The 57,671-nt window shown below is 37.5% G+C and carries 62 protein-coding genes, 2 tRNA genes, 1 other RNA gene and 1 pseudogene (1 of these 66 running past the window's edge); 54 read left to right on the top strand and 12 right to left on the bottom strand.

From position 1 onward, the window contains the following. From B2008_RS04285 to B2008_RS04265, 5 genes are all read left to right on the top strand, one after another. Positions 1-307 carry the 3' portion of a LysR family transcriptional regulator gene (locus tag B2008_RS04285; RefSeq protein ID WP_281827842.1) on the top strand. The gene continues 278 nt to the left of window position 1, outside the view, so the window shows 307 of its 585 coding nt (coding positions 279-585); its start codon lies beyond the left edge, outside the window; the stop codon is at positions 305-307. Then, the gene (locus B2008_RS04280) at positions 298-591 is read left to right on the top strand and encodes a hypothetical protein (RefSeq protein WP_281827844.1); all 294 of its coding nucleotides are present in this window, start codon (positions 298-300) and stop codon (positions 589-591) included. The genes B2008_RS04285 and B2008_RS04280 overlap by 10 nt, the downstream gene beginning before the upstream one ends. A gap of 116 nt (positions 592-707) precedes the next feature. Next, complete coding sequence (locus B2008_RS04275; RefSeq protein WP_281827846.1) at positions 708-1,085, top strand: nuclear transport factor 2 family protein; 378 nt, start codon at positions 708-710, stop codon at positions 1,083-1,085. Between the two features lie 107 nt (positions 1,086-1,192). After that, complete coding sequence (locus B2008_RS04270) at positions 1,193-1,486, top strand: hypothetical protein (RefSeq protein ID WP_345739783.1); 294 nt, start codon at positions 1,193-1,195, stop codon at positions 1,484-1,486. Between the two features lie 16 nt (positions 1,487-1,502). Then, positions 1,503-2,513, top strand: coding sequence for an asparaginase (locus tag B2008_RS04265; protein WP_281827848.1), 1,011 nt, complete (start codon positions 1,503-1,505; stop codon positions 2,511-2,513). A 39-nt stretch (positions 2,514-2,552) separates the two neighbouring features. Here the strand turns inward: B2008_RS04265 and B2008_RS04260 are convergent, their stop codons facing one another. The 4 genes from B2008_RS04260 to B2008_RS04245 form a co-directional block, all read right to left on the bottom strand. Further along, on the bottom strand, positions 2,553-3,368 hold the full coding sequence (locus B2008_RS04260; RefSeq protein ID WP_281827850.1) for a Cof-type HAD-IIB family hydrolase: 816 nt from the start codon (positions 3,366-3,368) through the stop codon (positions 2,553-2,555). 103 nt (positions 3,369-3,471) lie between these two features. Beyond that, positions 3,472-5,115 (bottom strand): APC family permease, encoded by a 1,644-nt coding sequence (locus B2008_RS04255; RefSeq protein ID WP_281827852.1) that lies wholly within the window; start codon positions 5,113-5,115, stop codon positions 3,472-3,474. A gap of 567 nt (positions 5,116-5,682) precedes the next feature. Beyond that, positions 5,683-5,823, bottom strand: coding sequence for a hypothetical protein (locus tag B2008_RS04250; RefSeq protein WP_281827854.1), 141 nt, complete (start codon positions 5,821-5,823; stop codon positions 5,683-5,685). Positions 5,824-5,909: 86 nt separating this feature from the next. Beyond that, positions 5,910-6,170 (bottom strand): hypothetical protein, encoded by a 261-nt coding sequence (locus B2008_RS04245; protein WP_281827856.1) that lies wholly within the window; start codon positions 6,168-6,170, stop codon positions 5,910-5,912. A 192-nt stretch (positions 6,171-6,362) separates the two neighbouring features. Between B2008_RS04245 and B2008_RS04240 the strand changes: the two genes are divergently transcribed. The 15 genes from B2008_RS04240 to B2008_RS04170 all read left to right on the top strand — a co-directional run bounded on the left by B2008_RS04240 (position 6,363) and on the right by B2008_RS04170 (position 17,752). Continuing rightward, positions 6,363-6,890, top strand: coding sequence for a VanZ family protein (locus B2008_RS04240; protein WP_281827858.1), 528 nt, complete (start codon positions 6,363-6,365; stop codon positions 6,888-6,890). A 75-nt stretch (positions 6,891-6,965) separates the two neighbouring features. Beyond that, positions 6,966-7,697, top strand: a complete 732-nt coding sequence (locus B2008_RS04235; RefSeq protein WP_281827860.1) for a YebC/PmpR family DNA-binding transcriptional regulator — start codon at positions 6,966-6,968, stop codon at positions 7,695-7,697. 118 nt (positions 7,698-7,815) lie between these two features. Continuing rightward, positions 7,816-8,793, top strand: a complete 978-nt coding sequence (comGA, locus tag B2008_RS04230; protein WP_281827862.1) for a competence type IV pilus ATPase ComGA — start codon at positions 7,816-7,818, stop codon at positions 8,791-8,793. Then, positions 8,759-9,763, top strand: a complete 1,005-nt coding sequence (locus tag B2008_RS04225) for a type II secretion system F family protein (RefSeq protein ID WP_414671995.1) — start codon at positions 8,759-8,761, stop codon at positions 9,761-9,763. The genes comGA and B2008_RS04225 overlap by 35 nt, the downstream gene beginning before the upstream one ends. Positions 9,764-9,765: 2 nt before the next feature. Further along, positions 9,766-10,116: a competence type IV pilus major pilin ComGC gene (comGC, locus tag B2008_RS04220; RefSeq protein WP_080881515.1), complete on the top strand. Its 351-nt coding sequence runs from the start codon at positions 9,766-9,768 to the stop codon at positions 10,114-10,116. After that, positions 10,088-10,531, top strand: coding sequence for a prepilin-type N-terminal cleavage/methylation domain-containing protein (locus B2008_RS04215; protein ID WP_281827976.1), 444 nt, complete (start codon positions 10,088-10,090; stop codon positions 10,529-10,531). The genes comGC and B2008_RS04215 overlap by 29 nt, the downstream gene beginning before the upstream one ends. Further along, a complete protein-coding gene (locus B2008_RS04210) occupies positions 10,518-10,730 on the top strand; it encodes a type IV pilus modification PilV family protein (RefSeq protein WP_006351788.1) in 213 nt (70 codons plus the stop codon). The genes B2008_RS04215 and B2008_RS04210 overlap by 14 nt, the downstream gene beginning before the upstream one ends. 3 nt (positions 10,731-10,733) lie before the next feature. After that, positions 10,734-11,222: a competence type IV pilus minor pilin ComGF gene (comGF, locus tag B2008_RS04205; protein WP_281827978.1), complete on the top strand. Its 489-nt coding sequence runs from the start codon at positions 10,734-10,736 to the stop codon at positions 11,220-11,222. A 171-nt stretch (positions 11,223-11,393) separates the two neighbouring features. Next, positions 11,394-12,398 (top strand): class I SAM-dependent methyltransferase, encoded by a 1,005-nt coding sequence (locus B2008_RS04200; RefSeq protein ID WP_281827980.1) that lies wholly within the window; start codon positions 11,394-11,396, stop codon positions 12,396-12,398. Between the two features lie 37 nt (positions 12,399-12,435). Further along, the gene (locus tag B2008_RS04195) at positions 12,436-13,620 is read left to right on the top strand and encodes an acetate/propionate family kinase (protein ID WP_281827982.1); all 1,185 of its coding nucleotides are present in this window, start codon (positions 12,436-12,438) and stop codon (positions 13,618-13,620) included. Positions 13,621-13,680: 60 nt separating this feature from the next. Continuing rightward, positions 13,681-14,048, top strand: a transfer-messenger RNA (tmRNA) gene (gene ssrA, locus B2008_RS04190). Between the two features lie 126 nt (positions 14,049-14,174). Beyond that, a complete protein-coding gene (gene manA, locus B2008_RS04185; RefSeq protein WP_281827985.1) occupies positions 14,175-15,140 on the top strand; it encodes a mannose-6-phosphate isomerase, class I in 966 nt (321 codons plus the stop codon). A 31-nt stretch (positions 15,141-15,171) separates the two neighbouring features. Further along, positions 15,172-15,561, top strand: coding sequence for an SdpI family protein (locus tag B2008_RS04180; protein ID WP_040457047.1), 390 nt, complete (start codon positions 15,172-15,174; stop codon positions 15,559-15,561). A gap of 2 nt (positions 15,562-15,563) precedes the next feature. Continuing rightward, on the top strand, positions 15,564-16,292 hold the full coding sequence (locus B2008_RS04175) for a response regulator transcription factor (protein WP_281827989.1): 729 nt from the start codon (positions 15,564-15,566) through the stop codon (positions 16,290-16,292). Beyond that, the gene (locus tag B2008_RS04170; protein WP_281827991.1) at positions 16,292-17,752 is read left to right on the top strand and encodes a sensor histidine kinase; all 1,461 of its coding nucleotides are present in this window, start codon (positions 16,292-16,294) and stop codon (positions 17,750-17,752) included. The genes B2008_RS04175 and B2008_RS04170 overlap by 1 nt, the downstream gene beginning before the upstream one ends. A gap of 23 nt (positions 17,753-17,775) precedes the next feature. Here B2008_RS04170 and B2008_RS04165 read toward each other — a convergent pair whose 3' ends face one another. Then, positions 17,776-19,959 (bottom strand): LTA synthase family protein, encoded by a 2,184-nt coding sequence (locus B2008_RS04165; protein WP_281827992.1) that lies wholly within the window; start codon positions 19,957-19,959, stop codon positions 17,776-17,778. A gap of 149 nt (positions 19,960-20,108) precedes the next feature. Here B2008_RS04165 and B2008_RS04160 point away from each other — a divergent pair, with 149 nt between their 5' ends. The 3 genes from B2008_RS04160 (at position 20,109) to B2008_RS04150 (ending at position 23,657) form a co-directional block, all read left to right on the top strand. Then, on the top strand, positions 20,109-20,717 hold the full coding sequence (locus tag B2008_RS04160) for a VanZ family protein (RefSeq protein ID WP_281827993.1): 609 nt from the start codon (positions 20,109-20,111) through the stop codon (positions 20,715-20,717). Between the two features lie 86 nt (positions 20,718-20,803). Continuing rightward, positions 20,804-22,141, top strand: coding sequence for a glucose-6-phosphate isomerase (locus B2008_RS04155; protein WP_281827994.1), 1,338 nt, complete (start codon positions 20,804-20,806; stop codon positions 22,139-22,141). Between the two features lie 124 nt (positions 22,142-22,265). Then, positions 22,266-23,657, top strand: coding sequence for a DHA2 family efflux MFS transporter permease subunit (locus tag B2008_RS04150; RefSeq protein ID WP_281827996.1), 1,392 nt, complete (start codon positions 22,266-22,268; stop codon positions 23,655-23,657). 75 nt (positions 23,658-23,732) lie between these two features. On the opposite strand, the gene B2008_RS04145 is transcribed toward B2008_RS04150, so the two are convergent. Next, positions 23,733-24,743: a serine hydrolase domain-containing protein gene (locus B2008_RS04145; RefSeq protein ID WP_281827998.1), complete on the bottom strand. Its 1,011-nt coding sequence runs from the start codon at positions 24,741-24,743 to the stop codon at positions 23,733-23,735. Positions 24,744-24,829: 86 nt separating this feature from the next. Between B2008_RS04145 and B2008_RS04140 the strand changes: the two genes are divergently transcribed. Together B2008_RS04140 and B2008_RS04135 are read left to right on the top strand one after the other, a co-directional pair. Beyond that, a tRNA-Glu gene (locus B2008_RS04140) sits at positions 24,830-24,901 on the top strand. Between the two features lie 7 nt (positions 24,902-24,908). Beyond that, positions 24,909-24,981 (top strand) — tRNA-Gln (locus B2008_RS04135). Between the two features lie 109 nt (positions 24,982-25,090). Here B2008_RS04135 and B2008_RS04130 read toward each other — a convergent pair. Continuing rightward, the gene (locus B2008_RS04130) at positions 25,091-26,443 is read right to left on the bottom strand and encodes a Mur ligase family protein (RefSeq protein WP_281828000.1); all 1,353 of its coding nucleotides are present in this window, start codon (positions 26,441-26,443) and stop codon (positions 25,091-25,093) included. A 141-nt stretch (positions 26,444-26,584) separates the two neighbouring features. Between B2008_RS04130 and B2008_RS04125 the strand changes: the two genes are divergently transcribed. The 18 genes from B2008_RS04125 (at position 26,585) to B2008_RS04040 (ending at position 40,547) form a co-directional block, all read left to right on the top strand. Next, positions 26,585-27,187: a thymidine kinase gene (locus tag B2008_RS04125; RefSeq protein ID WP_281828001.1), complete on the top strand. Its 603-nt coding sequence runs from the start codon at positions 26,585-26,587 to the stop codon at positions 27,185-27,187. Positions 27,188-27,201: 14 nt separating this feature from the next. Then, the gene (gene prfA / locus B2008_RS04120) at positions 27,202-28,314 is read left to right on the top strand and encodes a peptide chain release factor 1 (protein WP_281828002.1); all 1,113 of its coding nucleotides are present in this window, start codon (positions 27,202-27,204) and stop codon (positions 28,312-28,314) included. Then, positions 28,283-29,125 (top strand): peptide chain release factor N(5)-glutamine methyltransferase, encoded by an 843-nt coding sequence (gene prmC, locus B2008_RS04115; RefSeq protein WP_281828004.1) that lies wholly within the window; start codon positions 28,283-28,285, stop codon positions 29,123-29,125. Before prfA ends, prmC begins: the two co-directional genes overlap by 32 nt. Next, positions 29,125-30,126: an L-threonylcarbamoyladenylate synthase gene (locus B2008_RS04110; RefSeq protein WP_281828005.1), complete on the top strand. Its 1,002-nt coding sequence runs from the start codon at positions 29,125-29,127 to the stop codon at positions 30,124-30,126. The genes prmC and B2008_RS04110 overlap by 1 nt, the downstream gene beginning before the upstream one ends. An 85-nt stretch (positions 30,127-30,211) precedes the next feature. Next, positions 30,212-30,841 (top strand): uracil phosphoribosyltransferase, encoded by a 630-nt coding sequence (gene upp / locus B2008_RS04105; protein WP_006351770.1) that lies wholly within the window; start codon positions 30,212-30,214, stop codon positions 30,839-30,841. Positions 30,842-30,964: 123 nt separating this feature from the next. After that, the gene (atpB, locus tag B2008_RS04100) at positions 30,965-31,678 is read left to right on the top strand and encodes a F0F1 ATP synthase subunit A (protein ID WP_281828007.1); all 714 of its coding nucleotides are present in this window, start codon (positions 30,965-30,967) and stop codon (positions 31,676-31,678) included. Positions 31,679-31,696: 18 nt separating this feature from the next. Beyond that, entirely contained in the window at positions 31,697-31,921 is a 225-nt protein-coding gene (gene atpE, locus B2008_RS04095; RefSeq protein WP_025079925.1) for a F0F1 ATP synthase subunit C, read from the top strand. Between the two features lie 49 nt (positions 31,922-31,970). Then, entirely contained in the window at positions 31,971-32,477 is a 507-nt protein-coding gene (atpF, locus tag B2008_RS04090) for a F0F1 ATP synthase subunit B (protein WP_281828009.1), read from the top strand. Further along, positions 32,477-33,025: an ATP synthase F1 subunit delta gene (gene atpH / locus B2008_RS04085; protein ID WP_281828011.1), complete on the top strand. Its 549-nt coding sequence runs from the start codon at positions 32,477-32,479 to the stop codon at positions 33,023-33,025. The genes atpF and atpH overlap by 1 nt, the downstream gene beginning before the upstream one ends. Before the next feature lie 14 nt (positions 33,026-33,039). Then, the gene (atpA, locus tag B2008_RS04080; protein WP_281828012.1) at positions 33,040-34,551 is read left to right on the top strand and encodes a F0F1 ATP synthase subunit alpha; all 1,512 of its coding nucleotides are present in this window, start codon (positions 33,040-33,042) and stop codon (positions 34,549-34,551) included. Positions 34,552-34,561: 10 nt separating this feature from the next. Then, positions 34,562-35,524, top strand: coding sequence for a F0F1 ATP synthase subunit gamma (locus tag B2008_RS04075; RefSeq protein WP_281828014.1), 963 nt, complete (start codon positions 34,562-34,564; stop codon positions 35,522-35,524). A 22-nt stretch (positions 35,525-35,546) separates the two neighbouring features. Continuing rightward, complete coding sequence (gene atpD / locus B2008_RS04070) at positions 35,547-36,986, top strand: F0F1 ATP synthase subunit beta (protein ID WP_286822322.1); 1,440 nt, start codon at positions 35,547-35,549, stop codon at positions 36,984-36,986. Between the two features lie 11 nt (positions 36,987-36,997). Further along, complete coding sequence (locus tag B2008_RS04065; protein WP_281828017.1) at positions 36,998-37,435, top strand: F0F1 ATP synthase subunit epsilon; 438 nt, start codon at positions 36,998-37,000, stop codon at positions 37,433-37,435. Positions 37,436-37,490: 55 nt separating this feature from the next. Continuing rightward, positions 37,491-37,721 carry a DUF1146 family protein gene (locus B2008_RS04060; RefSeq protein WP_006351761.1) on the top strand — a complete coding sequence of 77 codons (231 nt, stop codon included), beginning with the start codon at positions 37,491-37,493 and terminating at the stop codon, positions 37,719-37,721. Between the two features lie 81 nt (positions 37,722-37,802). Continuing rightward, positions 37,803-38,792, top strand: coding sequence for a rod shape-determining protein (locus tag B2008_RS04055; RefSeq protein ID WP_281828018.1), 990 nt, complete (start codon positions 37,803-37,805; stop codon positions 38,790-38,792). 1 nt (position 38,793) lies between these two features. After that, positions 38,794-39,096: a membrane protein insertion efficiency factor YidD gene (gene yidD, locus B2008_RS04050; protein WP_281828020.1), complete on the top strand. Its 303-nt coding sequence runs from the start codon at positions 38,794-38,796 to the stop codon at positions 39,094-39,096. A gap of 8 nt (positions 39,097-39,104) precedes the next feature. Then, positions 39,105-39,332, top strand: a complete 228-nt coding sequence (locus B2008_RS04045) for a DUF2969 domain-containing protein (RefSeq protein WP_281828021.1) — start codon at positions 39,105-39,107, stop codon at positions 39,330-39,332. A gap of 21 nt (positions 39,333-39,353) precedes the next feature. Beyond that, a complete protein-coding gene (locus B2008_RS04040) occupies positions 39,354-40,547 on the top strand; it encodes an FtsW/RodA/SpoVE family cell cycle protein (protein ID WP_281828023.1) in 1,194 nt (397 codons plus the stop codon). Positions 40,548-40,602: 55 nt separating this feature from the next. On the opposite strand, the gene B2008_RS04035 is transcribed toward B2008_RS04040, so the two are convergent. The 5 genes from B2008_RS04035 to rpsD form a co-directional block, all read right to left on the bottom strand. Continuing rightward, entirely contained in the window at positions 40,603-41,070 is a 468-nt protein-coding gene (locus B2008_RS04035; RefSeq protein ID WP_281828025.1) for a universal stress protein, read from the bottom strand. A gap of 50 nt (positions 41,071-41,120) precedes the next feature. After that, positions 41,121-41,399, bottom strand: a complete 279-nt coding sequence (locus tag B2008_RS04030; RefSeq protein ID WP_281828026.1) for a hypothetical protein — start codon at positions 41,397-41,399, stop codon at positions 41,121-41,123. Positions 41,400-41,712: 313 nt separating this feature from the next. After that, a complete protein-coding gene (locus B2008_RS04025) occupies positions 41,713-43,029 on the bottom strand; it encodes a replication-associated recombination protein A (RefSeq protein WP_281828028.1) in 1,317 nt (438 codons plus the stop codon). Continuing rightward, positions 43,029-43,502: a YueI family protein gene (locus B2008_RS04020; RefSeq protein ID WP_281828029.1), complete on the bottom strand. Its 474-nt coding sequence runs from the start codon at positions 43,500-43,502 to the stop codon at positions 43,029-43,031. Before B2008_RS04020 ends, B2008_RS04025 begins: the two co-directional genes overlap by 1 nt. 81 nt (positions 43,503-43,583) lie before the next feature. Next, positions 43,584-44,195: a 30S ribosomal protein S4 gene (gene rpsD / locus B2008_RS04015; protein ID WP_281828030.1), complete on the bottom strand. Its 612-nt coding sequence runs from the start codon at positions 44,193-44,195 to the stop codon at positions 43,584-43,586. 282 nt (positions 44,196-44,477) lie between these two features. On the opposite strand from rpsD, the gene ezrA reads away from it, so the two are divergent. The 11 genes and pseudogenes from ezrA (at position 44,478) to mreD (ending at position 57,420) form a co-directional block, all read left to right on the top strand. Continuing rightward, positions 44,478-46,193: a septation ring formation regulator EzrA gene (gene ezrA, locus B2008_RS04010; RefSeq protein ID WP_281828031.1), complete on the top strand. Its 1,716-nt coding sequence runs from the start codon at positions 44,478-44,480 to the stop codon at positions 46,191-46,193. A gap of 85 nt (positions 46,194-46,278) precedes the next feature. Further along, entirely contained in the window at positions 46,279-47,439 is a 1,161-nt protein-coding gene (locus tag B2008_RS04005; RefSeq protein ID WP_281828032.1) for a cysteine desulfurase family protein, read from the top strand. Between the two features lie 2 nt (positions 47,440-47,441). Continuing rightward, complete coding sequence (gene thiI, locus B2008_RS04000; RefSeq protein WP_281828046.1) at positions 47,442-48,659, top strand: tRNA uracil 4-sulfurtransferase ThiI; 1,218 nt, start codon at positions 47,442-47,444, stop codon at positions 48,657-48,659. Positions 48,660-48,708: 49 nt separating this feature from the next. Next, a pseudogene (locus B2008_RS03995) lies at positions 48,709-49,366 on the top strand (pseudouridine synthase). Positions 49,367-49,646: 280 nt separating this feature from the next. Continuing rightward, positions 49,647-52,286: a valine--tRNA ligase gene (locus B2008_RS03990; protein ID WP_281828033.1), complete on the top strand. Its 2,640-nt coding sequence runs from the start codon at positions 49,647-49,649 to the stop codon at positions 52,284-52,286. A 1-nt stretch (position 52,287) separates the two neighbouring features. Then, positions 52,288-53,565: a bifunctional folylpolyglutamate synthase/dihydrofolate synthase gene (locus B2008_RS03985; RefSeq protein WP_281828035.1), complete on the top strand. Its 1,278-nt coding sequence runs from the start codon at positions 52,288-52,290 to the stop codon at positions 53,563-53,565. Continuing rightward, the gene (locus B2008_RS03980; protein ID WP_006351402.1) at positions 53,546-54,226 is read left to right on the top strand and encodes an HAD family hydrolase; all 681 of its coding nucleotides are present in this window, start codon (positions 53,546-53,548) and stop codon (positions 54,224-54,226) included. The genes B2008_RS03985 and B2008_RS03980 overlap by 20 nt, the downstream gene beginning before the upstream one ends. Before the next feature lie 31 nt (positions 54,227-54,257). After that, positions 54,258-54,881, top strand: a complete 624-nt coding sequence (locus B2008_RS03975; RefSeq protein ID WP_281828038.1) for a JAB domain-containing protein — start codon at positions 54,258-54,260, stop codon at positions 54,879-54,881. Between the two features lie 94 nt (positions 54,882-54,975). After that, on the top strand, positions 54,976-55,980 hold the full coding sequence (locus tag B2008_RS03970) for a rod shape-determining protein (RefSeq protein ID WP_281828040.1): 1,005 nt from the start codon (positions 54,976-54,978) through the stop codon (positions 55,978-55,980). A 49-nt stretch (positions 55,981-56,029) separates the two neighbouring features. Then, positions 56,030-56,881: a rod shape-determining protein MreC gene (gene mreC, locus B2008_RS03965; protein ID WP_281828042.1), complete on the top strand. Its 852-nt coding sequence runs from the start codon at positions 56,030-56,032 to the stop codon at positions 56,879-56,881. Next, positions 56,881-57,420, top strand: coding sequence for a rod shape-determining protein MreD (gene mreD, locus B2008_RS03960; protein ID WP_281828044.1), 540 nt, complete (start codon positions 56,881-56,883; stop codon positions 57,418-57,420). Before mreC ends, mreD begins: the two co-directional genes overlap by 1 nt. The last annotated feature ends 251 nt before the right edge of the window (positions 57,421-57,671 follow it).

The raw sequence follows: 57,671 nt of genomic DNA, 5'->3' as shown, positions 1-57,671 counted from the left end.
TTTGCATGCAGGTTATTTGCGCAACTTCGGTACCACTGAATTTTTACAGGCAGTTGCTGAGTTTTCTAAGACTTATCCAGATGTAAAAATCAAGATTACGAGCGGTGGTCATGAACAACTTTATCAGGCCCTAAAAGATAACAAAATTGATTTTGCTTTCAGTGATTTAAGAAGAGCGCCTTCTAATTTATATATGAATGACTTTTTAACCAGCAGCGATTATAAAGTAATTATTAGTCAAGGAACGTTTGCTGCTGATAAAGAAAAGGTCGAAAGCACTGAACTGGAAGATTTGCCATGCATTTAATTGTTGGTGCTAATGAAGCTGCAGCCGAGGAAGAATATTATCGTGATATTTTGGGCGTTAAGAGTGAATTTGTGATTGCCCAAACCTATGATGAAGCTGCAATGATAGCTGCTTCAAGACAGGGTTATTTGCTGATTAATAACCGGACCAGCAAGAATATTGATACCCAGGCGTTGCAAACCTTGACTTGGCTCAACAATCATGAAGAAATTAAGCAAAAGTATTATGCATTTTGGAAGGCAGATAATTCCGGCTTATACATTGAACGTTTGCCGATCTGTTGAAGAAGCAATTTCAAAAATAATAAACATAAATTATTTTTAAGTATTGATTTTCAAATTGGTTATTTTCAATTTTGGCATTAACATTGAACCATATTAAAAAGTCAGGTGAAATGAAAATGACAAAAAAAGATGAACAGGAAATAATCGAATTATATCGGCAAGAAAATGAAGCAATGGTCAAGCATGATATCACTGTTTTGAATAAGATTCTTGCTCCAAGCATGGAATTAGTTCATATGACCGGTTTTGTTCAGCCTAAAATGCAATGGATTGATCAAATTCAAAATGAAGAAATGAAATATTACTCTTCGGTTGAGAAAAATGTTTCAAATATTAAAATTGATGAAGATCATGCTTCTCTTATTGGTCAAAACAAAGTTAAAGCCAGAATTTGGGGTGGCAGCATTAATACTTGGCCGCCGCAAATGAAAATGTATTTTGCTAGAAATAATAATCACTGGGTTATTTTTAGGCAAGTGGCAAGCACTTATTAAAAGATTTTATAAAAAAACTGGGAAAAACCAGTCTTTCTTTGTCTTCTTTTGTTAGAATAATAAAGATAAATGGGGATTGGATAAGGACGAAAGAAAAATAAAATTGCTTGAAAATGATAGGAATAAAGTGTATTTTTAAATCCAAAGTATTTGAGGCTGAACTAGAGCAACCAGCAAGGGTAAAAGCTAAGGTAGAAATCGCCCAAAACAAAATTGTGGATGTAAAATTGCACAGTTTGAAGGGCGAACAGCCGATTGAACCTTCCCTTGAAGAAGAATTTAAAGGACAAATTATCAATGCACAATCTGTCAATATCAATGGTATTTCAAGTGCAAGTATTTTGACCAAGGCAGTAAAAACCGCGGTTGTTGAAGCTTTAGCAGAGGCTAGAGAAGATTAGAAAAGCAGGTATAAACATGGCAAAGAAGATATTGCTTTTGTCTACAGGAGGCACGATTGCTTCAGTAATTTCTGATTCTGGATTAGTTCCTAAAGAATCAGGTGAGCAGCTAATCAAGCTTTTGGGAAAATTGCCGTTTGAGATTGAAGTAAAAAATATTTTACAGCTTGATTCGTCTAATATTCAGCCTGAAGAGTGGAAGTTTATCGCTGAAGAAATCTTTAAGTATCGAAACGATTATGATGGCATCGTAGTTTCTCATGGGACGGATACGATGGCATATACGGCTTCAATGCTCTCATTTATGCTGCAGGGAATAGAGATACCTGTTGTCTTAACTGGCAGCCAGGTCCCAATTAACGTTGTTTTGAGTGATGCACCTGACAACTTGCGTTTAGCTTTTACCGCTGCAACAAAGTGTGCACCGGGCATTTATTTGGCCTTTGACCGCAAAGTAATGCTAGGATGTCGAACAGTTAAGGTAAGAACGACTAACTTTAATGCTTTTGAAAGCGTCAATGTACCGCCAGTGGCTAAAATTACGTCTGATGGAATGGTATTTGAAAAAAAGGTAAAAGCAGTAAGCGGACCTTGCAAATTAAATACCGATATTGACTCCCATATTTCGCTGGTCAAATTATTCCCTGGCTTTGATCCAAATCTGCTTTTTGCGATGGCAAAAAGCGGCTGTCATGGGATTATTATTGAAGCTTATGGCATGGGCGGAATGAACTATATCCGGCGCAATATGGTAGGTGCAGTAGGCAAGTTGATTCGGCAAGGAATACCTGTCATTGCCAGTAGTCAGTGTTTGTATGAAAGAAGCGATCTAACCAAATACGAAGTTGGTCGTTTGGCTTTGCTTGAAGGTGCGATCAGTGCTCATGATATGACTTCTGAATGTGCAATTACCAAGTTAATGTGGGCTTTAGGACAAAGTATGGGCGTGCATCAGGTAGCACAGTTCTTTAATACGAATGTCGTCGGTGAAGTTACTTTAGATAGCGAAGATGAAAAACGAGAGTAAAAAAAGGACTTAGATTTTCTAGGCCCTTTTTGCTTCTTTTTACTTATTTAAATAATCTTCCAGCACTTTAAGCACGCCACTGTCATTATTGCTTGGTGCTTTATATTTAGCAATTTGGAATAATTTTGGATAGGCATTAGCCATCGCATAGCTGTAACCGGCTAGTTCTAACATTTCCTTGTCATTCATGCCATCGCCAAAGGCAATTAATTGATCGGAAGTCAGTTTGAAGTAACGCAGAAAGTATTTCAATCCTTGTGCTTTATTGATGCCGTATGGAACGATATCAATATCTTTATAACCACTTGTTGTACAGTGAATTCGTTCAGTATAACCGCTGTTAAAACTGTCTTCAATCGTGTTTGCCAAATCTGCTGGGCAGTTTAGCGTTAGTTTTATAATGCGATCATCAGCAGGAATTTCAGTGAAATCGCGCAAAGCAATACTGTTAGGATAGTAATAATTCATCGTATTTTTAAAATGACTAGGTGCACTTTGTAAATAATAAGCGTAATCCTTGCCACTAACGCAAATATCAACGCTTGAAAATTTTTCTTGAATGAAAGCTAAAAGTTTTTGCCCAGTTTGTGGTGTCAAATAGTGGGTCGAAATAATATTGTTATCTTGCACCAGCACCGCACCATTATCTGCGATTAAGTCGATTCGATCTAAAAAATTGGCAAAGTCTACTTTTAGACGTGAAAGTGGCCGACCACTGGACACAATGAAATGGATATGATTGGCCTTCAATTGGGCCAAAATACGCTCAAAACGATTTTGATCAAAAGTTCGATTATCTCTAACGAAGGTGCCATCAACATCAACTGCAACGGCTTTGAATGGAATTTCTGTCATGATTATTAATTCCTTTCTATAACTGTTACTTCCATTATACAGTAAGCGCTTTATTCATAAAACTAAAAAAAGGCCACAGGCAAATTGTCTGTGGTCCTTGACGTTATTCTTCAGCTTTAAAGCCATTGTTAATATCCGGTTTACGTCGTCCAATTAACCAAACAATGATTAGAACTGCAATTCCTTCGATGAAAATGTAAAGTCCTCGCAGTGGTAATTTGGTAGCGCCTAATGAAATACCAGCAATGATTGCGATTAAAATCAGGGCAATCATTGAAATGCATTGCGGTTTATCAAAAGCAATGCCGTATTCGACCTCACGTCTGCGAATACCTGGCAAGATGGCACCTAATCCAATCAGGACAACAACGGAAACGATGTTGATAATTAATTCGTACCACCAAGTGCCGCTATATTGCGCTACGTCTTGTGGCGTAATGCCCATGATTGTGGCAACTGCAGTAACGACAAGCAAGATTAAGCCAACTGTGTATGCCAGCTTGTCATTTTTAATATAAACATATTTTGAAGGGAATTTCTTTGAATTCTTTCTGACACGCATGAAGGAGTAGAAAATCCAGCAGGTAACGCCAGGAGAAACAATTCCGTTCAAGTTCAAAAGCCAGTTAAAGATATCATTCATGTTAGGCAGGAAGATACCCAAAATCATAATGAAGGCTGATAATGAGACGGTTAAGATATAGCCGTTAATAGGCAAGCCGTTCTTGTCTTTCTTGCGCAAGAATTTTGGCATGTATTTTTCACCAGTATCGGAAATCAGCATTCTAGTCATCGCATCGAGCAAAACTGCAAGCAATGCGCAGTTGAAGAAGACTGAAGTCCAAGCCCAGAAGAAGAGCAGGCCCTTGCCCAAGCCATATTGTTGGCCGATCATATCGAATACGTAGTAGGCACCGTTCATCTTCAAGTCATTAGGAATATGGTAGGCATTGAAGTAAATTCCTAGTGAGAAGGAACCGAAGATGGTTAAGAAAGCAGTCATCGCAGCCAAAGCAATCATCGCTTTAGGGAAGTCATATTGAGGCTTCTTCATTTGGGTGACATATGGTGCTACTAATTCACAGCCATTCATCGCATAGATCAGCATTGCAATAGTTGAGAAATAGTGCCAGTTGAAGTTAGGCAGCATCGTCTTCCAAGTAAATGGCTGAGTTGCCATGTGACCACCGGATTTTGCCAAACCTACAAAAGCAAGCAATACCAGCAAAATAGTCATGACAACCATCAAGCCGCCACCAATTGTTGACAAAAGCTCCATTGACCGTGAAAAGTGATGTTCGACAATAATGAAAATGATAAACATCAAGAAAGTCAAAATAGCAAAAGTACTATTGGAAATTTTGCTTTGGAATTTTTCTGAACCGGTTAAGGCCCAACCCAGGTCAACTATGATTTCATTAGCTGAGTCAACAGCATAGGGAATTGAAGCTGCCCAGTAGGTCCATGCAGTAAAGTAGCCTAAGAATTCTCCATCAGTTCCGCGAACCCATGATGAAAGGCCACCGCCTTCTTTATTGAAGACAGAACCCAATTGTCCTACCATCAGGGAATAAGGAATAACGTAAAACAATACCATTACTACCCAAGAAAAAATAACTGACATGCCTTGGTTTTGAAAGTTGTACATGATATCGTCGATGCCGATTACTGTACACAAGTCCATCAAAAACAAGGTTTGCCAAGAAATAAACTTTTTTTCAGGATTCAATTCTTTAATTTCATCCACTTTAAATTTTTCGCCCTTTTCTAGTAAAATATTTTATTTTTACTAGAAAATTCCTGGCGATTTATTCTTGAATTTGATATTCATTCAATAACTCTAACCCCTTATAATTTCTTCTATTTAATTTTACATAGAAAAGGGATGAAAGACTAGGGTTAACCTCTTTCTTGTTTTAACTGATGAATTCCTTGATCATTTTGAGCAGATCATTGACTTCTTCGATATTCAATTCTTGTTCATCATTAAGAAACAGCTGTAAAGTTTGAATATAGAGCATCGACATTATGTCAGCTTGAAATGGCGTGAGCTGGTGCTGGGTGTCAGACTGATATTTTTCAATGAAAACCTTTTGCAGTTCTTTTTTTTAGCAAATATTGTCAGTTTTGATTTTTAGCAAAGTAGTAATTAGCAGCTTGTTTGTACGCAGATAATCGCCATGTATACGATAAATGCTTTCAAGCTTCTTTAGCGCTGGACCTTCATGCAATCGCTCGTCCAAAATCTCTTTAATGTTTTTATTACATCATCTACTAGTTGGGCTAAAAGATCGTATTTATCGGTGTAATGCAGTTAGAAAGTTTGCCGGTCAATATATGCTCTTTTAGCAATTTCACTGACTGTTACTTTGTTAAAGCTTTTTTCTTGCAGAATATCAATGAATGTCGTTTGAATGGCAGTGGTTGTTCTAATAGTTCGTAAATCTTTTTTCATAATAGTTCAATTTTATATAAAAAACCCTACAATAAACAATATTGTAGGGCATAAGCTAATAATAATTCACAATTGTAGCTATCCAATTACTTGTTTAATTTGCGGTAGCCGAAGTAGAATTGTACTATTGCTAATACAACGTTTAGACAGTTGATTGCTAAGAAACAATTGCTAAGAGCACCAGCTGGATGACTTACGCCGTAAAAGACCCAGAAGCCAATTACAACAGCGGCAACATTAATCCAAGCAAAGGTCTTTTGTAAAGATTGGTCATCAAGTTTGAACCACATCCAAATCACGTTAATTAAAAACCAAATAGCTAAAACCCAAAAAACAAAATTAAACATTTTGATATCTCCTTTGATAATTAATATGTTTTAGAATATTTAGTAAAATTTTATTTACATTCACTATTATAGTCACTATTATATCAGCTGGCAAATAAAATAATGGACAATAGTCAAATAATTGATGGCTGACAGATAATTGACAGTTGACAATAAATTGGCTATTAAGTCGCAAATTTTGAGGAGAAATTGATGAAGAACTTTAAATTTACTAAAACCGAAAAGATCTCTTTTATATTGGCATTGCTTGTGTTGGTCGTACTTTTTATCTCAAGTTCAATGACCTATAAGCAGCAGGAAATGGATCCAGCAGAAATTAAACGCTGGTTTGGTTTTATTGAACCGGTAATCAAAAACTGGAATATCAAATACGCCGGTGCCTGGCATAACCGAGTTTCAGATGGTGGAATAGCCGGATTTACACAATTTTTTGTTAGAAAATTGGCCCATTTCGGCACATATTTCTTATTAGGAATTTTTTCTTATTTTGGTTTAAAAAGAGTTTTTGTTTTTAAATGGACGGGACCATTCTTTGTTTGGTTTATGACTATTGCATTTGCTGCTTTTGATGAATATCACCAATATTTAACAGGTGATCGTACTCCTAGCGTTCATGATGTGATGCTGGATGGAGCTGGCAGTTTATGTGGAATTATTATTTTATTAGTTTGCTTGGCTGTTACTATGAGAATCGGGAAAAATAAAGCGATAAACCACTGATAATATTGAATTTTAATAGTGTGTGAGTTAAGATAATTAACGTTAATAATATAAATAAAAGAAAGAAGGATTCTAATGTCAGGACATTCAAAATGGCACAATATTCAAGGCCGCAAGAATGCGCAAGACGCAAAAAGAGGTAAGATTTTCCAAAAGTTATCTCGTGAAATTTATATGGCTGCAAAGAGTGGTGGTCCTGACCCTTCAGGGAATCCTAATTTGCGGATGGTAATTGATAAGGCACGTGCTAACAACATGCCAAAGAACAATATCGAACGTGCAATTAAGAAGGCTGAAGGTAACTCAGACGAACACTACGACGAAATTACTTATGAAGGCTACGCCCCAGGTGGTGTTGCTGTTTTTGTCGAAGCTTTAACAGATAACAAGAACAGAACTGCTTCAGATGTTCGTGTTGCCTTTACTCGTAACGGTGGTTCTCTTGGTGCTACTGGTTCAGTTAGCTACATGTTTGACCGTAAGGGCTACATTGTAATTGATCGTTCAACTACTGATGCTGACGAAGATCAAGTTTTGCTTGATGTTATGGACGCTGGTGGTGACGATTTGCAAACTAGTGATGATGCTTTTGAAATCTATACTTATCCTAAGCAATTCGCACAAGTTCGTGATGCTCTTGAAAAGGATGGTTACAAACTTGCTAACGCAGAATTGACCATGATTCCAAAAAACACCACTCCAGTTCCAGCAGATAAGAAGGAACAATTTGAACACTTAGTTGATGCTCTTGAAGATAACGACGATGTTCAAAATGTTTACACTGCTGCAGCAGATGATGATGAATAATTCTTAATAGAATCGTCTAGTCGAAAGGCTAGACGATTTTTTAATTTTTAAATTTTTTCGGTAAAATTCTCCTTTTTTACGTACTTAATATATAGAGGGCTAAAAAGGAGGATTTTTTTTGCAAGCAAAAGAATTAATTGAAGAAATTTTGCAGCAGGCAGTTCAGAAAAGAATAAGCGATATTTTCTTTTTGCCAAAGAGTGATTGTTATCAGCTCGCTTTTCGTGAAGATAGCGGCGTGGAAGTTGTTCGAGATTTCAAGCGGCAGATGGGAATAGAATTGATCAATTATTTTAAATACGCCGCGCAAATGGATATTGCTGAACATCGCAGACCTCAAGTAGGCGCGATGAATTATTGCAATGATAAAACTGAATATTACTTGCGTTTATCCAGTTTGGGTGATTTTGATGATCAAGAATCGCTAGTCATTCGAATTATTTATCAAACTGATCAGAGCAGCTATTTTTTTGCAGAACAGTTGCAGCAAATTGTGCAGTTTAGTCGTAAGCGAGGATTAATTGTAACTAGTGGTCCCACGGGTTCAGGCAAAACAACAACGATGTATGAAATTGCCAAAAAAATTGGAGCAGGAAAAATCGTAATGACGATTGAAGATCCTGTTGAAGTACATGAGAGCAGTTTTTTGCAAGCACAGATCAATAATGAGGCCGGCATTAATTATCAGAGCCTATTAAAAGCGGCATTACGGCATCGACCTGATATTTTAATTATCGGTGAAATTCGTGATTCAGGAACAGCGAGACTAGCCATTGATGCTGCATTAAGTGGGCATTTGGTCTTAGCAACGGTGCACGCGAAGAGTACCTTACAGACAATTACCCGACTTGAAGGATTAGGAATTCGCAATGATGAATTAGCTAATTGTTTAACGGCTGTTTCTTATCAGCGCTTGCTACCCAAAAATGGCAGCGGCTTTTCATGCTTGATGGATATCGCTGGTGGACAAGTACTTCAAGATAATTTGATGCGCGATGTTCGTGGCGAATTCGTTTTATGGCAAGAGAATATTATCAAACTTAAAGAGGAGGGAGCCATTGATGAATATGCTTACAGTTTCTTCAAAGAAGGATAAATTAAATGGAGAAGAACAGCTCGAATTCTTAGATTATCTAAAGAGCAGTTTAAAAAACGGCTTTTCTTTGAATAGCAGTTTGGAATTAATGGCAGTTATGTGGCCCAAAAAAAGACAACTATTAATTGCTTTAAATCAGCGAATGCAAAATGGCGGGTCGCTTACAACCGAGCTTTTTCGTTTAGGTTTTTCAAAAACTACGGTTATGCAGATTAACTTGGCATTGAGTCAGGGAAATTTGGTTGAATGCTTGTCGCAGTTGACAATAATTAACCGCCTAAAGAATCAGCAGATTAAAAAGCTGTGGGTAGAACTATCATATCCTTTTGTTTTGGCAGGGATGATGATCGTCTTGCTGCTTTTTATGCAGACTTTCGTTTCTACGCAATTTCAGGAAAGCAGCAATTATACCGGTGACATTATTTTATTATCTTTGGTTGTTATTATTGGCGGCGGAGTATTTTATTTTGCCAAAATGCTGACGCTGCTAGCTAAACAAGATTATGCTTCTCTGAAAAAATTAAGCAAATATGCTTTTATTGGCAAAACTATTAGAACTTATGTCAACTATTTAGTGGTCTACGATATTGGAATGCTGCTTGCGAGTGGTTTTTCGTTGCAGAAAATGTGTGAATACGCTGCTAAGCAGTATGCTGGTTCATTACAGCAATATTTAGGCGAAAAAATCGGTGAAAGATTGAATCAAGGAATAAGTCTAGAAAAAATTATTAAGGAAGAAGATTTTTTGCCTGATAATTTACTGCTATTGTTGCAGAGCGGATCAAAAAGAGACAGCCTCAGCAAACGGTGTCTGCTTTTGGGTCACAGTTTGTTTACAGAATTAACAGGCAGAATTGAAAAGCTCGTTGTTAGCGTGCAGCCATTTTGTTTCATCATTTTAGGGTTATGTATTGTTGGAATGTATTTGAAATTATTGCTGCCAATGTACAGCATGATGCAGGGGATATAACGATGAAAAAGAGAGTTAAAAACTATTTAATTAATTTAATGAAAAAGAGTCGCAAACAATCAGGCTTTACCCTGATTGAAATGGTAATTGTTATTGCGATTATCGTTATGCTTTTAATCATTATCGCGCCAAATTTGGTTAACCAAAGAAATCACGCGCAAAAGAAAACGGATGAAGCGTTTGTTTCGACTTTGCAAACACAGGTTGAACTTTACCAGGACAATCATCCAGGCAAAAAAGTTACCAGTTTGGACGTATTAAAAGATGGTGATTACTTGACTAAGGACCAAGAGAGCAAACTTGGAAAATATGAGATTGATAAAGATGGCAAAGTTAGACAAAAGCAAGAGTAAGGGCTTCACTTTGCTCGAAGCACTGATTACTTTGTTCATCGTATGTCTATTAGCAACTGTTGGCAGTTTGCAGTTAAAAGAATATCGCACACAGCTAGTATTTTATGCCGCTATAGAAAAATTTAGGAACAGCTTTGAACGAGCAAGTCGAATGGCAGTGCTAAAGAATCAAAATGTGTGTATTGATTACAGTGAATATGACCATTGTTTAATAATTAAAAGCAAGAATAGTGAAGAGAGAATAGATATGCCAGCCAACCTCACTATATTCAACAGGAATGCCAACCTTCATAATTATGAAATTCAAAGAAATGGTTCAGTTAGTCCTACTACTTTGCGATTTGCTTATGGCAAATATTCTAAGAAACTGCGAATTCAAATGACTTGGGGAAAGATAATTTATGATGAAGAATAAAGGCTTTTTAATGATTGAAAGCTTGATAGCATTGATGATCACGTTGATTGCACTGACTGCTTTTACAACAATGATTCTTGATAGCAGACAGTTTGAAAAGAAAATTGAGTATCGCAGCGATCGGGCATTGGCGAATTATATGTTGAATGAATTTAAGCTTAAGGAAGTCGTTGTTCATGATCATGTTTTTAGGGAGTAGCATATGAAAGCTAAAAAGGGATTTTTGCTGATTGAAGCAATTTTCTCAGTGTTTATCACTCTGCTAATTGTGATCGCGCTGCAGAATTTGCTGGTTAGTTTAAAAACAGCACGTCATTTAAAGCATCCGGTTAATGAGGTAGCCTTTTCCTACATTCAGTTGAACAATTTTTTAAAAGAGCACGAGTCTTATGTACTGCCTGAATTATCAAATAGCAGAAAAGCGGATTTTTCCGGATTGAAAGACAATAATAAAGTATATGTTTTAGAAAAATATAAAAACATGATCAGGGTAACTACTAATGCAAGTGGACATATGCCTTTATTGTTAAATGTTGATCAAGCAGAATTTGAAACGAGCAAAAACAGAATCAAAATTTTTATTACTGAAGAAGATGGACGAAAGTCAGAATTGTATTTTAAGTTGCGGGAGAAACCGGATGAAGCAAAAGAAGAAAAGAAAGCGGTCAAAGGGAAGCGCACTTCTGAGTAGCATTCTAGTTTTAAGTACTTGTCTATTGTATTTGACTTTTTATCAGCAGATTTTGCATGATACTGTGGAAAGCAATCAAATGATAATTGAATATTTGCGAGATAATTAACTTTACTTGCCACCCTTTGATTCTTTTTATTAAAATAAATAAGGATTAGAAGAAGGGTGAATATGGAAAATTTCGAAAAACTTTTTAACCAATTTTTAGCTTGCGTAACAACCTTGCAAAACGCACTTAATGTTTCTTTTGGCGAAGCATTGACTGAAACCTTTGATAACTTGGAAAATGGCAAGATCAAGGTTGAGATGGGCGCTCCTGATACAGAAACAGTTGCCCAATTAAGCAAAATGTATGCCAAATTGAATTATGAGCAGTTGCCAAAACGCAGCAAAGTCTTGTTTTTTAACTATTTGACTTTAAAAGCGATCAATGACGATGGCCGCAACAGCAATCAAATGTCGACGCCACCAGCTTTGGCAACGGTCATTGCTCTCTTAATGCAGCGACTTTTGCCAGCAGATCAACAGCTGGAAGTAGTTGATCCTGCCTTGGGTACTGGTTCGCTTCTTTATTCGGTCATTAATCAATTAAAGACAGAGAATCATTCCAAGAATCTTTACCAGTTGGCTGGGATCGATAATGATGAGCAAATGCTAGATTTTGCTGATATTGCAGCTCATTTGAGTGAACTAAAGATTGATCTTTATTGTCAAGATGCGATGATGCCTTGGATGACAGAGCCGGCCGATGCTATTGTGTCTGATTTGCCGATTGGTTATTATCCACTAGACAATAATGCTGAGCACTTTGAATTAAAGAATAAAAAAGGACATTCTTACGCTCACTTTTTATTTGTAGAGCAAATCGTTAAAAATCTAAAAGCTGGCGGTTTCGCATTCTTGCTCGTTCCAACAGGGATGCTGCAAGGAAAAGATCGCAATCAATTTATGCCATGGTTGACTAAGAAAGTTTTCCTCAATGCAATTGTTGATCTGCCAGATGACATGTTCAGAAATAAATTTAACCAAAAATCTATTTTAGTTTTCCAGAATCATGGTGATAATGCTAAGGCTAAAGATGTCTTATTAACTAAATTAGACTCACTTAAGAAAGAAGATTCCCTAATCGCATTTAATATTAAACTTAACGAGTGGTATACTAAATCGAGTGATTAGTTTGTGAAAAAAATCATTAGTTGTGGAGGATTTTCTTATGAAGAAAGTATTAGCAATCAACTCAGGTAGTTCTACATTTAAATACAAGCTTTTTTCGGTATCTGATGAAAAGGTACTGGCATCGGGAATGGTTGATCGAGTAGGGCTTGATGGCTCAACCTTTGAAATTAAACTTGCCGATGGTACTAAGCATGTTGAACACGTGAAGATCCCAGACCAAGAAATTGCTGTAAAGCTTTTAATTGAAAACTTGAAAAAGTATAAAGTAATAGATAATATTCATGAAATTATTGGGGTAGGACACAGAATTGTTGCAGGTGGAGAAGATTTTAAAGAATCTACTATCATCACCAAGGACAATATTCAGAAAGTATTCGATTTAACGCAATACGCACCGCTTCACAATATGCCAGAAGCAATGGAAATCGAAGCTTTTATGAATATTTTGCCAGATGTTCCTCAGGTTGGTGTCTTTGATACTTCCTTCCACCAATCTTTGGATCCTGTGCATTATTTGTATTCAATTCCCTATGAATATTATGAAAAATATAAAGTACGTAAATACGGTGCTCACGGAACTTCAGTCCGCTATGTAGTTCAAAGAAGCAGTGAATTATTGCAAAAAGATCCTAAGGATTTGAAACTAATTGTTTGTCACTTAGGCTCAGGCGCATCAATTACGGCTGTTAAGAATGGCAAATCTTATGATACTTCAATGGGCTTCAGTCCATTAGCTGGTATCACGATGTCTACTCGTTCCGGTGATGTTGACCCATCACTTCTTGAATACATTATGAACAAGGAACATTTGGACATTGACCAGATCATTGCCGTGTTAAACAAAAAGTCAGGTTTGCTCGGTATTTCTGGTATTTCTCCAGACATGCGCGATATCAAGACAAGCGATAAGCCACGTGCTAAACTTGCTAGAAAAATTTTCATTAACAGAATTATTCGTTACATTGGCGCATATTATGCTGAAATGGGTGGAGCCGATGCAATTATCTTCACGGCTGGTGTAGGTGAACATGATAAAGGCGTTCGTCAAGCTGTGATGGAACAACTTGCATTCATGGGCATTGATCCAGATCTTGAGGCTAACGAAACAAATGGTGAAAAGTTCATCACCAAGCCTGATTCTAAGATTAAGGTCATGATTGTACCTACTGATGAAGAGTTAATGATTGAACGTGATGTTGCAAGATTGGCCAAATTAGACTAATTAAGCCAAATATTTGAGAACATAGCAATTAATTTGTATAATAGATAATGTTCTCTTTATGGGGATGTTTTTGGGATTCGACAGGCGTAGACTTGCACTGACTGCAATTCGTAGGTTACGTCTACGTAAAAACGTTAATTTAAATTTAACTGCAAAAAACAGTAATTCTTACGCATTAGCTGCCTAATTAGGCGCATGTGTTGCCTTTAACCAGCTTACTCGTGGCCGGTTCTAGGTATCAACATTAGCGAGTTACGTTTAACTACCTCACCTGAATAGTTAGAAAGAGTCTGAGCAGGTTAGCTAGTTCATTCTAGCCCTGTTATATGGCGTTTTGAGCTAGTGAAGTTCAAGTAATATAACTATGATTGTAGAGGTCAGTGATGAGCTGCGTTTGGACAGGGGTTCAACTCCCCTCATCTCCACTAGATACAAAATCGCATTAGATTAATTTCTAATGCGATTTTTTCTTATGTTAAAATTATTAAATGAAAAGCGAAAAGGGTTTCATTTTTGTTTATAGAAAGTATATACTTTATGTGAGGCAAATTTTGATGGAACCAATTTTTTTAACACCATATTTTAGACCCAAAATTTGGGGTGGACGCAAACTAGATACAATTTTTCATTATGATATTCCAGAAGGCAAAGTTGGCGAAGCCTGGATTATTTCTGGATACAAAGATGATGCTTCAACTGTAACTGCAGGACCACTTAAAGGTAAATCATTGAGAGACGTTTACCATGAGAATCCTGAACTTTTTGGCAATCCTAAAGCAAAAGAATTTCCATTATTAGTAAAATTCTTGGATGCCAATGATAACTTATCAGTGCAAGTGCACCCAGATGATGATTATGCAGCCAAAGTAGAACATGATTCAGGCAAAACTGAAAGCTGGTACGTTATGCAGGCTGACCCAGGCGCATATCTTATTTATGGTCACCATGCCAAAACCAGAGAAGAGCTGGCTGATATGATTCATAAAGGCGAATGGGACAAGCTTTTGCGTAAAGTCCCAATCAAAGCTGGCGATTTCTTCTACGTTCCAGCTGGTACCATTCATGCTTTGACAAAGGGCAGTTTGGTAATTGAAACACAGCAATCCAGTGACGTAACTTATCGTCTTTATGATTATGATCGAGTTGATAAAAAGACTGGCAAAAAACGTGAACTTCATACGCAAAAGTCAATTGACGTAACAACAGTTCCGCACGTTGATCCTAAACTTAATGTTCATACTGATAAGGATCAAGATGCTTCAATCAAGACTCTTGTTGAGCCACCAATTTCGCCGTATTTTTACTTATGGCAAATTGATTTGGACGGTACTTGGAAGTCCAGTCTCAAGAATCATCCATATTTGTTGTGTTCTGTAATTAAAGGTTCTGGCAAGCTTGAAGCTGATGGTCAAAGTTGGGATTTAAAGCTCGGAACGAATTTAATTATTCCAGATCAGATGAAAAATTTTGCTCTCACTGGTAAAATGAGAATTATAATGTCTGCTCCAGGTGAAGAATAGACAACAATTTTATTAGGGAAGCGAATTAATAGTGATCTACATAGCTTGTGGTAGCGTAATGATGGCAGTTGGTTTAATTTGGCTGATTTCACCAGCCAAACGACCGAACCAAATTTATGGCTATTTATCATATTTAGCTCAAGTGAATAAGGCAAGTTTTAAATTTGCACAGAGACGAGCAAGTTTATATTGTTTGCTCTTTGGTTTTATTCAATTTGTAATCGGGCTGATTATCCACTTGCTTAATGCGGATCGCTTTTTTCTTATATGGCTGTTGACTTTCTACATTTTCATTATTTTGCCGATAGTCTGGACTGAGAAGAGTCTTCAAAAATTTTTAAAAGCAAGAAATGAGTTGCCACCTGATTATGTTGAGCCAGACAAAGTTAAACATCATCGGACAAAGGGATTTAAAGATTAAGAATGAGTTTAAAAATTTTGATGGTTGAAGATGACACCTCTGTTGCTGAGATGATGGAGATGTTTTTCAAAAAAGAAGGATGGCAGCAAGATGTTGCCGTTGATGGCGTGCAAGCAGTTGAGATGTTTAAAGAGCACGCCTCAGAATACGATTTGATTACTCTAGACTTGAACCTGCCTAAAAAAGATGGCATTCAAGTTGCTAAAGAAGTTAGACAAATTTCACCTACAGTACCAATTATTATGCTGACGGCACGGGGAAGCGAAGCTGATCAAGTTCTAGGCTTGGGCGTTGGTGCTGACGACTATGTATCAAAGCCATTTAGTCCAATTGCATTGATTGCTCGTATTAAGGCGCTGCATCGACGCGTAATGATGGATGAGCCTACCAATAATGCTGTTAACAAGCAAGTTAACAATGATTATGATATTCAAACGCAGCATCTTAAAATTTCAAAATCAAGAAGAGAAGTTCTGTTTAATGGCAAATCAGTGACAACTTTGACGCCTAAGGAATTTGATCTGTTATTTACGATGGCACAAAAGCCTAAGCAGGTCTTTTCACGGGACCAATTATTGGAACTGGTATGGGGATATGAGTATTACGGTGAAGAGAGAACGGTTGATGCTCATATTAAGAAATTGCGGCAAAAACTTGAAAAAGTCGGTCCTCAAGTTATTCAAACTGTCTGGGGTGTCGGCTACAAATTTGATGATTCGCAGGTTGAATAATGAAACTTATTTATCAGCACATGCTCAGTTTCTTATTGATTATCATTACTTCAGTTTCAATTATTGGCTTCGCTGAAATTGATTACGTTCGCAATCAAGCTTATGAGCAAAATTTTGGGCGAATGGAAAGCTATGGTAATGCGATTGGTGAATTGGCTGCAACAGAAGGCAGTGGCAAAAAGGCAACGCTGGATACGACTTTTTTAAATCAATTGCAGTTTATTCTTAGTGCTGAGCATGTTCACTTTCGAATTTTTAACACGAAAAATAAACAGATCTATCCTCAAACCACAATCACTTTTAAGTTGCCCAAGAACGTTTATGATTCTTTGAAAAAAGGTCAGGAAATTCGAATTCGCAACAATAATCAGGAAAGCGCGTATATGGGGCAAACCAAATACGCTTATACCGGTGTCTTGATGCCTTGGTTTAGCAAGCAGAAACTGATTGGGATCATTTGGATCGGTTCGACAGTTCGCAATGTTGAACGACCAATCACTATGGCAAAGAAAAACTTGATCAATGCCTTAATTATTACTTTGGTAGTAGGATTAATCTTAAGTTTAATTTTGGCATACTACTCAACCAGCAAAATCAAACGCCTTTCAAGGGCAACGGAAAAAGTTGCCGCCGGAGATTTTGATGTTCAAATTGAACATAAGGATCATGATGAAATCGATCAGTTGGCAGCCAATTTTAACCGCATGGTTCGAAAATTAAAGAAGTCGAATGAAGAGGTCAAAGCGCAGGAAGAACGACGTGACCAATTTATGGCCGATGCGGCTCATGAGATGAGAACACCGCTAACTACGATTAATGGAATTTTGGAAGGTTTGCAATATGATGCAATTCCTGAAGAATCTAAGCCTAAATCCATTGCTTTAATGCGCCGAGAAACTAAAAGATTGATTAGACTGGTCAATGAAAATTTGGATTATGAGAAGATTCGCAATAACCAAATTATGTTGATCAAGACTAACTTTGATGCCTGCAAAGTGTTGCATGATTTGCAAACTCAATTGGAACAAAATGCTAAAAAGGCTAATGATCAATTGATTTTAGATGTTCCAGCTGAATTGCCGATTTATGCAGATCATGATCGTTTTACTCAAATTATGGTTAATCTGATTCAAAATGCAATTCAATTTACCCATGATGGCAAAATTACAATCAAGGGTCGTCGTTTGCCACATGCCTGTGAATTGCAGGTAACTGATAATGGGATCGGGATGAGCCCAGAACAGACTAAATATATTTTTGAACGCTTCTTCAAAGCAGACCCATCAAGAGCACGTTTGGGGACAGGTGAATCTGGCTTAGGATTATCAATTGTTTCATCCCTGATTAAGCAGCACGGCGGGAAGATTTCGGCTAAATCCAAGCCCCAAGAAGGATCAACCTTTACAGTCATTATTTATGACAAAGGTTATGAGCAATTTGTTGCAAAAGAAAACGACTAGTATTACTAGCCGTTTTTTTCTTGCTATTTTTTATTTTTGCTTGAGCTTGAACTGCTCTTGCTGGAATTCAAATGGTTGTTGAGAACGGATGAGGGTATCTTATTTATTTCATCTTGCCGATTCTTCAATTGAATTGCATCAGTTGAATAAAGCTTTGTTGTTGAGCCGTGATGTTGACTGTAGAGTGAAGTCGACTTTCCAGCTAATTGATTTCTGATTTGAATCATTTGCTGATAATTGGTGAAGTAATCGTATTGATTTGGATTTACTGGTACAAAACCAGCAGGCGTGTAAAAGCGAAGTAAATTATGGGTGTTCAGCTGATCTGAATATTTAAGTGATTTCTTCGCTTGTGCTGCCAAATAGGCGATCTCTTTCTTTTCTTGGGCGGTGTAATGCAAAATTTGCTTGCCGCTCTTGCGATCGTAAACAGTGCCTTTGATGCCTTTACCACCAATGATTACGTATTTTTCACTAACAATGGTTCCGTTACGAAAGACAACCCATTTTTTGTAATCTGAGGAGAATAGATCACTACCAAATTGGATATAGTTCTTTGTATTTACGCCTAACAGGTGAAGCAAGGTTGGCAAAACGTCGATTTCGCCTGAAATCTCATTATTGCGGTATCCTTTCAAGTTTGGCGCAATAATCATGAACGGAACACGCTGCATTTGAACATTGTTAAATTCATTCCAAGTATCAGCACTTTCGCCAATAATTGGAGCCAGCGTTTGATTTTCAGAATTGCTCAAACCGTAGTGGTCACCATAGATGACAACCATTGTATTTTTGTACAGGCCTGATTTTTTCAAATAATTAAAGAATTCATGGACTGCCTGATCCAGATAATGAGCTGTCTGGAAATAGTTGTTGATCGTTGTGTCTCTAGTTGAGGTGGTCTTGAAGTTAGGGTCCAAATCCTCAGCATCCATCGTGAATGGAATATGGTTGGTGACAGTGATGTATTTGCAATAGAAAGGCTGCTGAATTTGCTCAAGGTACTTAATGCTTTCAGCAAAAAGCAGCTTGTCCTTTAGACCATAGCCGATTTTATCAGTTCTAGCCGAGCTGAAATAATTCTGGTCAAAGAAATAGTTGTAGCCCATGTTCTTGTAAACACTGCTGCGATTCCAGAAAGTTCCGACATTTCCGTGGAAAACAGCGGAAGTGTAATTTTGCTGTTTTAATATCTGCGGTGCAGCCTGAAATGTGTTTTCTGATCCCAATGACGTAAATAAAGAACCATCAGAAATACCATAAGTACTGGTTTCGAGCATGTTTTCCGCATCACTGGTTCGACCTAGACCAACTTGGTGGTAGAAGTTGCTGAAACTAATCGTGTGCTTGCCTGAATAGAGAGAATTTAAGAATGGTGTTACTTCTTTGCCGTTAACTTTTAAATTAATTAAAAATTGCTGGAAGCTCTCAAGGTGAATGATAATAACATTCTTGCCCTTTTCAATACCGAACATGCTTGAATTTGGCTTGGCGTAGTTTTGCTGAGTGTATGAAATGATGCTGTTCAGATCAGATGCACTGGCATTTTTAGTATCTTGTACCGTCTGCGCACTCTTGATTCCGTCATAGGTCGTATAAGCATCAATTCCTAAGTATTTAACGACGTAAGAGCGATCAAAAATATTGCGCAAAAGTCTTGGACGAGACGATTCTGCTAAAAACATATTAAAACCCACCAGAAATGCTCCTACCGAGGTAATTGCAAATGGTGTGAGCAAACCATAGGATTTTTGATCAATCTTAATCTTTTTAAAAATCAGAAGCAGAATGACGACAATCAAATCAATCCAGATGATGATATCGCTTGGTTGTAAAAGTGCGACAGAGCTTTTACCCAAACCTGGAGCCACTTTGCTTGCATTAGTGATGGTTTTGACTGTCAAAAAGTCTGTAAACTGCCGGTAATATAGAACATTTGCGAATAAAAGAATCGTATTTAGACAGTCCATAACCAGCATCATGATATAGGAAACAATTGGCTTTGGAAAATAAAATCCAATGCTGATAAGCAGTACTGCCGTACCGATTGGACTCAGCCACATGATGATATGTTGATAAGGATCTCCTAAACCTAAGCTGAAATCACAGTAGGCAACGAAGAGATATTTGAGCCAAAACAGGAAGACAAGCAGCGTCAAAAAACCTGTTCTGGTTTGAATAAACTTGATTAAGCTTTGTTTTTTCAAAATGAAGTTCTCCTTTGAATATGTTAATTTTAAAGGTTCAATTCGTTTAAAACAATCTTTTGGTCAGAGTTAGTTTTTTCTTAATAATTAAAGTCCCTAAAAATGAGTATAATTTATTTTAGAAATTAATTGCAGAGGAAAAGCAAAGCATGCTGTTTTTGGGACCACTTTATAATTTTTTATCAGCTTTATATGCCACTAGAATAAATCATTTTGCTTTAATCAAACTGACATTGCTCGCATTAGACAAAACGATTTTTTATTTTTTGATTTTTGCAGTTATCAGATTGATCTGGCTTTTATGCGTTAGACGCAGAAGATCAATTCCTTCGGAGGCCAGCGTATGGCTTCTTGTTTTTTATATTATTTTTGTCTTAATGTTTACTACATTTAGAGAATCCTATTTCCCTTGGCAGCTGAACTTTTATTTCAATCGGCCACTTAGCGATATCAACTTTGTCTTTTTAAAAGAAACATGGAAAATGGTTTATGCTCAAAGCAAAGTAGATTTTATTTATAACTGCTTCGGTAATATTTTATGTTTCTTGCCCCTTGGAATTTTAACGCCAATCGTTTTTTCAAAGAAGCAAAGTTTTATTAAAGTTATTGGCGCCGGAATTCTTTTTTCAATTATGATTGAAACTTTGCAATTCTTGCTTGAAACAGGAGTTTCAGATATCGATGATGTTTTCTTTAATACTTGTGGCATGGTAATCGGTTACTTGATTTATCTGTTAGGGAAAAAACTTATCAAATAATCAATTGTTTGACTGGTATTCGAGAAATAAGATTGCTAAAATAGTCTTGTGAAATAAATAATTTTATCTAGTTAGGAAGCAGATTTATGAGTTTAATTAAATTTGATAGTAGTAAATTAACACCATTTGTTCATGAAAATGAATTAGGCGAAATGCAAGCTATGGTTAATGCTGCTAACACTGAACTCCGTGAAGGTACTGGTGCTGGTAACGATTTCCGTGGCTGGGTTGATTTGCCAGTTGATTATGACAAGGATGAATTTGCCCGTATCAAGAAGGCTGCCAAGAAGATTCAAAACGATTCAGATGTTTTGATTTGTATCGGTATTGGTGGTTCTTACCTTGGTGCTCAAGCTGCAATTGAATTCTTGAACAGCAACTTCTACGGCAAGGAAAAGAACGATAACCCAATCGTTGTCTTCTGTGGTAACTCACTTTCAGGTTCATACCTTTACGACCTTATTAAATGGTTAGGCGACAAGGACTTCAGCATTAACGTAATTTCTAAATCTGGTACTACTACTGAACCTTCAGTAGCATTCAGAATTTTCAAAGACAAGTTGATCAAGAAGTACGGTAAGGAAGAAGCTGCAAAGAGAATTTACGCTACTACTGACCGTAAGAAGGGTGCTCTTAAGACCGAAGCTGACGCAGAAGGTTACGAAGAATTCGTAGTTCCAGATGATGTTGGTGGTCGTTACAGTGTTCTTTCAGCTGTTGGTTTGCTTCCAATCGCTGCTTCAGGTGCTGATATTGATGAATTGATGAAAGGTGCTGCTGATGCACGTGCTGATTACACTGACACTGACTTAAGCAAGAACTCACCATATCAATATGCTGCACTTCGTAACATTCTTTACCGTAAGGGTTACACTACTGAAATTGTTGAAAACTATGAACCAAACCTTAGAATGTTTGGTGAATGGTGCAAGCAATTGATGGGTGAATCAGAAGGTAAGGACCAAAAGGGTATTTACCCATCTAGTGCAAACTTCACTACTGACTTACACTCACTTGGTCAATACATCCAAGAAGGTCTTCGTAACTTATTCGAAACTGTTATTCGTGTTGAAAACCCACGTCACGACGTTAAGATTCCTGGCGATCACAAGAACTTGGATCAACTTAACTTCTTGGAAGGCAAGAGCTTGAACTACGTAAACGACCGTGCTTACGAAGGTGTTGTTTTGGCCCACACTGATGGTGGTGTTCCTGTAATGACTGTTAACATTCCAGACCAATCAGTACATACTTTGGGTTACATGATTTACTTCTTCGAATTAGCAATTGGTATTTCAGGTTACTTGAACGGTATTAACCCATTCAACCAACCAGGTGTTGAAGCATACAAGCGTAACATGTTTGGTCTTCTTAACAAGCCAGGCTACGAAAACTTACACGATGACTTAGCTAAGCGTCTTTAATATCGCGTATACTCAGTACAACCATTAACTGTTGTACGATTAATGTGATTACACTTGTGTGATCAAAGAAAGGGTAGAAGCATTCAGCTTCTACTCTTTTTTGATTTAGAGAGGAAATGATAAAGTGAAGGAAAAAGAAGTTACCGCAAAACATGTTTTAGCAATTATTTCTTGTGCCTTAATGGCCTTTATTAGTATTTTGACAGAGACCAGTTTGAATGTAACTTTTCCAACTTTAATGAAGATTTTTAAGGTTAGTTTAGGAACAATTCAATGGACGACAACCGGTTATCTCTTGATGATCGCAGTTATTATTATTGCTTCGTCCTATTTAAATGAACGTTTTTCTGCACGTCAATTATTCTTGACTGCCGCAATTACATTTATTCTTGGTTCATTAATTTGTGGTCTAGCAAATAGTTTCCCAGTTTTATTGATTGGACGTCTAATTTCATCTTTTGGTGTGGGACTTTCAATTCCGCTTTTATTCAATTTAGTCGTTGAATTAATGCCAAGATCAAAATGGGGCTTCTGGATGGGGATTGCCGGTCTGGTAATTGCCTTAGCACCAGCCTTAGGACCAACCTTTGGTGGGACAGTAATTTATTACTGGAACTGGCGCTTAATCTTCCATATTGTAATTTGCATTGGTGTTATTGTTTTAATCCTGGGCGCATTTGCTGTTGAAAAGTATCACCCAAAGAAAAATATTTCTTTTGACTGGGGCAGATACGTCGTTATTGCTTTAGCCCTGGTCGTATTTAATCTTGGCTTTAACCAAATTGAAAATGGGTTGACTAATATTTGGTTCTGGCTAGGGATGATTGCAACTGTATTTTTAGTGTGGCTTTTCATTCATTTATCAAAGACCAGTACTAAGAAATTAGTAAATTTGGCAGTATTTAAACGCAAAGCATTTATTTATGCATTAATCGCATATTTTAGCTTACAGTTTATTAATATCGGAATTAGTTTTGTACTTCCAAACTATGCGCAAATTGTCGGCGGTTCAACTTCATTAATCGGTGGTTTAATTTTGCTTCCTGGTAGTATTATTTCTTCAATTTTCAATCCAATCTTTGGTAGATTTTATGATACTCATGGTGCTAAAGCAGCTTTATATACAGGTTCTATCATGTTTATTATTGCCAGTGTTTTGTTTATAATTTTTGGCTTAAACTTAACAACGATAATGCTGATGATCTTCTATACTGTTTTGATGTTAGGACACAGAATGTGTTTCAACAATACGATGGCTGAAGCGATGAAAGTTCAAACCAATCAAATGAGAACAGATGCGACAGCCGTTTTTGAAACCACGCAGCAATATGCAGGTTCAATGGGAACAGCTGTAATGGCGGCAATAATTTCTATTTGGCAAAATCGTGCTGGCAACTACCGCGTTTTAACTAGTCAAGGCAGTGAAGCTGCATTTTGCTTTATTGCAATTTTGTCAATTGTCATTCTTTTCTGCTATTGGAAAATGTTTAGTCTAGAAAATAAGCCAAAAGACTAAAATAGGTTTATAATTAAAATGAATGAAAAAGAATTGTGAGAATAAAAAAGAGCGACTGGACACCAGCCGCTCTTTTTATTTGGAATTTTCTTTTAGAAAACTTTGAATGATTTTTTCGCGCATTGCTAAAAAAATAGTATTGTGTCCTGACGGGTGAACGCGATTAGTCAATAAAATCAATCCAGAACGTTTCAATCGATCAAGAATAATCAACGTACCAGTGAAACCAGTATGCAAAATAATCGGATAATGAAGCTTGGGATCAAAGCGCAAATCCCATCCCCAGGATCTAGGCTTTACATTTACAGCATTTTTATTGTCAAATAACAGGCTGACAGTTTGTTGACTATATGGCAGGATAGTTTTATCCAGTCCTAAATAGCCGCGTGCCAGCTTAATTAAATCGCCCATGCTGGAGAATAAACCAGCTGATCCGCAGTCGTTGCCTAGTTGTCTGGCTTTAGGATCATGGGGAATGCCTTGCAGAACCTCACCATTAACAATTGCCGTTGGAACGCAGTCCTTTTTTATCGGATGAAATGTAGTGTGCGTAAGCCCCATAGGTTTAATCACCTCTTGCATTGCTACATCTTGAACCGGGGCGCCAAAAATTTTTTTAATGACCAAGCCTAATAGAATAAAATTGGTGTCTGCGTAGCGCATTTTAGCTTTGAATTCATCTGTTACGGGCAAATGGATAATCGCATCTAGCAACTGATCATGATCTAGTTGATCACGGTTGGGGATCCAGCCGCGAATACCGCTCGTGTGAGTTAATAAATGAAATAAACGAATGCGTTGATCGCTAAATTCTGGAATAAATTGATGCAATGGCTCAGAGAAATTAATTTTTCCCTGATCATATAGTTTGAGCAAAACATTTTCAGTGGCAATTACTTTAGTCAAACTAGCCAAATCGTATTCAGCAAAAGGACTAAGTTGGGTCACTGTCGGATAAATGCTTGCAAAGCCGACAGTCGAAGTAAAGACTTGTTTATCCTTGATAAAAGCGTAATTAACGCCTGGGACAACTCGTTCCGTAACCATCGATTCAATTAAATTTTGCGTTGCGAAGTAATCGATCATAAAATTTTCTACCTCATTAATAATTATTATAGAGAAAGCAGCTTGACAAGGCTAGCAGAAAAAAGGATAATAACAACTGTTAAGTTTGCCCGTTGGTCAAATGGTTAAGACGCCACCCTCTCAAGGTGGAGTTACGAGTTCAATTCTCGTACGGGTGATTAGCACTGGGATGTAGCCAAATTGGTAAGGCACAGGATTCTGGTTCCTGGACGTTTGGGTTCGAGCCCCAACATCCCAATATTTAGTAAATGTCTTAGTATTGAGTTATTACAAAGCTTGATATTAAGGCATTTTTGTTTATAAAAAAAGAGCTGATCATTTGATCAGCTCTTTTAATTTTGTAGCTGTTACATTCCAGCCTTGATAATTTTCTTTTCCGCCATTGCCTTACGCAGGGCAAGCATTGCTGTGTAAGTTGATAAGATATAAACCTTTTTGGTTGGCAATTTAGTAATTTCTTCAATTAAACTGTCATCATCCGGATTGGTAAGCATGGTGCCAGGTTCAAAGCCTGAAACTTCCAATCTGAAGCCCATATCATGCCAGCGTTGACCACCAACTAGAACTCGCTTGATTTTCTTCTTGTCCAAGCCTTCGTAGTCAGCATCCCAAATCCAAGAAGTATCAATTCCATCGGCATGGTTGGCATTTAATAAAGTTACCAACGAATAATCATCTTTTTCTGTATTCAACATATGGAGAACTTCATCAAGTCCAACCGGGTTTTTAACCAGAATCAAATCGATTTCTTTATTGCCATATTTTATCAATTCTTGACGACCAAAGATTCGTTTGTTTTCGGCAAAAGCAGCAGCAACTTCTTCATCGCTTAAACCAAATTCACGAGCTACGGAGTAGGCAGCTAGTGCGTTGTAAATATTGTATGTGCCACCAATATTAATAGCGTACTCTTTTTCACCCATTTTGAATTTTAATGAATTTGGCGTTTGATCGATAATTTCGTTGACTGTGTAAGTTAGTTTTGGTCGATGATAGCTGCAGTTAGGACAGAAGAAATCACCTAAATTGGCGTAAATGCGTTCATGATAGTGCAAGATGTGATCGCATTTAGGGCATAAGACACCATCTGTATTAACAGGTGCTTTAAAATCATTTGTTTCAAGATCATCTGCCAATTTAAAACCGAAGTAGATTTTTGGATTAGGCAAGTCAACAGAAGAAAAAATGCTTGCATCCCCGTTGGCGATTATCTTTGCCTTGGGTGCCAACTTAATCCCGTTGACGATTTTATCGTAGGTGGTGTAGATTTCACCATAACGATCCATTTGGTCACGGAAAATATTGGTCAAAACAAATGCGGATGGATGAAGCAGTTTAGTTACCATTTTGACATTGGCTTCGTCTACTTCAAGCACAGCTATTTTGCGTTGCACACGTTTATGCTTGTGAGCTAAAAATGCTGTTACGATTCCTTGCTGCATATTTGAACCAGAAGGATTGGTAAGAATATCACCATATTTTTTCTTTAAAGATTCCACAATTAATGCGGTGGTCATAGTTTTTCCATTGGTCCCGGTTACGATGATTGTTTCGTAGCCTTTGGCTAATGAATTTAAAACTTGCGGATCAATTTTCATAGCTAGCTTGCCAGGGAAACTGGTTCCGCCTTTAAGAACATTATGTAAGAACCAATAAGATGCCTTTCCAGCAACTTTGGCAATTCCTGATTTAAAACTCATATAATTTTCCCCACTAATAAAACTAGTTTTTACTATAGCATATAGCAGAAGTTAAAAGTAGATTTTTACGTTAGTTTCAATGCATAAAATTTAATTTTCATCTATACTATAAAACGGATATTTTAATAAAGGGGAGTCACAATGGCACAGTTATTTTTCCGTTATGGTGCAATGAGCAGTGGCAAAACAATTGAATTTCTTAAAGTTGCCCATAATTATGAAGCTCAAGGCAGAAAAATCGTTTTAATGACAAGTGGTTTGGATGATCGTGCCGGAGTAGGTACGGTTTCTTCAAGGATCGGCTTGCATCGGAAGGCAATTCCAGTTACCTCAGAAATGAATATTTTTGACTATGTAAAAAATAAAAATGAAAAGGATGTTGCCTCTGGAGCAGGAAAAGTTGCTTGCGTCTTGATTGATGAAGCACAATTTTTAAAAAAACATCATGTCATAGAATGTACTAAAATTGTTGATGAACTAAAAATTCCGGTGATGACTTTCGGCTTAAAACAAGATTTTCAGAATCATTTATTTGAGGGCAGTGAAAATCTGCTGATTTATGCTGATAAGATTGACGAAATGAAAACAATTTGTCACTATTGCGGTCACAAGGCTACAATGAATTTGCGTGTAAACGATGGTAAGCCTGTTTATGAAGGCGAACAAGTTCAAATTGGTGGCGATGAAAGCTATTACCCTGTTTGTCGCTTTCATTATTTCCACCCAGGACAAAATAGAAAATAAAAGGAGACGAGTTTATGGATAAGGTTATGGCACAACTGGAAGGCTTGGCTGCTCACTATGAAGAACTCCAAGAAATGATGGCCGATCCAGAAGTAATCAATGATACTAAGCGCTACATGGAAGTTTCAAAAGAAGAAGCTGACTTGCGTGAAGTTGTTCAAAAATACAAGAAATATAAAGCAGATCAAAAAGAAATCGCTGATAATAAAAAGATCATTTCCGACGAAAGCGATGCAGATTTAGTAGAAATGGCAAAGGAAGAAAATTCTGAATTAGAAAAAGAGCTTCCTGAACTAGAAGAGCAAATCAAAATTTTAATGCTTCCTAAGGATCCAAACGATGACAAAGATATCATTATGGAAATTAGAGGAGCAGCTGGTGGTGATGAAGCATCATTATTTGCTGGCGATTTATTGAGAATGTATGAAAAATACGCTGAACGTCAAGGATGGAAAGTCTCCATGGTTGATTCAGAGCCAACTGAGGTTGGTGGCTATAAGCGGGTTGCCATTATGATTGCTGGCGATAAGGTCTACTCCAAATTAAAGTATGAAAATGGTGCGCACCGTGTTCAAAGAATTCCAGTAACCGAATCTCAAGGTCGTGTTCATACTTCAACTGCTACTGTTGCTGTAATGCCAGAATATGAGCAAGTTGATATTGATTTGGATCCAAAAGACATCAGAGTGGATGTTTATCGTTCCAGTGGTGCCGGTGGTCAGCACATTAACAAAACCTCAAGTGCCGTTAGAATGACTCACTTGCCAACTGGTATTGTTGTAGCTATGCAGGATCAACGTAGTCAGCAGCAAAACCGTGAGAAAGCGATGCAGATTTTGAAATCTCGTGTTTACGATTATTATGAAACGCAAAATCGTGACAAATATGATGCTAAGCGTAAAAATGCCGTAGGTACGGGGGATCGTTCTGAAAGAATTAGAACTTACAACTATCCTCAGAACAGAGTTACTGATCACCGGATTGGTTTAACTATTAACAAGCTAGACCGGGTAATGAACGGTGAACTTGATGAGATTATTGATGCTTTGATCCTTTACAATCAAACTAAGCAGTTAGAGGAGCTTGCTGATAAGAATGCCCAAAACATTAAAAGATATTCGCATTAAAGCAGGAGAAACGGCAGATCAAGCTCGACCGGAAGATATTGATTACGTTCTGGGTGAAAGATTAGGACTTACTCCTAGCGAATTTGAATTAAAGCAGGATCTAGAGCTGAGCGATGCACAAGTTAAGCAAGCAAACAAGGACATTAAAAAATTAGCTAAGGGCATTTCCCCACAATATATTTTGGGCTATGCCTGGTTTTTGGGCTACAAAATTATGGTTCAACGCGGCGTTTTAATCCCTCGTTTTGAAACTGAGGAATTAGTCGAATGGGCACTAAAATCCTTGCATAACGGCGATCAAGTGCTTGATTTAGGGACAGGTTCAGGTTGTATTGCAATTGCATTAGCTAAAGAAGCTGAGAAAAAACATATTGCTGATTTGCACCTGACAATCTCAGACGTTACTGATACTGCTTTAAGAATTGCGGAAGAAAATTTGCTCACTTACAGTGTTGATGCCTTGGTTCGTAAGGCTAACTGCTTAATCGGCTTGGCTAAATTCGACAAAATTATTTCTAATCCGCCGTATATTAAAAAATCCGAAGTAAAAGATATGGATCAAAACGTTTTGCAGAACGAACCTGATACAGCTCTATTTGGCGGCGATGATGGGCTTGATTTTTATCGTAAATTCGCTAAAGAGGTCCGTGATCATATCAATAGTCACGGTGAGTTTTTCATGGAATTTGGTTTCAGTGAAGAACAGCAATTGCGTGAACTTTTTAATGCAGAACTTTCGGATTTTGAAATTGAGTTTAGAAAAGACATGGCTGGTAAACCACGTATGATTCATGGAAGGTGGAAGAAATAATGGAAACTAAGATTTTTTCTGAAGAACAAATTGATGATGCAGTGAAGTTGCTGGCAAAAGGTGAATTAGTAGCTTTTCCAACCGAAACGGTTTATGGCTTAGGAGCAATTGCCACTAATGAAAAATCTGTTAAGGGCGTTTATGCTGCCAAAGGGCGTCCCAGCGATAATCCTTTGATTGTAACCGTCTCCGATGAAGATATGATGCGCCGTTATGCCAAAGAAGTTCCTGAAAGAGCAGAAAAGCTGATCAAGCATTTTTGGCCAGGCCCTTTGACTATTCTTTTGTTTGTTAAACCTGGTTCCTTGCCAGATGCTGTTACTGGCGGCTTGGATACAGTTGCCTTTAGATGCCCTGATGATAAGCTTACTCATACTTTAATTAAAAAGCTCGGATATCCAATCGTTGGCCCATCAGCCAATACTTCTACTAAGCCAAGTCCAACTACTGCACAACATGTCTATCACGATCTTAAGGGCAAAATTGCTGGTATTATTGATGGCGGTCCAACTCGGGTAGGTCTTGAATCAACAATTATTGATTTGTCCGTAAAAACACCGATTGTATTGCGTCCGGGTGAAATTACTCCGGAAGAACTTTCTGAAGTTTTAGGTGAAAAAGTTTTAATCAACACGGGCAAGGTGTCAAACAAAGAAATCCCTAAGGCACCAGGAATGAAATACCGGCATTATGCTCCAAGCGCACCAGTCATGGTCATTGATCACCCAGAGGATTTTGCTAAAATCGATTTGAATGAAAATACTGGCGTTATGGCAACAAAAAATGTATTAGCTAAAATTGACTTGCCACAAGAAAATAAATTCAACTTGGGTGATGATTTAATTCAAGCTGATCATAATTTGTTTGGCGGCTTGCGTTATTTCGATGATAAGAAAAATATTCATCAAATTTATGTTGAAGGTTTTGATGAAGGAGAAGCTAGTCTAGCTTACATGAATCGACTTAACAAAGCAGCAGCTGGTCATCATTTTAATAAATAAACATAGCAAAGGGCTTTAAACCCTTTGCTTTTTTGATAAAATAATGTTGACGTTAATTTGTTTTAAATTAGGAGGCAGTCACAACATGGGAAAATTTGTAGTTTTAGATCACCCATTGATCCAACATAAATTAACGATCATTCGTCGTAAAGAAACTGGTTCAAATGAATTTCGCCGGATCGTCGGTGAAATTGGTGGTTTAATGACATATGAAATTACCAGAGATTTACCATTGAAGGATGTCGAAATCGAAACTCCAATTGGTAAAACCACACAAAAAGAAATTGCGGGCAAGAAATTAACGATTGTTCCAATTTTGCGTGCAGGTATGGGAATGCTTAATGGTGTTCTTGAAATGGTACCTACTGCTAAAGTTGGCGTAATCGGAATGTACCGTGATGAAAAGACTCTTAAACCACATGAATACTTCTGCAAGATGCCAAAGGACGTTTCAGAACGGGAATGCTTAATTGTTGACCCAATGCTTGCTACTGGTGGTTCAGCTATTGATGCTATTGGCGCATTAAAGAAGCGTGGCGTTAAGGAAATCAAGTTAGCAGTTTTGGTTGCTGCACCAGAAGGTGTTAAAGCTATTCGTGAAAAATATCCTGATGTTGATATTTATGCAGCAGCTGAAGACGAAAAATTGCTTGATAACGGCTATATTTTCCCAGGCTTAGGGGATGCCGGTGACCGTATCTTCGGTACTAAATAATTCGTTATTTAATCTGAAAAAAACGACTTAAATGCGCTTTCATTTTTCACAAAGCTAGCTTTTGGTGTTAATATGATAACGTGTTCGAGTTTATTCAGCACGAAGAAGGGAGGTCACGAAGTAATGGAGAAACCACTTGTTTTTGAGTTCTTGGGCTTAAAATTCGATCTCGTAGGGATTATTGGCTCAACGCTAATGGCACTAGCGGTTTTGTTTATCTGCATTTGGCTTTCAAGAAAAGTTGAATTAAGACCAAACAAAAAGCAAAATGTGATTGAATATCTGCTCGATTTTACTAACGGAATCGTTAAAGACAATGTTAGTGATCCCGATGCACAAAAACACTTATCACTTTATGCTTTTGTTCTTTTCTTATTCATTTGGTTTATGAACCAATTGGGTATGTTCTTGGAAGTTAAAGTAGGTGATTGGATGGTTATTAAATCACCAACCGCTGATCCTGTAGCGACAATGTCGTTTGCAATGATGACCTTGCTTTTATCATTTACATTTGGGGTGCAAAAATTCGGTGTAGGTGGATACTTGCGAAATTACACTGCCCCAGTTGGATTCTTACTTCCAATCAATTTGATTGAAGAGTTTACTAACTTTTTGACTCTGTCATTACGTTTGTATGGGAACATCTATGCTGGTGAAGTTTTGCTAACTTTGCTAGGAGACCGACTTGCAATGAGCGGCGGTATCCCAACTATAATTTTAGCGGCTCCATTGGCCATGATTTGGCAAGGTTTCTCTGTCTTCATTGGCTCTATCCAGGCATATGTATTTGTAACTTTATCAATGGTTTACATTGGTAAGAAAGTTGCAAAAGAATAATTTTTGGAGGTTTATTTTATGTCAGAAGCATTTAAATATCTTGCTGCATCAATTGCAGCTGGTTTAGCAGCCTTAGCTGCTTCCTTCGGTAACGGAAAGGTTATTTCAAAGACCATTGAATGTATGGCTCGCCAACCTGAAAGTGCCGGCAACTTAAGAGCTACTATGTTTATTGGTGTTGGTTTGATCGAAGCCGTTCCTATCTTGGCTATCGTTGTTGCCTTCTTGATTCTTTTCCTTTAATAATTTGTCAATCGAGAAGATTCAGGTATTAAAGAGAGAAGGGCAGTAAATGACTTTTGAAACATTATTTGCAGCCTCACATGTATACATAGGTAACACTATCTGGTATCTTGTTGTTTTTGCCATCTTAATGCTTTTAGTTAAGCATTATGCTTGGGGCCCTGTCTCAGACATGATGGAAAAACGGCGGCAAAAAGTTATTGAAGACTTGGATTCAGCTGAAAGCAATCGTAAGAAAGCCGAAACTTTGGCTAACGAACGAGAAGCTGCTTTAAAGAATTCAAGACAAGAAGCAACTCAAATTCTCTCTGACGCCAAAACGAATGCGCAAAAGATAGGCAGTCAAATTGTAGCTGACGCTAACAATGACGCAGCATCAATTCGTAAGAAGGCTGAAGCTGATGCTAAAAAGGCTAAGGCTGATGCGATTAATGATGCTCGCAGACAAGTTGCAGATATTTCAGTTGCGATTGCTGAAAAGGTAATTGCAAAGAATTTATCTGCTGAAGACCAAAAAGATTTAGTCGACCAATTTATTAAGGGGCTGAATGATTAATGGCTTTAAGTAGAGAAGAAATAGCTGCGCGTTACGGTGCTGCTTTGTTTGGCTATGCGCAAGACATGAAAGTCTTAGATCCGATGTTTTTTCAATTGCAGGAACTGAAAAAAGCAATTGAAGAAAATCCTGCAATTGTCGGAGTTTTAAGCGATCCAATTTTAAACAAAGATGAGAAAAAGAAGACTTTGGAAGCCATCGAAAAAGATTTTTCCGATGAAATCCAAGGATTTCTGAATCTTTTACTTGAATATGATCGGTTTGAATATATCATTCCAATTATTGATCGCTTTGATGACTTTTATGATCAAGAAAAGTTAATCGCATCCGGCACTGCAACTACGGCAGTTAAGTTAGATGATGATCAACTTAAGCGTTTGGGTGATAGCTATGCTAAAAAGTATCACCTAAATGCTGTGCGTCTTGAGAATCAAGTTGATCCAAGTATTTTAGGCGGCGTGATTTTACAAGTAAAAGATCGCGTGATCGATGGATCGGTTAAAAATAAACTGAAGAAGATCCGTGCGCAATTAATTGATGAAAATTAAAAGAGGTGAAACCATTGAGCATTAAAGCGGAAGAAATTAGCTCTTTGATCAAGCAACAACTTGAACACTACGATGATAAGCTCGACGTCAACGAAGTTGGTGTTGTAACTTACGTAGGTGATGGTATCGCCCGGGCTCACGGACTTAACAATGTTTTGTCTAATGAGCTGTTGGAATTTGAAAATGGCTCTTACGGTATCGCTCAAAACCTTGAAGCTAATGATGTAGGTATCATTATTTTGGGTAATTTTGGCGATATTCGTGAAGGAGACCGTGTTAAGAGAACCGGTCAAATCATGCGAGTTCCTGTTGGTGACGCTCTTATCGGTAGAGTTGTTAATCCTTTGGGTCAACCAGTTGATGGCTTAGGCGAAATTAAGACAGATAAAACTCGTCCAATTGAGTCTAAAGCTCCAGGTGTTATGGATCGTCAATCAGTTGATGAACCATTGCAAACTGGTATTAAAGCCATTGACGCTTTGGTACCAATTGGTAAAGGTCAGCGTGAATTAATTATCGGTGACCGTAAGACTGGTAAGACTAGTTTGGCAATTGATACTATTTTGAACCAAAAGGGCAAAGACGTAATTTGTATTTACGTTTCTGTTGGTCAAAAGGAATCAACCGTTAGAACTCAAGTTGAAACTTTAAAACGTTTCGGAGCAATGGATTACACTATTGTTGTTGAAGCGGGCCCATCTGAACCGGCACCAATGCTTTACATTGCACCATATGCTGGTACCGCTATGGGTGAGGAATTTATGTACAATGGCAAGGATGTATTAATCGTATTTGATGACCTATCCAAACAGGCCGTCGCTTATCGTGAACTTTCCTTGCTTCTCCGTCGTCCACCTGGTCGTGAAGCCTACCCAGGTGATGTCTTCTACTTACACTCACGTTTACTTGAACGTAGTGCTAAGTTGAGTGACAAACTAGGTGGCGGATCAATGACTGCATTGCCATTCATTCAAACTGAAGCCGGAGATATTTCCGCATATATTCCTACTAACGTAATTTCAATTACCGATGGACAGATTTTCTTACTTAGTGATTTGTTCTTTGCAGGAACTCGTCCAGCCATTGATGCTGGTAACTCAGTTTCTCGTGTTGGTGGTAATGCACAGATTAAGGCTATGAAGAAGGTTGCTGGTACTTTACGTACTGACCTTGCTGCATATCGTGAACTTGAAAGTTTCGCACAATTTGGTAGTGATTTGGATCAAGCAACCCAAGCTAAATTAAAACGTGGTCGCCGTACTGTAGAAGTTTTGAAACAACCTTTACATGATCCAATACCAGTTGAAAAACAAGTTGTAATTCTTTATGCATTAACTCACGGCTACTTGGATTCAATTCCAGTAGAAGATATTGCTCGTTATGAGAGTGAAATCTATGACAATTTTGATAGCAGTCATGCAGATTTGCTTAAGCAAATTCGTGAGACTGGGGAATTGCCAGATGAGAAGAAATTACAAGCAGCTATTGAGGAATTTAATGACAGTTTTTCACCAAGTAAGAATTAGGAGGTAAATTATGCCTGCATCTTTACTTGAGTTGAAGAAGAAGATCGCTTCAGTAAAACAAACTGGTAAAATAACTGAGGCCATGAGAATGGTTTCTGCATCAAAGCTTAGTCAAACCGAAAAACGTGATAAGGGTTATACCGTTTATAATGATCACGTTCGTAAGACACTTTCAAATGTTATGAGTTCACAAATTGTAGAACAATTAAGAAACGAGAATGTTGCAGTTGACGAAAAGAATATTGCTAAAATTGACTATGCTGATGTTTTTGGAATAGGTATTACTTCAGATTTGATTCAAAAACGTAAAAAGCCTAATACTACTGGTTATTTGGTAATCACTGGTGACCGTGGATTAGTAGGTTCTTATAACAGTCAAGTTTTGAAGAACATGATGGGATTATTTGAAGATTCCAAGGCTGAAAACAAAAACATCAAGGTTTTAGCTGTGGGTTCTGTCGGAGTACAGTTCTTTAAGAAAAACAATGTAAATGTTGTTTACGAAAAGACAGGTATTTCTGATGTTCCAACCTTTGATGAAGTTTTACCAATCGTTTCAACCGCTATTAAGATGTATTTGAATGGTGTTTATGATGAATTGTATGTTTGCTACACTCATCATGTTAACTCCTTGTCATCTGCATTCAGAGTTGAAAAGATGCTTCCAATTGTTAATTTGGATATCGGCGTTAAAGAAGCTGAAGCTCATCAAGAATTAGAATATGATATCGAACCAGACATTAATTCTGTATTGACAAGTTTGCTTCCACAGTATGCTCGTTCGACAATTTACGGGGCTATTTTGGATGCAAAAACTGCTGAACATGCTAGTTCAATGACTGCCATGCAGAGTGCGACAGATAATGCTAATGATTTGGTTGATAATTTAACTACTAAGTTAAACCGTGCAAGACAGGCACAAATTACTACTGAAATTACTGAAATTATCAGTGGTGCGAATGCCTTAGAGTAAAAAAGAAATGGAGGTAGATGGTTTGAGTGAAGGTGAAATTGTTCAAGTAATCGGCCCAGTTGTCGATGTTAAATTCCCACTTGATAAAAACCTACCTGATATTAATAACGCTCTTCGAGTAATTAAATCAGAAGATGAATCAATTGTCTTGGAAGTTACTCTTGAGCTTGGAGATGGGATTTTAAGAACTATTTCCATGGAATCTACCGATAGTCTTCGACGCGGTATGAAAGTCGAGGATACTGGTGGCCCAATTTCAGTTCCAGTTGGTGATGACACTTTAGGTCGTGTGTTCAACGTTTTGGGTCAACCAATCGATAACGGTCCAGAATTTCCAAAAGATCATCCACGTGAAGGAATTCATAAGGAAGCTCCAAAATACGATGAATTAACCACTAGTCGTGAAATCCTTGAAACTGGTATCAAGGTTATCGACTTGCTCGAACCTTATGTTCGTGGTGGTAAGGTTGGTTTGTTCGGTGGTGCCGGTGTTGGTAAGACCACTATCATTCAGGAATTGATTCACAACATCGCTCAAGAACACGGTGGTATTTCCGTATTTACTGGTGTTGGTGAAAGAACTCGTGAAGGTAACGACCTTTACTTTGAAATGAAGGCTTCAGGAGTTTTAAGCAAGACTGCCATGGTATTTGGTCAGATGAATGAGCCGCCTGGTGCCAGAATGCGTGTTGCTTTAACTGGTTTGACAATCGCTGAATACTTCAGAGATGTTGAAGGTCAAGATGTTTTGCTCTTCATTGACAACATCTTCAGATTTACTCAGGCTGGTTCAGAAGTATCAGCTTTGTTAGGTCGTATGCCAAGTGCCGTTGGTTATCAGCCAACTTTGGCTACTGAAATGGGTCAATTGCAGGAAAGAATTACTTCTACCAAGAAGGGTTCTATTACTTCAATTCAAGCCGTTTATGTGCCAGCCGATGACTATACCGACCCAGCTCCAGCTACTACTTTTGCTCACTTGGATGCTACTACCAACTTGGAACGTAGTTTGGTTGAACAAGGTATTTATCCAGCCGTTGACCCACTTGAGTCTTCATCAAGTGCATTGGATCCAGAAGTTGTTGGTAAAGAACACTATGAAGTCGCTACTCGTGTGCAACACGTTTTGCAACGTTATCACGAATTGCAAGACATTATTTCTGTTTTAGGTATGGATGAATTGTCTGATGAAGAAAAATTGATCGTTGCCCGTGCACGTAAGGTTCAATTCTTCTTATCACAAAACTTCTTCGTTGCTGAACAATTTACTGGCATACCTGGTTCATATGTTCCAATTAAGGAAACCATCAAAGGCTTTAAGATGATCTTGGATGGTCACCTTGATGACTTACCAGAAGATGCCTTCCGCGGTGTCGGCCCAATTGAGGATGTTTTGAAGAAAGCACAAAAGATGGGTGTTACACCTAGTGATCCAGAAGCTAAAGCATTACTAGAAAAGTAGGGTGATGTCAAATGGCAGATCCAGAAAAGCTTTTTAGAGTAGATATTGTAACTCCAGATGGATTAATTTATTCACACCGTAGCAGCATTATTGATATGCGTGCGATTGATGGTCAACGTTCAATCATGTATGGACACACGCCTTTATTAACTCCATTAGCCATTGGCGATGTAAAGGTTAGAAGAAGTCGTGAAATGTCCCGTAAGGTTGATCATATTGCAGTTAATGGTGGCTATATTGAATTTTCAAACAATACAGCTACTATAATTGCTGATAGTGCCGAAAGAGCTCGTAATATTGATGTTTCTCGTGCTGAAGCAGCTAAGGAACGTGCTGAAAAGCGGATGAAAGAAGCTCGTGAAAAGCATGATCAACGCTCACTTGAAAGAGCACAGATTGCTTTGAAACGTGCCGTGAATAGAATTAGTGTTCACAATACTAAAAAGTAAAGCAAATGAAAAGGTGGATGTGGATTGCATCCGCCTTTTTTTATTAGGAGAAAAAATGTTTCAATTAGGCGTTCACGCGATCATTAGTATTTTTATTTATCTAGTAAGCATTGGCTTATCTTTTCAAGCTGTTAAAGCCTTGCAAATTGAAAAATTTACGCGTAAAGGCAGAGTTTTTGAAACGCAGCTGCTATTTATCTTCATTGCGATCGCTTTAGGATATTTAGTTGCTAGTTTCGTTATCAATTTTATCGATACATCGATGCAATTAAGCAATTTGTTTTAAGGAATGCTTAAAACATTGACAGTTAGGGCCAGGTGCCGTATTTTATGGTAAAATGTAACTTGAATACTAGGGAGGGTTATTGTGGCACGAGATATTGGAATTGATCTAGGGACTGCAAACGTACTTATTAATGTCTCTGGCAAAGGTATTGTTTTAAATGAACCTTCAGTTGTGGCTGTAAATACTTCTACTAACAAAGTAGTAGCTGTCGGAACTGAAGCATATAAAATGGTGGGTCGTACCCCAGGTAATATTAGAGTCATTCGTCCATTGAAAAATGGTGTCATTGCTGACTTCGATATTACTGAAGAAATGTTGTCATACTTTATTGAAAAGCTTAATGTTAAAGGCTTTATGTCAAAGCCTAATATTTTGATTTGTGCACCTACTGGTGTTACTTCAATTGAACAAAAAGCTATTATTCAGGCTGCAGAAAAGTCCGGTGGCGGTAAAGTATATCTTGATTTTGAGCCAAAAGTTGCTGCTGTTGGTGCAGGTTTGGATATTTTTAAACCACAAGGAAACATGGTAATCGATATTGGTGGGGGAACGACTGATATTGCGGTTTTGTCAATGGGCGAAATTGTAACTTCCAAGTCGCTTCGCTATGCTGGTGATAGCATGAATCAAGCCGTTGTAAGCTACATTAAGAACAAGCATAATCTTTTGATTGGTTCAAGGACTGCTGAAGATATTAAAATTCAAATCGGCAGCGCTTTTGAACCAGATCCTGATGTTTCAATCACAGTTCGTGGTCGTGATGTAGTTGACGGTTTGCCAAAACAAACTACTGTCACTGCTGAGGAAATTCAAGAAGCTTTGCACGATGGCTTGATGTCAATTGTAGCCTCAACTAAGGATGTTCTTGAAACTACGCCACCTGAATTATCAGCAGATATCATCGATCGCGGTATTATGCTTACTGGTGGTGGAGCTTTGCTTAGAAATATTGATAAATTAATTTCTTACCATTTACAAGTTCCTGTATTAACGGCTGATCATCCATTGGAAGCTGTTGCTTTAGGAACAGGTACTTTACTTAAAAATATTGAAAAGCACAAGCGTTACTAGAATGCGTTTGCTTAAAAAAGCAATGATTTCTTTGGTTCGATTTTATCAGAAATTTATTTCACCTTTATTTCCGCCAAGTTGTCGTTATTACCCAACTTGTTCGAACTATATGATCGATGCTTTAAAAAAACACGGTCCAATTTTAGGACTAATTATGGGGATTTGTCGCATTTTGCGTTGTAATCCCTTTGTTCGCGGTGGAGTAGATCCAGTGTCGGACAATTTTACAATTTTTAGGAATCATCATCCAGAAAAATATGAAGATCCAATAATTGCAAAAAAGTTTCATCCAAATAAAAAATAGGAGAAATTATGTCTAAAAAAACTCAGAATATTGATATCGAAGTTAATGAACTCAAAGGAAAGAGTGTACCTACTTGGAAAGTTGTAATTCCTAACAAAAAGGCCATTGGTTTAATTGAAAAAGTTGATGGTCGTTACCGTGCAACTACTGCCAAAACAAGCAACATTCTTTTTGCTAAGAGTTTGGAAAGCAGTATTAATGATTTACTTTCTTACTTCGCTTTACATGAAAAATAATATTAAGTAGTGATTCTTTAAATGGTTAAAGTAGAAAATAAAACTAGTTTAATTGACCGTATAGCTTGGAATATAGTAATTCCGGTTGCTCTTTTGGCTTTAATTGGTCTATATGCTATCTATGTTGCATATGCTAATGATACGTCAAACTTAGGTTCACCCGTAAAAGGGGTGTTAATGCAGACTGCTTGGTACCTTATTTCCATCGGAATTGTGGTCTTTGTTATGCAATTTGATGCGAAACAATTGTATAAGATAGCTCCATATGTTTTTGGTTTAGGTATTTTTCTTTTAATCGCTGTTCTGTTTCTATATAACAGACAGGTAGCTGCAACGACTGGTGCTAAAAGTTGGTTTAAATTAGGACCACTTACTTTTCAGCCATCAGAAATTATGAAGCCAGCTTTTATTTTAATGCTGGCTAGAGTAGTACATAAACATAATCAGCAATTTGCGCATACTTTGCGTAACGACTGGATCTTAATTGGAAAAATATTTTTGTGGCTATTGCCGGTAGCTATTCTGCTGAAATTGCAAAATGACTTTGGTACCATGCTAGTCTTCTTTGCAATTGTTGATGGTGTAATTTTAGTTTCAGGCATTACTTGGAAAATTATTATTCCTGCTTTCAGTATTGTAGCGGTTTTAGCTACCGGAGTTATTATCTTGGTTACGACTACGGCCGGTAGACAATTACTCAGTCATTTCTTTCAGGCCTATCAGTTTGCCAGAATTGATTCGTGGTTAAGTCCATCAACTGGGACCTCTGATAGTGCATATCAGTTATGGCAGAGTATGCAAGCTATTGGATCAGGGCAAATCTTTGGTAATGGCTTTGGTAAAATAAGCGTTTACGTACCAGTACGTGGCTCTGATATGATTTACTCAGTAATTGGTGAAACCTTTGGTTTTGTTGGTAGTGTTGCCGTAATCTTGATTTATCTTTACTTGATTATTCAAATGGTAAAAATCACCTTTGATACTGGAAATGCCTTTTACTCATACATTTCTACCGGTGTTATTATGATGATTTTATTCCACGTTTTTGAAAACATCGGAATGAGCATCGATCTTTTGCCGTTGACTGGTATTCCGCTACCGTTTATCTCTCAAGGTGGGTCAGCTTTAATTGGTAATATGATCGGTATTGGAATGATTCTTTCGATGAAATTTCATAATAAAGATTATATGTTCAGTACGGCTGGCGATTTCTAAAGTATAGAAAATACGGATCTGACAATAAATCAGATCCGTATTTTTTACTCTGAAACTAATCAGTAGCCAAAGCGTCTTCGATTTCCTTAGTACGACAAACCAAGATATCGCAATTTGCAGTTCTAGTGACATATTCTGTGACACTACCGATCAATAAACGTTCAACCGCATTTAGACCAGTTGCTCCGATAACGATTAAATCAATATTGTGCTTTTTAGGAAAATCATGAGCAATAATGGTCTTGGGTGAACCAAATTCGATTGAATAATGAACATCCTTTACGCCAGCTTTTTGTGCACGTTGGTAATATTCTTCCATGTACTTTTTGGCATCTTCAGAAACTTGTTCAACCATAGCTGAATCAAAACTAGAAACATTTTGGAATGATCTAGTATCAATTACGTGCAGAATTTCTAGTTTAGCACCATTACGTTTAGCGATAGCAACGGCTTTACTGAAAGCGAGATCAGCCTCTTTTGAGCCATCAACAGAAACTTGAATGTGTTGATATTGTGTAAGCACTTATAAGCACCTCTTCCTACATCTATTTTACCAAATTTACTAACATGTTATTAATTGTTTTGTTTAAATAATAAGCCAAAAATTAAAATAGTCAAGCAGGCCAATGCAATGGTAATCAAATTCATATATTTGTTGCCAAAAAAGACGATAATCAGACCCAGCACACTTTCGCACATTAAGGCAATGGAAGTCCAGGTTAAGGCTTTTGCCAGTTCTGGATGACTTCCTACATCGTAGATTAAAAATTGACCGCTGCGAAGGTGCCACATGTACCATGCAGTCAAAAGCAACAATATAATAAAGATTATCATTGCGATTTTAATGATCATTAAAAATTCACTCCAATATATAAAAAAGGGCGGTCATCACGACCGTCCTCTTAATTATCTAAGGAAATCTGAGCTGACTGAACATAGCATAATGACGCTTGTTGAACCCGCAATGTTCAATTTTTGAACTAGTATCGCAACGAATATGGATCCTGAAACAAGTCAGTATTCCGATTCGGTAGTTATTTACTAGCTCCCACGTCTTATAGTTTGATCGGTCAACTTTATACATTTAAGCTTGTCGATCAACTCAGATCACTTATTATGATACGAAAGTTTATGTCGCTTGTCAAGAAAATAGAAAGCCTTTCCATTATTGATTCTTAGTCTTTTTCATAAGTCCATCCGCTTGCATCTTTTTCAATGTTTTGTAAGTGGTGAGCAGACCTTTTTCAATTTTTGAATTGCCCTTTGGCTTAAAATAATGTGTATTTAATAAATTATCTGGCAAATATTGTTGCGCAATCCAATCATTAGGAAAGTCATGCGGATAAATATAATCGACGCCATGATTTAACTTTTTTGCCCCTTTATAATGAGCATCCTTTAGACTGGCTGGAATAGAACCGACATTTTTATTTTGTACGTCAGCAATTGCTTCATCAATAGCAGAAATAGCGCTATTGCTTTTTGGCGAAAGAGCCAATTCAATCACTGCGTTAGCTAATGGAATTCTCGCTTCAGGAAAACCTAATTGTTGAGCAGCTTGAATAGCGATTACAGCATGTTGACACGCTGCAGGATTGGCTAAGCCAATATCTTCATAAGCAATTACTGAAAGACGGCGACAAATTGAGATTAAATCTCCAGAATCGATCAAACGTGCTAGATAATGCAAGGAAGCATCGACGTCGGATCCACGAATTGATTTTTGAAAAGCAGAAACCAGATCGTAATGACCATCTCCACTAGCGTCAAAATTTTGGCTCTTCATTTGAATTGAATCAGCCATTTCTTGTTGATTAATCGTAAAATACTGATTTTCTTTTCCAGCTTCCTGCAGTTCTTGTTTAGTTGATAAAACAGCCAATTCCAGGCCATTTAAGGTAGCACGCAGATCACCGTTTCCTTTTTCTATCAATAATTTTTCAGCATCCTTGGTTAAGGTAACATTATATTTGCCCAAGCCGTTTTCTTGATCATGCAACGCGCGTTGAATTGCCTTGTCTGCATCATCTTCTGACAAAGGCTTTAATTCAAAAATTTGACAGCGTGAACGAATAGCGGGAGAGATCGCAATATATGGATTCTCAGTTGTTGCACCAATAAGGATAATTTGTCCGGATTCTAGCAATGGCAATAAAAAATCCTGTTTTGTTTTGTCGAGACGGTGAATTTCATCGAGCAGCAAAATTACTGTACCGCTCATTTTGCCTTCTTCTGCTACTTGTTGCAACTGCTTCTTGCTATCTGTGGCCGCGTTTAGTTTTCTAAAGGCATATTTGGTTGAACCGGCAATTGCACTGGCAATGCTGGTTTTTCCAATTCCAGGAGGACCATACAAGATCATGGATGATAGTAATTTGGCTTCGACCATCCGGCGAATGATTTTGCCTGGTCCAATTAAATGTTGCTGTCCAACAACTTCATCAAGATTTTGTGGTCGCATTCTGTAAGCTAATGGTTTCATTATTTATTACCGTGGAAAAGACGATGCCAAAAGCTGCCTTTCTTTTGTGTACTTGATGAGGTCAGTTTTTCTTTAGGTAGTTCGGAAGGGTAAACCTGATTGATTTCAACGCGCATTTTATTAATTGCCGTCTTGGCGACAACCAACACAGCTGTATCTTGTGGACCTGTTTTAGCTGAATCATCATTAATTAATGTGAATGGAATATTTTTTTGGCTGCAAAGACCTTCGATTTTTCCTAAAAATGAATTATCTTCGATATTGCCATTGATTAAAACGGTATAGCCTTGATAGTCATCAATATGTTCTAAAAACAAGGCTGTTAAATTTGGATCTTTAATTTCAGTATTATTCATTCTTACTAAAACTCGTTCGCGTAAAGAACCTAAATATCTTCTTCGCTCATCGGGTTTAGTTTGGGGAGTAATTCCTTGAGCAGCTTGCTCAACACGCTTACTTAAATCTTGCGTCATTTTTTTCACCTCGATTAAAATTATAGCAAGAAAAAAACCTTTCCCATAGGGGAAAGGTTTTCTTTGAATGTAACGTAAAAATTAAAGTAACTTGTTGTACCATTCAACAACAAGAGCTTCGTTAACGTTAGGATCCATTTCGTCACGTTCTGGTAAACGAACAAGGCTCCCTTCCATCTTGTTATCATCAAAGGTAACGTATGATGGACGTGCAGTAACTGCATCAAGGGCATCCTTAACTTGTTGCAAGTTCTTTGACTTTTCCTTCAAGCCGATTGTTTGACCAACCTTAACTTCGTATGAAGGAATATCAACACGCTTGCCATCAACTGTGATGTGACCGTGGTTTACCAATTGTCTTGCTTGTTCTCTAGTAGTTGCCAAGCCAAGACGGTAAACGATGTTGTCCAAACGACGTTCAAGCAAAATCATGAAGTTAGTACCGTGTTGACCTTCACGAATCTTACCAGCACGAGCGAACAAAGCTCTAAATTGGCGTTCGTTCAAGCCGTATGTCCAACGTAACTTTTGCTTTTCGTGTAATTGTTCACCATATTCTGATAAACGACCACGGCTGTTAGGACCGTGTTGACCTGGAGCGTAGTTACGACGAGCAATTTCCTTACCAGTACCGGAAAGTGAAACACCTAATCTTCTTGAACGTTTCCAACTTGGACCTGTATATCTTGACATAAATAAATCCTCCAATAAAATCTAATAATAATTTTTGGAGTAAAATATCACAAATAAGTTCAACATTCGTGCATCTCAATTTTCATTTTCGTCCGTTGCAGCGTGGGTTACTCGTTCACTAGATAGCGTATTGAGGTGTTGACGTTCTTGTCACTTATAGCTGCAAATATTTTACACGAACACTATTATAAAAGGCAGATAAGAATAAATCAAGAAAAGGCTCGCTTTTATCCCGTTTTTTCTGTGTTTTGGTATAATTATGGTAGTTTTGGAGGATATACAATGTCATCAGTTCAAACCTTAATTATAATTGCGATCATTATTTTAATAATCTTGATTGTTGGATTTATTATTATTCAAAATCGCAAGCATTTGCATGAAATTGAAGCTATTGACAATTCAGTTGACAAAATTGCCAAAATGCATTTGGAACGTGATATTAAACGACTGGATAAGATGGACTTAGCAGGTGAGAGTTTAACTACGCTCAACACCTGGCGCAAGTGCTATCAAGATGCCGCAACTGCTGAAATACCGGAAGTACAGCATTTACTTGAACTAGCTGCTGACGAGAATGCTTCTTATCACTTGTTTAAGGCACGCAAAAATATTAAAAAAGCTCAAGAAATTATTAATAGTACGCTTGATGATATGAAAAATACGCAAGACGTCTTTAATGATCTACTTGAATCTAATCGGGAAAATCAGCTGCAATATGATGCTTTAATTAAAACCTACCGTTCAATGAGAAAGAATATTCTTGCTGATTCTTTTAATTACGGTAGCGCACTTGATCAACTTGAAAATGAGTTAACTTCAATGGAAAGCGATTTTGATGAAGCTAAAAACCTGTCTTCTCAAGGCGATCACGTCGAAGCTAAGCGGGTTTTAACCAAGATCAAAGTAGCCTTAAACGAGTTGAAAGGGCAATTGCCAAAAATCAAAGAAGCAGAGCACAAGCTTGAAACCGTCTTTCAAGATCAATTAAGTGAGCTTTCAGATGCCTACAAAAAGATGATTTCAGAAAAGTTTTACATTAATAAGGTTAATGTGCTTGATGAAATTAAAAAGATTCATGAAGAAATTGATTCAGCACGCAACCTGCTTGCTGGATTGAAGATTGATGAACTTGATAAGGAAAATAAGAAGATTGCTTCTCAAATCGATGATTTATACAATGTTTTAGCAACAGAATATAAAGCACGGCCATTTGTCGAAGAAAACCAAAGCAAGATGTTCACGCTGATCTCACATCAGCAAATTGCTTCTAAAAAATTAGTTGAAAAATTGCGTCATATTGATGAAAGCTATGAATTAACTCACGGTGAATTAGATGAAAGCAAACACCTCGAACAAGAAGTCAATGATATGAATCGGCAATATACCGTTGATACGCAAAATATTGCTGATGGTAAGGGCGTTTACTCAGAAATTCAAAATTCATGGTTGGCTATGCTGGATCGTCTGCGTCAGATTGATGCCGAACAAAAGCAAATGTCACAAGATGTCGATGGCTTATATGATTCAGAAAACGTCGCTAATGATTCAATCAAGCATTTTAAGCAAGAAGTCTCATTAGTATATCGTCGTTTGCAACGGCGCAAACTACCTGGAAATCCAGATAGCTTTGTTCAAATGTATACTTTAGTGGTTAATGAAATTGGTCATGTCAGTGAACAATTAAGCGAAGTTCGTATTAATATGGAAAAAATTTCAAATGAATTGATTCAAATTTCTGATGACGTTGAACGGTTAAAACGCGAAGCTGATGATATTATTGATTCCGCTAATTTAGTTGAACTGACGATGCAATATTCCAACAAGTATTCTGATCGGGATGCAATTCAAAAGGCACAAGATAAGGCAATGAAGCTATATCAAAGAGACTATGATTATAAGAACGCTCTTGATACTATCGCAACTGCGCTTGAAAAAGCTGAGCCAGGTGCTTACCAAAGATTGGAAAATTCATATTATTCAGAAAAGAATAACAAATAATTGAAGCTTACTTTTATTTAAGTTACAATTTATAAGTTATTAAACGGTCAATTTTTTGACCGCTTTTTTAGAGGAGTAACTAATTTTGATTTATTTTGATAATAGTGCAACGACTAAAATTGATCCTAGTGTTTTAGCTACTTATGATAAAGTTGCAACTGAAATTTGGGGCAATACATCAAGTTTGCATAAGATGGGAGATCGTGCCCATCAGCTTTTGGAAGCTTCACGCAAGCAAATTGCTGATTTGTTGGGCGTTAAGCAACACGAAATTTTCTTTACTTCCGGTGGAACTGAGTCCAATAACACAGCAATTAAGGGAACAGCTTTTCAGAAACGCGAATTTGGTAAACACATTATTACTTCCAGTGTAGAACATGCTTCAGTGGCTAATGCTTTCACTAGTTTGCAAAATTTGGGCTACCGTGTAACTCGTCTGCCAGTTGATAAAGATGGCCGCGTTAATGTTAATGATTTACGCAATGCCATTGATTCAGACACAACGCTTGTTTCAATTATGGGTGTTAATAATGAAATCGGAACGATTCAACCGATTGAAGAAATTAGTGATTTATTAAGCAATTACCCGACAATTCAATTTCATGTTGATAATGTTCAAGCGTTAGGTAAAAACATTTGGGATAAAGTTTTTACGCCTAGAGTTGATTTAACGAGTTTATCTGCACATAAGTTTCATGCTCCACGAGGCATTGGCGTTCTGTATAAAAAAGAGGGCAAAATGCTGACTCCGCTTCACGATGGCGGCGGTCAAGAAAAAGGTCTGCGTTCAGGAACTGAAAATTTACCTGCGATCGCGGGCATGGCAAAAGCAATTCGTCTTTTGTTGGAAAATGAGCCAGAAAAGGCTGCCAAAGAGGAAGCAATTAAGGAAAAGATCATTGACTACTTGCAAGATAAACCAGGAATTAAAATCTTCTCACCAGCCAATGCGGGTTTTGCACCACATATTCTTTGTTTTTCATTAGAAGGAATTAGAGGAGAAACTCTAGTCCATACCTTGGAAGATCAGGATATATATGTTTCAACTACATCTGCTTGTGCATCCAAGACTGCAGATGAAGCTAGCACCTTGGTTGCAATGCGAGTTGATGATAAAATAGCAACAAGTGCAATTCGTCTTAGTTTTGATGAAACAAATACTTTAGCAGAAGCTGATCAATTTATTGAAGTATTTGATAAGATATATCATCATTTTGCTAAAATAAATCACTTAGGAGAGAATTAATGATTAGGTATACTGAAGTTATGATTCGGTATGGAGAATTATCAACTAAGGGTAAAAACCGCAAAGATTTCATTGGCCGTTTAGCCGGCAATGTTACTAAAGTTTTGCGTGATTTTCCCGAAATTGAAATTCATCCACGCCACGATCGGATGCATATTGTTTTAAACGGTGCACCTTTTGAGCAAATTGATAAGCGATTAAAAAAGGTTTTCGGAATTCAAACATATTCGCCAGCTATTAAGGTACCCAGAACTTTAAAAGATATTGAAGAAACATCTTTGGCTTTGATGCAGGAAACTTTTAAGGATGGCATGACCTTCAAAATCAATACCAAACGGGCTGATCACCGCTTTGAATATGATACCAATCAGCTAAACAACTTGGTTGGCGACTATCTGTATGACCATATGGATAATTTGAAGGCTGAAATGAAGCATCCAGATTTGGTTTTAAGAATCGAAGTCAGATCTGATGCAATCTATATTTCTAACCAAATGCTGCACGGAATTGGCGGAATGCCAGTAGGAACTGCAGGTAAAGCAGTTATGATGCTGTCTGGCGGAATTGACTCTCCTGTAGCATCATACCTTGCTATGAAACGTGGAGTAGAAATCGAAATGGTCCACTTCTTCAGTCCACCTTACACAACTGAAAAGGCATTGGCTAAGGCAAAGGAATTGACAGGGATTTTGGCCAATTACTGTGGCAAGATCAACTTTATTGCTGTGCCGTTTGCTGAAATTCAGGAAACCATCAAAGAGAAGATTCCTGAAGGCTACTTAATGACAGTTCAGCGCCGCTTCATGCTTCAATTGGCAGATCGAATTAGAGCCAAAAGAGGCGGATTGGCAATCTTCAATGGTGAATCCGTGGGCCAAGTTGCTTCTCAGACTTTGCAATCTATGGTAGCAATTAATGATGTCACTACAACACCAGTTATTCGTCCAGTAGCTACAATGGACAAGACTGAAATCATTGACAGGGCGGAAAAAATCGGTACTTTTGATCTTTCAATTCAACCATTTGAAGATTGTTGTACGATTTTTGCTTCACCTCGTCCTAAGACTAAGCCAAAGTTGGATAAGGCTCGTGCCTATGAAGATCGTTTAGATGCTGAAGGCATGATTCAACGAGCAATGGATGGCATTGAGGTTACCCCAATTTATCCAAATCAAAAGTTTTTGGATGACAAGGCTCAAGAAGATAAAGATCTATTATAAAGATAAGGCTAGAAGGACAACTTCTAGCTTTTTTGTTAGGTGAAGACGAATGCAAATTGATAAGTATTTGGCCAATATGAATGTTGGTTCACGCAAGGACGTGCATAAATTAATTAAATCCGGGATTGTGAGTGTAAATGGGCACCCGGTAACAACGCCAAAAGAAAAAGTAAACGAAAACGATCAGGTCTTGGTTGGCGAAGAAGAGATTGCCTATCAAAAGTTCCATTATTTTTTAATGAATAAACCCAAAGGCGTTTTATCTGCGACAGAAGATCGAAGTCAGCGGCCTGTGATTTCCTTACTAAAAAATACAGACCGCTATAAAGGAATTAGTCCGGTAGGATGCCTTGATAAAGATACAACTGGTCTGCTTTTACTCACTAATGATGGACAGCTAAATAGCCGGTCTGGTTAATGAAGAAACAGTCAAAACCTTTGCTTCCGGAATGACTTTGGGTGATGATACAAAACTAAAGCCAGCTGCATTAAAGATTTTAAGTCAAGATGAAAAAGAAGGTACTTCACAGATTGAAATCAAAATTCAGGAAGGAAAATACCATCAAATTAAGCGCATGTTTGCTGCAGTGGGGATGAAGGTTATCGAATTAGATCGAATTGCGATGGGTAATTTGCGTTTGCCACCTGATTTAAAACGTGGTGAGTATTGTACTTTAAGTCCAGAAAGGATTCAGCAGATTAGATAATAAACTTTTTTCTTAAAAAGATTCATGCTATAATCAAATGCAACAGCAATGATCAAGAGGTATCAACTTTATTAACAGAGAAAAGCCATACAGCTGAGAGGCCGAAAGTTGATTTGTAGCTTGATTAGCTGATCAGTTGAAATTCAGTAGGCTGATCCGGACACTTCAGCGCCGTTATCGCTTTAAGAGAAGCATTTTAAATGCTTAACGTAGGTGGTACCGCGGTTAGTAAATCGTCCTAGACATTATGTCTAGGACTTTTTTATTGGAGGAAAAATTAATGACAGATTTAGCACCTAAATACAACCCAAATGAGGTTGAAAAAGGCAGATATCAAAAATGGCTTGATGAAGATTTATTTAAGCCATCTGGTGACAAAAAAGCTCACCCATATTCGATTGTTATTCCACCACCAAATGTAACTGGTAAGTTGCACTTGGGTCACGCTTGGGATACGGCAATTCAAGATACTTTAATTAGATTTAAGAGAATGCAAGGCTATGATACTCTTTACCTTCCAGGCATGGACCATGCCGGCATTGCCACTCAAGCTAAGGTTGAGGCACGTTTGCGTGAACAAGGAATTGATCGGCACCAATTAGGTCGAGAAAAGTTCTTAAAGCAGGTCTGGGAATGGAAAGACGAATACGCAAATATTATTAAAGGTCAATGGGCCAAAATGGGTCTTTCACTTGATTATTCACGTGAAAGATTCACTCTTGATAAAGGTTTATCAAAAGCTGTTAGAAAGGTTTTCGTGCAGCTTTATAACGAAGGCCTGATTTATCGTGGTGAATATATCATTAACTGGGATCCAAAGCTTGAAACTGCTTTGAGTGATATTGAGGTTATTCACAAGGATGACAAGGGTGCCTTTTACCATGTTAAGTATCCATTTGTTGATGGTTCCGGCTATGTAGAAATCGCTACTACTCGTCCTGAAACTATGTTTGGTGATACGGCAGTAGCCGTTGGTCCAGGGGATGAAAGATATAAAGATATTGTGGGCAAAGAGTTGATTTTGCCTTTAGTTGGTCGTCATATTCCAATTATTGAAGATCAACACGTAGATCCTGAATTTGGTACTGGTCTTGTAAAGATTACTCCAGCTCATGACCCTAACGACTTCCAAGTAGGTAATCGTCATAACTTGAAGAGAATCAACGTTATGAATGATGACGGTACAATGAATGAAGAATGTGGCAAATATGCCGGCATGGATCGTTTTGACTGCCGTAAACAATTAGTTGAAGACCTTAAAAAGCAAGGCTACTTAATTAAGGTTGCCCCAATTGTCCACTCAGTTGGTCACTCAGAACGTTCAGGCGTTCAAGTAGAACCTCGTCTTTCAAAACAATGGTTTGTAAAGATGAAGCCCCTTGCTGAAAAAGTTCTAGAAAATCAAAAGACTGAAGGCAAGGTTAACTTTGTTCCTGAAAGATTTGAACATACTTTGGAACAATGGATGGGTGACGTTCATGATTGGTGTATTTCACGTCAATTATGGTGGGGTCACCGAATTCCAGCTTGGTACAACAAGAAAACCGGTGAAACCTATGTAGGTGAAGAAGCACCTAAAGATATTGAAAATTGGGATCAAGATCCTGATGTTCTTGATACTTGGTTCTCAAGTGCTTTATGGCCATTTTCTACTTTGGGTTGGCCAGACACTAATGCTGATGACTTTAAGCGTTACTTCCCAACCAATGCTTTGGTAACTGGCTATGATATCATTTTCTTCTGGGTATCAAGAATGATTTTCCAAAGCTTGCACTTTACTCATGAGCGTCCATTTAAGGATGTCGTTCTTCACGGTTTAATGCGTGATCCACAAGGCCGCAAAATGAGTAAGTCACTGGGTAACGGTGTTGATCCAATGGACGTTGTTAACAAATACGGTTGTGACGCTCTTAGATGGTTCCTTCTTAACGGTACTGCTCCAGGACAGGATACTCGTTATGATCCAAAGAAGCTTTCTGCTGCTTGGAACTTTATTAATAAGATTTGGAATGCATCACGTTTCGTAATTATGAACTTGCCAGCAGATGCTAAGCCAGCCCATATGCCAGATACTTCAAAATTTGATTTGGCTGACAGTTGGATCTTTGATCGCCTTAACCATATTGTCGGCGAAGTAATTCGTTTGTTTGATGAATATAAATTCGGTGAAGCTGGTCGTGAGCTTTACAACTTTATCTGGAATGATTTCTGTGACTGGTACATCGAAATCTCTAAGGTTGCTTTAAATGGTGATGATCAAGAATTAAAGGCTAGAAAGGAAGAAAACTTAATTTGGATTCTTGACCAAATCTTGCGTTTGATGCACCCAATTATTCCATTCGTAACTGAAAAATTGTGGTTATCAATGCCTCATGAAGGCAAATCAATCATGATTGCTAAATTCCCTGAAACTCATAAGGAATTTGAAAATAAGCAAGCAGATGAAGATATGGCCTTCTTAATTGAAGTAATTAAGGCTGTTCGTAATATTAGAATGGAAGTTAATGCTCCAATGTCATCACAAATTGATATTATGATTCAATTGGATGATGAAAAGGACAAGCATATTTTGGATGACAACGTCGAATATGTTGAAAACTTCTTACACCCAAAGAAGCTTGATGTTGCTGAAAAGATTGAAGCACCAAAACTTGCTAAGACGGCTGTTATTCCAGGAGCACAAGTCTTTGTTCCATTAACTGAATTGGTCAATGTTGACGACGAATTAAAGAAGATGGAAAAAGAAGAAGAAAGATTAGTTGGCGAAGTTGAACGTTCAACTAAGAAACTTTCTAACCAAGGCTTTGTTGCTCATGCTCCTGAAGCTGTTGTTAATAAAGAAAAGGAAAAGAAAGCTGATTACGAAAGTCAATTAGCAGGTGTACGTGAAAGAATTCAAGAATTGAAAGAAAGTAAATAGCGTGAAGTTTTTAACTGCTCATGATGTAATTAAACATCTTTATTCTTTGCCGCATCTTCATCCGAAAAATGACTTATCTTTTATTAAACGGATTTTGTCATCTTTAGGTGATCCGCAAAACAAGGTGAAGACAATTCATGTGACAGGAACTAATGGGAAGGGCTCTACGTCTTACTATCTAAGCAATTTACTGCAAAAGGCAGGTCAAAAGACTGGTCTTTTTGTCTCACCTTATATTCGTGAATTTAATGAGCGAATCCAGCTGAATGGTCAAGACATTCCAAATTCGGATTTAGTGAAGGTTGCCAATATTGTCGAAAGCAAAATCGAACTTTTGCAAAAAGACGATCCTAGCTTTGCATTAGTTACTTTTGAATATGAAACAGCACTTGCTTTTGAATATTTTTACTTAAACAGATGTGATTATGCCGTGATTGAAGTGGGAATTGGCGGCCAACATGACAAGACCAATGTTATTTGTCCTGAAGTTAGTGTAATTACAACCATTGGACTTGACCATGAAAAAATTATTGGGCCAACGATTGAAGACATTGCTCATGAAAAAAGCGGCATTATTAAGTCGAAAAAGCCTGTAGTTTTAGGTAATGTTCCGCAAACAGTTTTACCTATTTTGCTAAAAAAAGCTAACGAAACAAAGTCTTCAGTTTATCTGTTAGGCCGGGATTATACAGTTGAGACAACCAAAAATATTCAGTACTGTTTTAAAAATCATCAAATAGTTTTTGCCAAGCGACCATTAGTTGAAAGCTATGACATCGCTATTGCTGTTACCGCTTTTTATTTATTGCATCTCCCGCTGGAAGAAAAGATGATTGAAAAGGCAATTGATCAAATCAATATTCCAGGACGGTATCAGATCATTAGTAAGGCGCCGAAAATAGTTTTAGATGGTGCTCATAATATCCAAGCGATGAATAATTTGCTGTCGTTTTTGCATCAAGTTAAAAATAAAGATGGTCGCCTTTATTGCCTAGTAACAATGATGAAAGATAAGGATCTAAAACAAGTTTTTGATTTGTTTGAAGACCAGGATAAAGTTACTTTAACTACTATTCCATATCCTCGAGCAGCAAAACTTAACGATTTTCCCGCTGAAGTAAGAGAAAAATATGCCTACGATGCAAATTATTGCCATGCTTACCAAAATTTAAAAAATAAATTGTCTAAAAATGATATTCTGTTAGTAACTGGTTCTTTTTATTTAGTAAGTGCAATATTGCAAGTGGAGGATCCAATCAATGCAAGTGCAAGGGATTAATGATGAAATTAAAGGTATTCTGTTTGATTTAGACGGATTATTGGTTAATTCCGAAAAATTATACTGGGATTCAAATATTCAAGCTGCAAAAGAGGCAAAGCTTGATATTCCCGAAGACAGCTATCTAAAATTGACAGGTGCGACTGTTCAGGAAATGCAAGATTTTTATCATAAGTATTTTAAAACGACTGCTGAGCGTGATCGTTTTATCAAAAGGACTGATGAGTTAGTCTGGCAATGGACTGATGAAGGAAAATTGAAATTGCAGCCGGGTGTCCAAGCAGCCTTGGATCGTTTTCAAGCTTTAGGCCTGAAAATGGCAATTGCCTCAAGCAATTATGAGGATGTACTTGAACATGCATTATGGGCAACAGGAATTCGCAACTATTTTGATTTTCATTTGAGCTATTTGGATGTCCAAAAGGGTAATATTAAAGCTAAACCGGCACCGGATATTTATCTAGCTGCTGCGAAAAGAATTAATTTACCTAAAGAAAATTTGCTTGTTTTTGAAGATTCATCAACTGGTGTGCAAGCTGCTAAAAATGCGGACATCAAAGTGGTTATGATTCCCGATTTAAAGGCACCTTCGGCAAAAGACCGTGCAAATGCCACGATGATTTGCAAAAACTTTTTTGAATTTTTAGAAAAAATTAGATGATTTTTCCGTATTTAATAATGAGGGGGTTTCTATGGAAAAAACAAAACCAAATCATTATATTGTAAATACGGATCAAGAACTCTTGCTTCACCTTTTTCATCAATTGGAAGATGCAGGATATCAAACTTTACCGGAGCTAGAAGAAAAAATTTTGCAGCTAAAACTGTATTCTTTCTCTGATTTGTTTAATTATATTTCAGGTCCTGCTTGCGATCAGGAGATTGCGGTTGCTATTGAAGAAGTAGCAGATCGTTTGCGTCTGTCTGAGCCAAAAAGGAATACAGTTTTCACTTCTAGTCGAGAAGTTGGAAATTATTTAGCCAATAAACTAGTTGGTCATAAGCAAGAAGAGTTTTGGGTTTTATATATTGATAACGGCAATCATATTGTCGCGGAAAAGAAAATTTCGCAGGGAACTTTAGATCGTTCTTTAGTTCATCCGCGTGATGTTTTTAGGTGGGCTGTTCTGTTTAATTGTGCTAGTATCATAGTTGCTCACAATCATCCGAGCGGAAGGCTGATGCCTTCACAAAGTGATCTTAAATTGACGGATGATCTTATTAAAATAGCGGGTTTGATGAAAATTAATTTTTTAGATCATTTTATTTTGGGCAAAGGCCATTACTTAAGCATGAAAGAGAATGAATTGTTTTAAATTCTTTAAAATTTGAACGAAAATCAGTTTTAAGTAAACTTTATGCTATAATTATTCAAGATTCAGAGACCGCAAGTATTAAGGAGAGATTTTCGTGTTTGGATTAGGTTCAAAGAATATTGGTATTGATTTAGGTACCGCAAATACTTTAGTTTATATGGAAGGCAAAGGGATTGTTTTAAGAGAGCCTTCCGTTGTTGCTAAAAATACGCAAACTGGTGAAGTTATTGCAATTGGTTCAGAAGCCAAGGAAATGATTGGTAGAACCCCAGGTACTATTCGTGCAATTCGTCCAATGAAGGATGGGGTAATTGCCGATTACGATACAACTGCTGCTATGCTTAAATACTTCATGGAAAAAACTGTTGGCAAGTCAAAGCCTTCAGTAATGATTTGTGTTCCATCAGGCGTCACTGAAGTTGAAAAGCGTGCTGTTATTGATGCAGCCCGTGTTGCTGGTGCCCGTGCAGCTTTCGTAATTGAAGAACCATTTGCTGCCGCTATTGGTGCCGGTCTTCCAGTTATGGATCCAACTGGTTCAATGGTTGTTGACATTGGTGGTGGTACTACTGATGTTGCTACTATTTCTTTAGGTGGTATTGTTTCATCAACTTCAATTCGTCAAGCTGGTGATAAATTTAATAGTGCAATCATTAACTTTATCCACTCAAAATTCAATTTATTGATTGGTGAAAGAACTGCAGAAGATATTAAGATTCAAATTGGTTCAGCTTCCGTAAAGAAAGCAGAAGGAATTGAATCAATGAATATTCGTGGACGTGATTTAGTAACTGGTTTGCCAAAATCAATTGATATTGAAGCAGTTGATATTGCTAAAGCAATTCAAGACGTTGTTCAAGACATTATTGTTGCAATTAAGGAAACTCTTGAACAAACATCTCCTGAAATTGCAGCTGATGTTATCGATCATGGTATTGTGTTAACTGGTGGTGGTGCTTTGTTAAAGAACTTGCCAGAAGTTATTTCAGAAGCTACCAAAGTTCCAGTATTTATTGCTCAAGATCCACTTGACTGTGTAGCCATCGGTACTGGTGAATCACTTAAGAATATTGAAGTAATGCGTAGAAGTCGTAAATAAAAGTTAAAAAATCCGGCTGAAGCCGGTTTTTCTATAGGATCATTTCTGTATGAAGAAATTTCTACAAAACAAAAAGTTATTATCTGCATTTATCATTGTCATTGTTATTATTGCCGTTTTAGGCGGAAGCGTGAGCTTAAGAAATAAGAGAAATAGTCCTTTATTTATTCAAAGCTTCGGTAATGATATTGTCGCAGTTGGTTCGAGGATTGTCGATGTTCCGTTAGGTTTAATTTCTGGTGGTTTAAATAATGTAAATAGTCTTCTAAATACTCAACAGGAGAACGATTATTTAAAGAGCAAAGTCACTGATTTAGGACAAACTAAGGCAAGAAACCAAGCTTTAGCTGCAGAGAATAAGCAGTTAAAAGCAGCCCTAAACTTGAAGGATACGTTAACTGGATACAGTTTAATCAATGCATCTGTCATTTTTCGCTCTCCTGATACTTGGTCTGATCTGTTAGTGATTAATAAAGGATCATCAAGCGGTATTGCTAAGAATCAAGCCGTCATGTGTGGTGGAGGAGTCATTGGCCGTGTAATTGAGGTTAGTGCAGCTTCATCAAAAATCGAATTGATTACAACAACGGATAAGTCTGCCAACCGTTTTGCCGTACAAGCTACTGCTACCAATGGCAAGACTGTCCACGGAATCATTACCGTTAATACCAATGGCGGTTTAGCCTTTACCCAAGTAGTTGATAGCAACAAGCTGAAAAAGGGTACAAAAGTATATACCAGCGGTATGGGTGGCAATTCACCTAAAGGATTATTAATTGGAACAGTTGAGGCAACTACGAGAGACTCCTTTGGCCTGTCAAACATGATTAATATTAAACCAGCTGGAGAAATCAATGATCCATCTGTTGTTTCAGTTATTGTCAGAAAGGTGGCAAAGTAATGCGCATTTTTCGTGAGTGGGTATTAGCCATTGCTTTATTTGTGGCCTTAACTTTAGATGGCAGCATCTCACTATACTTACATCAGTTTATGACTTGGAATACATACGGTGCTAGTTGCTGGATCATGCCGATTGGAATTATGCTGATTGGACTGTTTGATGATGTCAATAGCAAGGAAATCTGGTTAGCTCTTGGAGCAGGCATTGTGGCTGATATTTCTACATTAGGAATTATTGGTATTTATACAGTTTTCTTGCCACTTGCTTGTTGGGCTTGCCAAAGAGCTGCGCGTTTTTTGCCAGAGGTCTTTTGGTCACGTCTTTTGGTTGTCTTATTGGGTTTAACCTTGCTTGATCTTTATAGTTGGGTTGTTTTAAGTCTTGTTGGCTTAATTACAGTTTCAGTTCATATTATGTTAATGAGCTTATTGCTAAATCTAGGTTGGTCTATCATCTTTTTCGTTTTGACTTACTGGATTTGGGGGAATTTAGCAACTAACTACCCATTTATGGTTGATTTGAATGCTTATCGGCAATAAGAAAAAGACGCAGGAAATTATTTCCTACGTCTTTTTTCTACTCTAAGTCAAGTCATATTAATGATTTGGCTTATTTATTTTCTTTAATATTGATGCGAATATAGTGAAATTGTTAAATGAAATAAAAAAGCAAAGATCAGAAAGTATGACAAATAAGCCTATGATGCTTGTTGTTTTTTCATAGGTTGCTATACTAAAGATGATTATTTGATTTCAATTAAAGTCTTTGGTTTTTGGTGGCTACGTTGTAA

The organism is Lactobacillus sp. UBA5813 (assembly GCF_002417895.1).
GTDB classification, from domain to species: Bacteria; Bacillota; Bacilli; order Lactobacillales; family Lactobacillaceae; genus Lactobacillus; species Lactobacillus amylolyticus.
The sequence above is the reverse complement of the archived record's forward strand: the minus strand, read 5'-3'. Positions and strand labels throughout refer to the sequence as shown.

Coding starts and splice junctions, on each gene's coding strand:
- B2008_RS04240 (WP_281827858.1), top strand. CDS start 6,363: ATGAAGAACTTTAAATTTACTAAAACCGAAAAGATCTCTTTTATATTG.
- prmC (WP_281828004.1), top strand. CDS start 28,283: ATGCCCAAAACATTAAAAGATATTCGCATTAAAGCAGGAGAAACGGCA.
- B2008_RS04040 (WP_281828023.1), top strand. CDS start 39,354: ATGGTTAAAGTAGAAAATAAAACTAGTTTAATTGACCGTATAGCTTGG.
- atpE (WP_025079925.1), top strand. CDS start 31,697: ATGTCAGAAGCATTTAAATATCTTGCTGCATCAATTGCAGCTGGTTTA.
- B2008_RS04210 (WP_006351788.1), top strand. CDS start 10,518: ATGATGAAGAATAAAGGCTTTTTAATGATTGAAAGCTTGATAGCATTG.
- comGC (WP_080881515.1), top strand. CDS start 9,766: ATGAAAAAGAGAGTTAAAAACTATTTAATTAATTTAATGAAAAAGAGT.
- comGF (WP_281827978.1), top strand. CDS start 10,734: ATGAAAGCTAAAAAGGGATTTTTGCTGATTGAAGCAATTTTCTCAGTG.
- mreC (WP_281828042.1), top strand. CDS start 56,030: ATGAAGAAATTTCTACAAAACAAAAAGTTATTATCTGCATTTATCATT.
- atpH (WP_281828011.1), top strand. CDS start 32,477: ATGGCTTTAAGTAGAGAAGAAATAGCTGCGCGTTACGGTGCTGCTTTG.
- manA (WP_281827985.1), top strand. CDS start 14,175: ATGGAACCAATTTTTTTAACACCATATTTTAGACCCAAAATTTGGGGT.
- B2008_RS04200 (WP_281827980.1), top strand. CDS start 11,394: ATGGAAAATTTCGAAAAACTTTTTAACCAATTTTTAGCTTGCGTAACA.
- B2008_RS04065 (WP_281828017.1), top strand. CDS start 36,998: ATGGCAGATCCAGAAAAGCTTTTTAGAGTAGATATTGTAACTCCAGAT.
- B2008_RS04225 (WP_414671995.1), top strand. CDS start 8,759: ATGAATATGCTTACAGTTTCTTCAAAGAAGGATAAATTAAATGGAGAA.
- B2008_RS04110 (WP_281828005.1), top strand. CDS start 29,125: ATGGAAACTAAGATTTTTTCTGAAGAACAAATTGATGATGCAGTGAAG.
- B2008_RS04130 (WP_281828000.1), bottom strand. CDS start 26,443: ATGAGTTTTAAATCAGGAATTGCCAAAGTTGCTGGAAAGGCATCTTAT.
- B2008_RS04025 (WP_281828028.1), bottom strand. CDS start 43,029: ATGAAACCATTAGCTTACAGAATGCGACCACAAAATCTTGATGAAGTT.
- upp (WP_006351770.1), top strand. CDS start 30,212: ATGGGAAAATTTGTAGTTTTAGATCACCCATTGATCCAACATAAATTA.
- B2008_RS03980 (WP_006351402.1), top strand. CDS start 53,546: ATGCAAGTGCAAGGGATTAATGATGAAATTAAAGGTATTCTGTTTGAT.
- B2008_RS04145 (WP_281827998.1), bottom strand. CDS start 24,743: ATGATCGATTACTTCGCAACGCAAAATTTAATTGAATCGATGGTTACG.
- B2008_RS04155 (WP_281827994.1), top strand. CDS start 20,804: ATGAGTTTAATTAAATTTGATAGTAGTAAATTAACACCATTTGTTCAT.
- rpsD (WP_281828030.1), bottom strand. CDS start 44,195: ATGTCAAGATATACAGGTCCAAGTTGGAAACGTTCAAGAAGATTAGGT.
- yidD (WP_281828020.1), top strand. CDS start 38,794: ATGCGTTTGCTTAAAAAAGCAATGATTTCTTTGGTTCGATTTTATCAG.
- B2008_RS04245 (WP_281827856.1), bottom strand. CDS start 6,170: ATGTTTAATTTTGTTTTTTGGGTTTTAGCTATTTGGTTTTTAATTAAC.
- B2008_RS03975 (WP_281828038.1), top strand. CDS start 54,258: ATGGAAAAAACAAAACCAAATCATTATATTGTAAATACGGATCAAGAA.
- B2008_RS04060 (WP_006351761.1), top strand. CDS start 37,491: ATGTTTCAATTAGGCGTTCACGCGATCATTAGTATTTTTATTTATCTA.
- B2008_RS04260 (WP_281827850.1), bottom strand. CDS start 3,368: ATGACAGAAATTCCATTCAAAGCCGTTGCAGTTGATGTTGATGGCACC.
- atpB (WP_281828007.1), top strand. CDS start 30,965: ATGGAGAAACCACTTGTTTTTGAGTTCTTGGGCTTAAAATTCGATCTC.
- prfA (WP_281828002.1), top strand. CDS start 27,202: ATGGATAAGGTTATGGCACAACTGGAAGGCTTGGCTGCTCACTATGAA.
- mreD (WP_281828044.1), top strand. CDS start 56,881: ATGCGCATTTTTCGTGAGTGGGTATTAGCCATTGCTTTATTTGTGGCC.
- ezrA (WP_281828031.1), top strand. CDS start 44,478: ATGTCATCAGTTCAAACCTTAATTATAATTGCGATCATTATTTTAATA.
- B2008_RS04075 (WP_281828014.1), top strand. CDS start 34,562: ATGCCTGCATCTTTACTTGAGTTGAAGAAGAAGATCGCTTCAGTAAAA.
- B2008_RS04280 (WP_281827844.1), top strand. CDS start 298: ATGCATTTAATTGTTGGTGCTAATGAAGCTGCAGCCGAGGAAGAATAT.
- B2008_RS04275 (WP_281827846.1), top strand. CDS start 708: ATGACAAAAAAAGATGAACAGGAAATAATCGAATTATATCGGCAAGAA.
- B2008_RS04175 (WP_281827989.1), top strand. CDS start 15,564: ATGAGTTTAAAAATTTTGATGGTTGAAGATGACACCTCTGTTGCTGAG.
- B2008_RS04160 (WP_281827993.1), top strand. CDS start 20,109: ATGCTGTTTTTGGGACCACTTTATAATTTTTTATCAGCTTTATATGCC.
- B2008_RS04250 (WP_281827854.1), bottom strand. CDS start 5,823: ATGAAAAAAGATTTACGAACTATTAGAACAACCACTGCCATTCAAACG.
- B2008_RS04235 (WP_281827860.1), top strand. CDS start 6,966: ATGTCAGGACATTCAAAATGGCACAATATTCAAGGCCGCAAGAATGCG.
- B2008_RS04215 (WP_281827976.1), top strand. CDS start 10,088: ATGGCAAAGTTAGACAAAAGCAAGAGTAAGGGCTTCACTTTGCTCGAA.
- B2008_RS04045 (WP_281828021.1), top strand. CDS start 39,105: ATGTCTAAAAAAACTCAGAATATTGATATCGAAGTTAATGAACTCAAA.
- B2008_RS04265 (WP_281827848.1), top strand. CDS start 1,503: ATGGCAAAGAAGATATTGCTTTTGTCTACAGGAGGCACGATTGCTTCA.
- B2008_RS03990 (WP_281828033.1), top strand. CDS start 49,647: ATGACAGATTTAGCACCTAAATACAACCCAAATGAGGTTGAAAAAGGC.
- B2008_RS04195 (WP_281827982.1), top strand. CDS start 12,436: ATGAAGAAAGTATTAGCAATCAACTCAGGTAGTTCTACATTTAAATAC.
- atpF (WP_281828009.1), top strand. CDS start 31,971: ATGACTTTTGAAACATTATTTGCAGCCTCACATGTATACATAGGTAAC.
- B2008_RS04030 (WP_281828026.1), bottom strand. CDS start 41,399: ATGATCATTAAAATCGCAATGATAATCTTTATTATATTGTTGCTTTTG.
- B2008_RS04125 (WP_281828001.1), top strand. CDS start 26,585: ATGGCACAGTTATTTTTCCGTTATGGTGCAATGAGCAGTGGCAAAACA.
- B2008_RS04020 (WP_281828029.1), bottom strand. CDS start 43,502: ATGACGCAAGATTTAAGTAAGCGTGTTGAGCAAGCTGCTCAAGGAATT.
- B2008_RS04170 (WP_281827991.1), top strand. CDS start 16,292: ATGAAACTTATTTATCAGCACATGCTCAGTTTCTTATTGATTATCATT.